Origin of the sequence: Streptococcus sp. NLAE-zl-C503, from assembly GCF_900104285.1 — a bacterium.
In the GTDB taxonomy this organism is placed as follows: domain Bacteria; phylum Bacillota; class Bacilli; order Lactobacillales; family Streptococcaceae; genus Streptococcus.
Genome location: NZ_FNJT01000001.1, coordinates 760558 through 818228 on the forward strand (window position 1 = coordinate 760558; position 57671 = coordinate 818228).

Sequence of the window (57671 nt, forward strand, 5' to 3'; positions counted from 1 at the left end):
TCTTGAAAAATACTGGCTAATTCTTTCTTGCTTTTGTTAAGAAAGAGCGGGCGCTGATTGCCCTTATCAGTTGCGATACGTTGGTAGAGGGTTTCAAAATCTGCTTTTAGATAAATGTTATCAGGATTGGTCTTGAGCAAGTCACGATTTCGCTGAGAAATAACAACTCCTCCGCCAGTTGACACAACTCGGTCCGTTTTTAGTAAATCAGCTAGAACTTCTGACTCCACCTGACGAAAGGCTTCTTCTCCATTTTCAGCGAAAAAATCCGCAATGGACATTCCCAAACGTTCCTCGATTAAGGCATCCATATCGATGTAGTCTGGATCCAAACGTCTAGCGATTGTCGACTTGCCTGCCCCCATAAATCCGAGTAATACCTTAGCCATGAATCAAGCTCTCCAAATCATTAAAGAAGCTAGGATAGCTGGTATTGATGGCTTCAGCACGGTCAAGTTCCACTTCTCCATCTGCAACCAAGAGGGCTGCGATGGCTGTCATCATTCCGATACGATGGTCACCAAACGTATTGACTCTCGCACCATGAAGGGTTGATTTCCCTTTGATAATCATCCCGTCTGCTGTAGGAGTGATATCCGCCCCCATGCTATTTAAAGCATCTGCCACCACCTGAATGCGGTCAGTTTCCTTGACCTTGAGTTCCTCAGCATCCTTAATGACCGTTACACCTTGCGCTTGGGTCGCTAGAAGGGCAATAATCGGCAACTCATCAATCAATCGTGGAATCAAGGCTCCACCAATTTCCGTTCCTTTCAGATTTGAAGTTTCAACCGTCAGAGTTGCGGATTTAGCGACTGGATCGATTTCTGTCATTTCCAATTTTCCACCCATAGCGCGAATGACATCAATAATGCCCGTACGCGTTTCATTGATGCCCACATTCTTAAGCACAAGGCAAGAGTTTGGAACAATCAAACCTGCGACCAACCAAAAGGCTGCACTGGAAATATCACCAGGAACAACCACCTTTTGTCCTGTTAGCTTTTGCGGACCGTTAACTGTGATTGTTTTACCATCCACACTTAAATGGCCACCAAATTGCTGAAGCATATCTTCGGTGTGGTTACGAGTACATTCTTTCTCGATAATAACGGACTCCCCCTGAGCCTGTAAGGCTGCAAATATCAGGGCTGACTTGACTTGGGCAGAGGCGATTGGCAACTCATAGTGAATTGGTGTTAGGTTTTTAGTACCTTTTAAGTGCAGAGGAGGCAAATCTCGCTCTGTTTGACCAGAAATGCTGACTCCCATTTTTTTCAAGGGAAGGGTCACACGATCCATAGGGCGTTTGGAAAGACTGTCATCTCCAAACATCTCTACTTCGAAGTCTGCTCCAGCAAGTACACCTGAGATCAGGCGAATCGAGGTTCCAGAATTCCCCATATCCAAGGCGTTCTGCGGAGCTTTCAAGCCATCCATACCTACACCTTGAATCGTAATCACACCGTCTTTATCTTCTATTTCAACACCAAGGTCACGAAAAACTTGAATAGTCGAAAGAACATCCTCTCCACGCAGAATATCATAAACCTTGGTCTCGCCCTCAGCCAAACTTCCAAAGATAATCGAACGATGGCTGATGGACTTATCACCTGGAACCCGGATACTGCCATGTAAGTGGCAAATGTTTGTTTTTAGTTTCATAGTTGACCTCATACTTGCAATACTTTTCTTATTTTATCACAAAAAAGCCAGAAATTCCTGAAATTTCTGGCTTTTATACAGATAAAATACTATTTCAATAATTCTGAAACAGGTTCAAAGACAATTTTTTCAATGTCTGAAAGGTAAATAGACAACTGTTGCTGTTTGGCAAAGAAGTCCGACAAGAGGGCATTCCCTTGAATGAGATTGCTGAAAGACTGCATCTTTTCTTGGAAAGAGGCGTCTGGCATTTGTCCCGTTTGCGCCATGACTTGGATTTCTTGCTGGAAGGCGATATAGTCTGCAAAAATCTTGCTAGCTTGTTCATCAGCTTGGATGGCATCTTTGGCTGCCTTAACCGCCTTGTATTCTGGTAATTCGCGTAAGCCGCGACTGAGTTCATTTGCAGTATCGTAAATATTTGACATGATTTTCTCCTTATTTGATGACGACTGTGTAGTCCGTATTTTCTGAAATTAAGCGCTCAGCACGTTCTAAATCTTGAGCATTTTTAAAGGAAATTTGTAGAATCCCGTGAACATCCTCACGGTTTTCCTCATTGATGTGGATATTAACCAAAGAAGTTCCTCTTAGCAATTCCAAAATCCGCAAGATGACATCTTCTTCATCGGGAACATCGACATAGAGGTCGTAAGAGCTATCCACACCACCACGTTTATGGATTTCCATAGCCTGACGTTGATCACGCGCTTGGTTGAAAAAGTTCCAAATCTGCTCTTCTTCCCCCTTGCTAATAGCCTGACCAATCCCATCTAAGCGTTCCTTGAAATCCTCAATCCGCTCTAGGATGGTCTCACGATTGGACAAGAGAATAGAAGTCCACATACCCGGCTCACTCTCCGCAATCCGAGTCATATCTCGAAAACCACCCGCCGCAAAGCGTCTTGCCATCTCATGTTCCTGAGCATAGATTGCTGTCTGCTCCATGAGACTAGAAGCCAGAATATGTGGAAAATGGCTAATCTGAGAAGTCACCTGATCATGCTCCTTGGCATCAATCTCGATAAAACGAGCATGAAGGCCTGAAAGCAAGTCCTTCATTTCCTCAAGTGTGTCAGGACTTGTCAGGCTCGAAGGTGTGAAGATATAGTAGGCATTTTCAAAAAGATTGACATCGGCAGAGGAAGCCCCTGTCTTGTGGCTACCAGCCATGGGATGGGCCCCAACAAAGCGAACAGGCTTGCCAGCCAAATACTGCTCCGCTGCATCCACAATGGCTGACTTGGTCGAGCCAGCATCCGAGATAATGACGCCTTCTTTCAAGTCTAAGTTTGCCAGCACCTTAATAAAAGCAATGGTCTGTTTGATTGGCAAGGTCAGAATGATGATATCTGCCAGAGGAGCAAAACTGGCAAAATCATCCGTTGCACGGTCAATCATTCCTCGCTCCAAGGCGATATCTCTCGAAGCTTGACTGCGATTGTAACCCAAAATTTCATAATCCGGATGATCGCGCTTGATACCGAGCGCCATCGAAGCACCAATCAAACCGAGACCTGCGATATAGATGGTTTTTGCCATAAGGACTCCTTAATAGTTCTTTGTATAGTCTCGGTGTTTAGCTACCGCTTCTTTTAATTCCTCTAGATTGTCCGATGAGAATTTTTCAAGAATTTCCTGTGCCAAAACTGTTGCCACAACAGCCTCCATGACTACCCCAGCTGCTGGAAGAGCGGTCGGATCACTTCTCTCCACGGTTGCCTTGTAAGGTTCGTGAGTCTCGATATCCACACTCATAAGTGGTTTGTAGAGAGTAGGAATGGGTTTCATGACTCCACGAACAACGATGGGTTGCCCATTAGTCATACCACCTTCAAAACCGCCTAGATTATTGGTACGGCGGGTATAACCGTCTTCTTTAGACCAGAGAATTTCGTCCATGACTTGGCTGCCTTTACGGTAACCAGCTTCAAACCCAAGACCAAATTCCACCCCTTTAAAGGCATTGATAGATACAACTGCCTGAGCCAATCGCGCATCCAATTTTCGGTCCCATTGAACATAGGAACCGAGGCCGACTGGTACGCCTCCGACGACTGTCTCCACAACCCCACCGATGGTATCACCATCACGCTTGATTTGGTCAATATAGTCCTTGATTTCCTGTTCCCGTTCTTGATTAACAATAGAAACTTCAGACTGGGCAGCTCGTTCCTTAATCTCCGCAACAGTCAGATTTTCAGGTACATCGATTTCCTTGCCACCAAAGACCACGACATGATTAGCAATCTCCATATCCAGTTCAGCCAAGAGGCGTTTGGCTACTGCTCCCACTGCCACTCGCATAGTTGTTTCACGGGCAGATGAGCGCTCCAAAGAATTTCGCAAATCGTCAAAACGGTACTTGATGCCCCCAACCAAATCAGCATGACCTGGGCGAGGATGAGTGATTTTTCGTTTGCTTTTAAGGCGGTCTTCAATGTCCTCTGCAGACATGATATCCAGCCATTTTTGGTGGTCCTTATTGATAACATCCATGGTAATGGGAGCCCCAGTCGTCTTCCCGTGGCGAACGCCAGAAGTAAAGACAATCTGATCACTCTCAATCTTCATACGACCACCACGACCGTAGCCACCCTGACGGCGTTTAAGGTCCTCATTGATACCCTCTGCTGTCAAAGGTAGTCCAGCTGGAATTCCCTCGATAATTGCCGTCAGACGCGGACCGTGTGATTCTCCTGCAGTTAAATATCTCATACGTTCTCCTTATTTTACCAAGTAGTCTTTCATCTCTTCCAGAGAAACTGGGTGAATGGCCGCTGAACCAAGCTCTGGTACCAAGACCAATTTCAAGGTGTTGCCACGCGCCTTCTTGTCATGAGTAAGAGCCTGAAAAAGCTTGTCAACATCCCAGTTTTCATACTCAACAGGCAAACCAAACTTCTGGCACATCTCTGTGATGGACTGGGTTATACCAGCTGGCATGAGGCCTTTTTCCTCAGCAACCTTGGAAATCTGCACCATGCCCATGGCCACAGCCTCACCATGCATGACCTTGCCATAACCGGCAGTCGCTTCAATAGCATGGCCAATAGTGTGACCAAAATTGAGGTAAAGGCGAACACCGTTATCCAACTCATCCTCAACTACCATCTTGCGCTTCACCTGACAAGAATGTTCAATCAAGGTCTCTGCATGTTCCAAAATACTCTCTACAGAACCATCTAGCTCCGTCAAGAGAGCCCATAGTTCTGGATCCTCAATCAAGCCGTACTTGATGACCTCACCCATCCCTTCAATCAGCTCTCTTTTCCCGAGTGTTTCAAGGACAAGCGGGTCAATCAGAACCCCATCTGGTTGGGCAAAAGTTCCTACCATATTCTTAGCAAATGGAGTATTGACACCTGTCTTACCACCGATAGAAGAGTCAACCTGGGCTGTCAAACTAGTCGGAATCTGAACAAAGTGAATCCCACGCATATAGGTAGAGGCCACAAAGCCAGCCAAGTCCCCAACGACACCACCACCAAGAGCCACAATCCCATCGCTACGAGTCAGACCTTGCTTGACTAGAAATTCATAGACCTTCTGAACAGTGGTTAAATTTTTTCGTTCTTCGCCTTCTAAAAAGTCAAAAACAGCTACCTGAAAACCAGCATCTTCTAGACTGAGCTTGACCTTCTCCGCGTAGAGAGAAGCTACATGGTTGTCGGTTACGATAACCACTTTTTGAGGTTGCCAGAGTTCTAGCAACCATTGACCTGCTTGCGATAGACAACCTTTTTCAATCTGAATATCATAAGGATGATGCGGAATATCGATTCTGATTTTCATAGTAGGGTCTCCTTTTCACTATTTATATTTTTCTGTTAAAGACTGCCAAATCTCGCCTGTCGGCATTTCTTTACCTGTCCACAATTGAAAAGCTTCAGCAGCTTGATAGAGCAACATTCCCAGACCATTGACAGCTGGATTGCCCTGACTTCTAGCCCATTTCAAAAATGGCGTCTCAAAGGGTTGGTAAATGATATCTGAGACCAAGAGAGTCTCTGGCAAATTGATACTTTCTGGAACTGGGGACGACTGCCCATCCATCCCTACACTGGTCGCATTGACGAGCAGGTCCGACTTGGCAATCCTTGCTTGCAGTTCAGAAAGATTTTCTAAAGCATACAAGTCCACTTTAAATCCTGTTTGCTCCTGCAACTTGTCTAGGTAAGGTCTTGTTTTTTCCATAGAAGCTGAACGCACAAAAACAGAAATCTGACTGGCGCCATCCAAAATAGCCTGAGCCAAAATGGACTTGGCCGCACCACCTGCTCCCAGAATAGTCATTTTCTTATCCGAGATTGTAAAAGAAGGCAAGCTCTTAAAAAATCCCTTGCCATCTGTATTATATCCAATTAACGTTCCGTCTTGATTAACAACTGTATTGACCGCTCCAATCAAACGAGCCTCATCACTCAACTCATCCAGATAAGGAATCACTTGCTCCTTGTAAGGCATGGAGAGATTGATCCCAAACATCTGGTAACGGCGAATATTGGCGACTGTTTCTGCCAAGTCACCCGCTTCAATCTCCCAAGCTACATAGACACCATTGGTAGCTGTCGCCTCAAAGGCCTTATTATGGATGAAGGGTGAAATAGAGTGTTTGATGGGATTCGCAACAACAGCTGCCATACGTGTATAGCCATCAAGCCTCATCCAAAATCTCCCTGATTTTCTTCATACTTGATAGAGAAATCTGACCCGGTGCACTGGCCGCATCCATGCTAGCAAAAGACCAGCTGGAACCTGTTACATCTGAAGTGATACGAGAAACCTTGCCAATTTTCCCCATGGAAATAGTCACGTACTCTTGCTCAGGATTGAGTGTTTTAAATCCTCGTGTGTAGTTCATCAGGTCTAAAACATCCTGCTCCGTATGGGCCATAACTGATACCTTGACCACTTTCGGAGAGAGACTGGTCAACTCAGACAAAATCTCCATCATGTTTTCAGGTGTCTCTTGGAAATTATGGTAACTCAAAACGAGATTTGGAAAATCCAACATTTCTTCAAATACATCCTTGTAGCTGAAATACTCGAAATCTACATAATCCGGCTGATAGAGCTGGGTGACTTCCTTGATGATTTGAACATACTCTTCTGAGGAAAGTTCGATTTCTCCTCCCTCAGCGCGAGTCCGAAGGGTAAAGACCAGTTCTCGTCCTGCAAATTTCTCAAAGATAGCGGGTGCTACCTGTAAAATAGCGTCCTTGGTAAGAAAGTCCGCACGCCACTCAATGATATCGGCATCTTCATACCTAGTGGCATCCAGTTCTTGCGCTTCTTCTAAACTTTTTGGCATTACTGAGACGACTAATTTCATTTACTAACCTTCATACTAATCACCTTGAGGTAATTACTGCTTTCATCTTTTTTATTATAGGCAAAGTCTGCTGGAAGACCATATTGGTTTAAGATCTGATATCTTCTTCCAGCAAAACCTTTATCAATTTGTTCTGTAAATTTCTGGCGGGAAACATTGGCAGCATTGGTACTAGCAATGATAATACCTCCCGGATTTAAAATCTCTAGACTTTGGGAAATCAGCTTATGATAGTCCTTAGCTACAGAGAAAGTTTGTTTTTTATTTCGAGCAAAGCTTGGCGGATCTAGGACAATAACATCATAGGTCAGACCTTTTCGCTTAGCATACTTAAAGTACTCAAAGACATCCATAACGATAAAACGATGATTATCCGTGCTGAGTCCATTTACCTGAAAATGAGCTTCTGACAGCTCTCTAGACCGTTTGGCCAAGTCGACAGAAGTCGTCTCACTCGCGCCTCCCATAGCTGCAGCAACTGAAAAGGCAGCCGTATAGGAAAACATATTGAGTAAGGATTTGCCCATGGCTAGACCGTCAACCAGACTCCCACGAACCTCATGCTGGTCCAGGAAAATTCCTGTCATCAAGCCATCATTCATAAAGACCTGATAGAGCACGCCATTCTCAAGAACAGTAAAATAATCTGGCGCTTCCTCACCATAAACATAGGCAGACTCGTAATCTAGACCTTTAAAACGAATCTTTTCATAAGCCCCCAAGACCTCAGGGAAAACTTCCTTAAAAGCATTTATGATCAGCTCAAGAATCTGGTAAACAAAGGAGTTGTACCAAGAAAAGACAGCATAATCTCCGTAGAGATCAATAGTCAGACCACCAAAACCATCCCCCTCTTGGTTAAAAAGGCGAAAGGCAGTGGTCAAGTCATCCTGATAATACGACTTTCTAGCTTCCTTAGCCTTACGAAACAGAGATTCAAAGAAGGTTTGATTAAAGCTAACCTTTTCCTTGCTGATGAACCAACCAATGCCCTTGTTCTGCTGAGAAAGATAGGCACTCCCTAAAAATTTACCGTCTTGACTAAAAACTTCTACTTCTTGATCTGTCAGATCAATATCTGTTAAATCGCTCGCTTCCAAAAGAACTAGACCCTTAGCTAGCTTTTTTTCAACACGTCTGCTGACCCTAATTCTATTCATAGCTACTATTATAGCAAATTTTATGACAATTCTCAAAAAAGAAACCGTTTAACCATCTGTACTTTAGTTTACTGAGTGTCATTTTTGTTCAAATAAGTTTATTCAATTTACTTTTTCACCAAAACATCTTTCCCCTTATAATGGAAAGAGAGATTCTATTCGCTAAAAATAGACAATTCTAGAAATGAGTATAGAAAATTGCGCAAACGTTTGCCTGGTTCTAAACTTTATGGTAGAATATAACACAACATTGATAAGCAAGAGGAAAAACAATGCAAAATCAGACACTTATGCAATACTTTGAATGGTATCTGCCTCATGACGGCCAGCACTGGACGCGTCTGGCTGAAGATGCTCAACACCTAGCAAATCTTGGTATCAGCCATGTCTGGATGCCACCTGCCTTCAAGGCAACCAACGAAAAAGATGTAGGCTATGGTGTTTACGATCTTTTTGACCTAGGCGAATTTCACCAAAAAGGAACTGTCCGTACCAAGTATGGGTTTAAAGAAGACTATCTTCAAGCCATTCAAGCCCTAAAGGCACAGGGAATTCAACCTATGGCCGATGTGGTGCTCAATCACAAGGCTGCTGCCGATCATATGGAAGCCTTTCAGGTTATTGAAGTAGACCCTGAGGACCGTACCGTTCAACTAAGCGAGCCCTTTACTATCAATGGCTGGACTCACTTTACTTTCGATGGTCGCCAAGACACCTACAATGACTTCCACTGGCACTGGTACCACTTCACAGGTACAGACTACGATGCCAAACGCCGTAAATCTGGCATTTACCTGATCCAGGGGGACAATAAAGGTTGGGCAAATGAGGAATTGGTCGATAACGAAAACGGAAACTACGACTACCTCATGTATGCCGACCTAGACTTTAAGCATCCTGAAGTCATCCAAAACATCTATGACTGGGCTGACTGGTTTATGGAAACGACTGGTGTGGCAGGATTCCGCTTGGATGCTGTTAAACATATTGACTCCTTCTTTATGGGCAATTTCATCCGTGATATGAAGGAAAAATACGGAGAAGATTTCTATGTTTTTGGGGAATTTTGGAATCCAGATAAGGAAGCCAACCTAGACTATCTTGAGAAAACACAAGAACGTTTTGACCTTGTCGATGTTCGCCTCCACCAGAACTTCTTTGAGGCTAGTCAGGCTGGAACAAACTACGACCTTCGTGACATTTTCACAGATAGCTTGGTTGAACTCAAGCCTGACAAGGCTGTGACCTTTGTCGATAACCATGATACCCAAAGAGGTCAGGCACTTGAATCGACTGTTGAAGAATGGTTCAAGCCAGCAGCCTATGCCCTTATTCTATTACGCCAAGATGGCCTCCCATGTGTCTTTTACGGAGACTATTACGGTATCTCAGGGCAATATGCTCAACAAGATTTCAGAGAAGTTCTTGACCGTCTCCTAGCCATCCGAAAAAACAGGGCCTATGGAGAGCAAACAGACTACTTTGATGATGCTAACTGTATCGGTTGGGTACGTTCAGGTGCTGAAAACCAAACACCGCTCGCAGTCCTTATCTCAAACGACCAAGAAAACAGCAAATCCATGTTTGTTGGTCAAGAATGGGCTGACCAAACCTTTGTAGATTTACTTGAAAACCACCAAGGTCAAGTTACAATTGATGAGGAAGGTTATGGAGAATTTCCAGTAGCAGCGGGTTCAGTCAGTGTTTGGGCAGCAAAATAAACCTATCAGTTACAAGCCAAATCCGGTCAGATTTGGCTTTTTTATATTTAGAAAAAGACCTACCCAAATGGATAGATCTTTGCTTGATTACAATTTACCTGCTACTGCCTCCAAGAGTTCTTGGATTTTCGCTTGGTTGCTTCCTCCTGCCATGGCCATGTCTGGTTTACCACCACCACGTCCATCGACGATTGGAGCCAATTCTTTAACCAAGTTGCCAGCGTGGATGTCTTTGATCTTGCTTGCTACGAGGACATTGACCTTGTCACCAATAGCGGCAACTAAGACAAGAAGGTCAGAGTAATCTTTTTGTTTCCAGTTGTCCGCAAAGGTACGAAGGGCACCAGCATCTGATACAGAAACTTGGCTAGCAATGTAACGGTGGCCGTTGACTTCCTTCACATCCTTGAAGACATCACCTGCAGCCACAGCTGCTGCTTTTTCCTTTAATTCTGCATTTTCTTTTTGGAGTTGACGGAGTTGCTCTTGAAGACCTTCAACCTTGTGAGGTACTTCCTTGAGTTGAGGTGCTTTCAAAGTTGTTGCGACAGCTTTAAGAGCGTCTTCTTGTTCACGGTAGGCTTCAAAGGCTTCCTTACCAGTCACGGCCAAGATACGGCGAGTTCCTGATCCGATACCTTCTTCTTTGACAATCTTGAAGAGACCAATCTCAGAAGTGTTGCCAACGTGGGTACCACCACAGAGTTCCACAGAATAATCACCGATGGTGACAACACGGACTTCCTTGCCATATTTCTCACCAAAGAGGGCCATAGCTCCCATTTCTTTAGCAGTGTCAATATCTGTCTCAACAGTTTCTACTGCAATTGCTTCCCAGATTTTCTCATTGACTTGCTGTTCAATGGCACGCAATTCTTCAGGAGTTACGGCTTGGAAGTGTGTGAAGTCAAAACGAAGGAATTCTACTTCATTAAGTGAACCTGCTTGAGTTGCGTGGCTACCAAGGATATTGTGAAGGGCTGCATGGAGCAAGTGAGTCGCCGTGTGGTTCTTCATGACACGAAGACGACGGTCAGTATCAATTGCCAAAGTATATTCTGCATTCAAAGCCAGCGGTGCAAGAACTTCAACTGTATGTAGCGGTTGGCCATTTGGTGCTTTTTGAACATCTGTCACCGTAGCCACAACATTTCCAGCAGCATCCAAGATTTGACCATGGTCAGCTACCTGTCCACCCATCTCAGCGTAGAATGGAGTTTCCGCAAAGATAAGAGAGGCAGTTCCTTCAGAGACAGTTTCAACTTCTGCATTGTCCGCTACGATGGCCACCAATTTAGAAGATAATTGTGATGCTTCATAGTTAAAGACGCTCTCAACAGTGATATTTTGAAGGGTTTCATTCTGCATACCCATTGAACCGCCTTTGACAGCTGATGCACGCGCACGTTCTTGTTGCTCTTTCATAGCTGCTTCAAAACCTTCACGGTCGACTGTCATCCCAGCTTCTTCAGCGATTTCTTCTGTCAACTCAACTGGAAATCCGTATGTATCGTAGAGTTTGAAGACATCTTGACCAGCGATAACCGTTTTGCCTTTTGCTTTTAGGTCAGCTACTATTGTTTCTGCAAAGTGTTGACCTGAATGAAGGGTACGGGCAAATGACTCTTCTTCGCTCTTCACGATTTTTTCGATAAAGTCACGTTTTTCAAGCACTTCTGGGTAGTAGCTTTCCATGATTTTTCCAACAGTTGGAACTAGTTTGTAAAGGAAAGGCTCGTTGATACCCAATTTTTGACCGTGCATAGAAGCACGACGGAGCAAACGGCGAAGAACATAACCACGGCCTTCATTTCCTGGAAGAGCTCCATCACCGATGGCAAATGAAAGGGAACGGATGTGGTCAGCGATGACCTTAAAGCTCATGTTGTCGCCATCTTGATCGTAAACCTTCCCAGACAATTTCTCAACTTCACGGATGATCGGCATGAAGAGGTCAGTTTCAAAGTTTGTCTTAGCCCCTTGGATAACCGCCACCAAACGCTCCAAACCAGCACCCGTATCAATGTTCTTGTGTGGCAATTCCTTGTACTCACTACGAGGTACAGCTGGATCAGCGTTAAATTGTGACAATACAATGTTCCAGATTTCAATATAACGGTCGTTTTCGATATCCTCTGCAAGCAGGCGAAGACCTATATTTTCTGGGTCAAATGCTTCTCCACGGTCAAAGAAGATTTCTGTATCTGGTCCAGAAGGTCCCGCACCGATTTCCCAGAAGTTGTCTTCGATTGGAATCAAGTGGCTTGGGTCCACTCCTACTTCAATCCAGCGGTTGTAAGAATCTTTATCGTCTGGATAGTAGGTCATGTAAAGTTTTTCAGCTGGGAAGTCAAACCATTCAGGGCTTGTCAAAAGCTCATAAGCCCAAGTGATAGCTTCGTCACGGAAGTAATCACCGATAGAGAAGTTCCCCAACATTTCAAACATGGTATGGTGACGCGCAGTCTTTCCTACGTTTTCGATGTCGTTGGTACGGATTGCTTTTTGCGCATTGGTAATACGTGGATTTTCAGGTTTGATAGTCCCGTCAAAGTATTTCTTAAGGGTTGCTACCCCAGAGTTGATCCACAAAAGTGTAGGGTCATTTACTGGAACCAAGCTGACTGATGGTTCTACAGAGTGGCCTTTGGTCGCCCAGAAATCAAGCCACATTTGGCGAACTTGAGCACTAGATAGTTGTTTCATAATATCTCCTTATTACTTGTTTAATTTGATTGGCTTTCCAGCATCTCCACATAGTCAATCGCGACACAAAGGGAAATGACCAGGTCTGCATAAGAGTCTTCATAGACGGTTACGGTGTAAGTTGAGGTCAAATGGAAAATCTCTTTCCGAATCTCGGCAATCACTTGGTCACGATCATCCAGCAATTTGAAATTCAAATCCCAAATATTACCTTCGATACGAAGTCCCAGATTATCAAACTCATACTTATCCCGCCAGAAGGTCAACTTCTTACGAATAACGAAATTGGAACCGTTTCGTAGCTGAATAGTAAAGCGAGGAAGCAAGGTGAAAAATTCTTTACTAATCTCACTAACTTGTTCACCATAGGCGTCATAGATGGTAAAGGTCTTAGGAATTTGGAAGAAAGAACCCTCCACCTGATAATTCACTACTCCTCTATCATCCTTGATATCGAAGCGTTCGCCCCCAAGACGAAACTTTTGTTTCACGAGAAATGTCTTCATAAACACCTCCAAAAATCAAAAGACAAGCTCACATCACGAAGGGCGAAAAACCGCGGTACCACCTTCATTCAATGAACTTGTCATTCTCTTATTCTTATGCAATTGTGTGATTGAGTAGCATGATTTCCTAGCTTAGATGGCTCGCAGCACCGCCAATTCTCTGGGCTAAGTTGATTGAAAATCAATTCTCAACTTTCTTATTATATCGTTTTTTTAACTCTGCGTCAACTGGGAAAGCAAGGAGTCATAATCTCATGAAATATTTCACCAGAAAGGTAGACTTATCAATAAAGGTAGACATTATTGACGAAGTAAGTCAAGCATTTCATTATTAAGTGCTTGATAACAAGAGAAATAGCTATCATCAATCTCGAATGTATCTTGTAAAATAAAACGCAAGGTATCTATTGTCTGTTGCAATTTCTTAGAATTGACTAGTTTACTATCAATTTCTGACAAGCCATGTGCCACCTTATTTCTCTCATTGTTTAAAGAAATGATAACTCTAAGTGACTTAATTAATTCAGGACTATATTTGTAATACTCTAAAATTTTAGTGTATATAATTAGATTTAGAGTTGTTGTAGGAGAAAAGTCTTCTTTTTTGCCCTCATTTTCATTCTGTGATTTTTTATAATCACTATCTAAATAACCGATAACTTTTTCAAAATCTTGATGTTCTTTGTTTAGCTTAGGTAACTTATTTTTATATGTTATTAGATTCGGATGATTCCTTTTTATTCTATCTTCTAATATAAATTCGACTAATGATTTTGACTTTATCAAAACATCCGCTACTTGATCTCGTTTGTTTAGAATCTCAATCATCAAAAAATAATTAAGAGCTTTTTTTTCAACATCTGAAAGTGAATATTTCTGAATTTCTGAAAGAACTTCTTGTTTTTTAAAAACATTTACTAAGTCAGTTAGAATGATTCTTAAACGAGCTAATTGCTTATTTGAAAGTAGCCCCTTCGAATCTCTCCGGATAACAATCTTTTCAACTGCTAAATAATCATATGACTCTATCAAACTTCTTAAATGACGTTTAATTAAAGAATGATTGAACTTCTCCGCTACATCCATGATACATCTATTGTCATAATTATCCTGATTATCTTCATTATTTTTAAACAGATTATCTTCCTCTTCCTTGGAGAGTATTTTTTGGGGATTGTTAGATGAATTACTAGGAGTGGTAACTTGAATTGCCTGCGTATTATAGTCATCAATTCGGTTTATAGCGAATAGAGCTGATTTTATCTGAGGAGTGCCGGAAGATAGATTTAGAATTAATTCCTCTCCTAATTTAGAATACTCTTTTATAATTTTTCCTATGACCTCATACATTTTATCATACAAATAAACCTCATCATTCCTTAATATTTGCTCATGAATTTTCACATCAGGTTTATAGTCTTTAAATGAAAAAAGGGCTCTCTCAATAAGAGTTTTTTTAACTAACATTTCCTCACTGTAGAGTAAGACGATTCTTTCTGGTTTATATTTTCGAACTATGTGCATTAACGCTGAGTCTCTGTTCTTACTGATAGGATCCGTATTACCTACTGCTGAAATTAAAATTGTCATTTAGTAAACTCCTTAATCATAAAGTTTGCCTTGCCCATCTCATAGAAGGATTCATCATTTATTATCAGTTTACGAGTTGCTTGTGTTGTTTTAACAGATTTCCTTGGTGCTTTTGTAAGTTTCAACACTCCCTTACTAACCATCTTGGTCTTCATTCGACTATACCGTTTTTGTAAGATTCCATCTGCTTGTTGAAATAAGGTTTTTGTCCAGGCTCCACTTCCCGCTCCCAAATAGATAGGATATTGAAGATTTGGCTGAATTTTATTTTCAGGAAAATCTGATAAGAAAAAGTCTTTATATTCTTTGTAGAAGGCTTGCGCTCTCTGTCCTAATTCTTCCATTAGGATTCCAGCTTCCTTAGTAGTTGTAGTAATAGTGAAATTGATTTTAGTTAAGGGCGCGATTGCTTCCCTGTATAAAGGAAGAGACTTGGCAGTTAAGGACTTGGCTGAATAATCCCATTTTTGAACTAGAATAATCTGCTCATTGTTAAATGGAGCACTATCACTAACACGAATAGCATTAAACAAATCATTAAATTCTTGACCCTTTTTAGTACCCCATGGAATCATCTTCTTGTTTTCTTTGGGACTTCTACCACGAAAATCAACTGCATTCTTATTGTTCCAGTCAGGATTTGTGTTCATTAAAATGGTCCGAATGGCTCCCTTTAAGGAACTACCTGGAATATACGGACTCCCAAAAGGGTCTCTAATAAATTTTGCCACTTCATTTATCGTACCTAATTTGGAATCGCGATTATTCTTTTCGATTTCCAAACCAGTCTCAACAATCCGGTAACCACCGAAATCACGATTAGATATCTGGTTATCATCCAAGAAGGAAATCAAGCGATTATTTCTAGCGCTTGGCTTTGTCTCTTGTAAAAAACGCTCAAACTTCTGATCGTATCCTTTCTCCACCATGCGATTATAAAACTTACCCATATTAGGGAAATAAAAGTACCCATTTTCATAGATAAATTCTCGAGAAGTATATTTTTCACCATTCCCAATATGAATAGGAGCCATAGCTAGGAGGCTGAATTGAAAGGTTCTATATTCTGTTTTCATCTTTCTCCCTCCATCTTGAAAAATAGTGGTTTAGCATAGTTTAATACTTCATGTGGGAAATCAAGAGGTCTTACATCCACAATCTGTCCTGTAAAGGTTTCAGAGAAAGTAGATCCAGAAGCAAACTTATATAAATCCTGCTTACGGTAATTTTCCTTAGTTTCTGTACTAAAAGCAAAACCACTTGATTTACTTAGTAAATAGGAACCAGTTTCCATAGCATATTCAAGTTCCTTTTCGACTGGTAGAGAAGTCGTCAAGGTCATGACAGGTCCTTGATGGGCCTTGGTGAGACGATTTTTGAAGCTATCTGGTAAATCTAAAATAGTCAAATCAAATTGTCCATAACCACTGGAACGTTTCCCACCAATTCCTGTATACTGCAAGCTTGTCATGAGTTCATTCAAGAGGTCAGAATCGTTTGCAATCACGTAAAGAGAAGACTCATCTCTAAATCTAACGGTAGACACTTGAAAAAGATTCCCATCTACATGAGGTTGGTTTTTAGTGACAATGTTTGTTACTGCATGCTCTGCGTCTTCAAAAAGCGTTCCTTTTACATAAGAATCAAATTTATCCAAGGGTATAAACTGAAGTTTCTTCGCCATTTTCGCTTGACGTCTTACTTCTTTGACATCCGTTGTTAAGTCAGGCTGATCAAACTTTGGGAATCCTATCGGCTTAGGTAAAAATGGACCTGACCGATAGGGAAATGCATCTGTCAAAACAAATTCATCTTGACCTGCTAATGATACAAATTCCTCCATTTTCCCCATTTTTTTCGCTTCAATAGCTAAGGCAGAAAATAAGCGATTAGCTGCAAAAGTCATTTTAGAACTATCCAGAGTACCTGCTCCAAAGTGAGCAGACTGGAAGTTCATAATATACATCTTATAGGTCATATTAGACCTCCGTAGTTAAAAGTTCATTCAATTTACTAACATCATAGTTTCCGAAAACTGTATTTGCTTTAAGATTCTCAAAAACAACTTTACCATATCCACGAGATCCTGAACCTCCTAAATAATCAAGTTCCAACAGCTTTAATCCATCAAGAAGCACTTTAAAGTCTTCTTCCACTTGAGCTTGACTCTTGTCTGTCACCTCATAGATCAACTCAAATCCAAAGATACTGTCTCGGATAGCACGTTCAATTTGTCTTGGATTTGCTTCAGCAGTGATACGATCAATAGTATTTTCAAACTTAACTTCAGTATAACCTTTGACAGCTCGTGAATCTAAATCTTTTTTGTTAGTTAGAAAGGCATCTCTAAAAATGAGTCTTCCTACTTTATAGTCTTTGTCTGAACTATTCCCAAAGAGACGACTAATAATTTCCCCATCGTCTCCTGGTTTTTCTGCTAATTTAGTGTTATATACTTTTGCCAGCAGTGTACGCATTTTCCCTTTGATACTAGAACCTGGGATAACAGGTAAGTTTGTAATTGGATCTTTAATCACAGGTGAGTCCGTAGCCCCAATTGCCGCAAATGCATTGCTTGTCCCAATATGAAGTCCTGTTTCGAGACGAATTTGTCCTGTTACTTTAATTTTTGCAAATGCCATTAATCTTTTCCTCCATAAAATTTGAAATAAGCTACTAGCGCTTCCATATAGCGACAAAAACGTTGGAGACTTTCCTTGTTGTTAATTTCTTTTAGAATGTCTAGAATTTCAGCCTTTTTCACCAAGTCTTTAACCGCAGTTTCTCTGCCCGATTGATAAACAAACTGCACTCTCAAATAAGCAATTTTGTCAGCTAAATCCTTATATTCTCTAACCTTACTTTCATCAAAGAGGGTACTCGTCAAGCTTAGTAGGTTTCTAATTTTGCTGGTTGTTAAAAGGAATGCTTCAGGGTTCCTAGAATCTCTAGTGTTTCGATTCAGTGATTTAATAACATTCTCTGCCTTATCTACGTAATTATCATCTGTTAAAATTGCCATCTATGAATCCTTTCTAATCTCATAAATATATAGAAGTAAAGCTATCTCTGCTTCCTTACGTTCATTATCGTTACCTGTATACCAAGAAAAGAATAAATCTTTAAACTCTTTAAACTCTTCTTTTTTATCCTTAGAAGTTTGATCTTCTAATCGCGTCAAATAATAGGCTAATCGAGCAATATTCATACGATCGTAGTTACGAAGGAGCTCAATCAGTCTGTATACAAAACTCTTTCCGCGCTCATCTTGAATATTAAAGTAGTAACGAATGCTCTTCAGTTTCCCATTATAGACATTGTCAATAAATTGGTCGAACTTCAAGGTATAGGCTTTTTCAAAAAGGGAAATACTATCCTTGTCATTATCCTTTGCTGCTCCTTCTAGCTTACCAGTTTCTTCAGCCATGAGGCTAACTGGAGTTTTATCTGGAAAGAGGCCGATTCCTGCTGATAGGGTTAATTTGCCATTTGTCCACTTGATAAAGTTTTGTCGGAGACAAATAGTAAACTCAATAATATCCTGCCAAGAACCGATAGCAAATACATCATCTCCACCGGCATAAATGATCGATAGTTTTTTCTCCTTCGCAAACTGGTTGATATAGACCTTAAAGAAGAGACTCATACTTCTAGAGAAGGTTGTCGAGCGTGCCAGAGTATTATATTTGCCACCATCTTGATAGGAGAATCCAGCCATAAAGGCTGCTCCTAGATCATCCACATCTAGTCGAACAACTGCTAATTGCTTAATCCCTTGTCCAATTTCCCTATCCTGAGATAATTTGGCGTACTCGTAAATCTCATCATACTTGTAATCTCCGACAAAGACATGGGTTGCTTTTAGGATATCTGTACTATAGCTATTCTTTACATAAATACGGTCCCACTCTTCATTGGCAACGTCGGCTTTTGAAATACCACTAATATAGGCTCCCGGACCTATCGGCAGGCCTTTTTCTTTTGTCACAATATAGTAGTTTTCTTGTATTTCCTTGGCAAAGCGATACATCCCTGCACAGATATGGCAGACCTCTTGATCTTTATACTTGGTAAGCTTTTCGACTGAGTGACAAATTGCACATTCTTTCTGGGAGCTTCTTCCTCCTTGGTTGAGTTCAAGGATAGTTTTGGCATCGTAACGAGAAATTTTCTTTTGGGAAATCATCCGACTGGTTGTTTGGTAGACTTTACGATAGTCGGCCAGTGTCGTTGTCATATCATTGGCAGAAAATGGACTCCAACCAAATGCTACGTACAAACCTGTCTGGAAATGCTTGACCAAAAACTGATTGAATTCTGCTTCAAAGCTAGCCAAGGTTTCTCTAGTTTTTTCGGTGTTTGGAAGGATAAAGTAGGCGTGACCTCCACCAACATAGAGAAGATTAGCCCTTGTCAGCTCTAATTTCTCTAGTAAGGTGTCAGCAATATGTTCCCCCATAAAATCTAAATACAAGGAACGTGCTTTTAGTTGCTTGGCTGCACCAGCTGTTGCGATATTGTAGATAAAGTCCTGAATCCCTGACAAGTCAAAACTTGCTAATAAAAAGGCCTTCTCGCTATAAAAAGCTTCTAAATCTTGCCCTAGTACCTTCTCATAGTCACGGCAATTCTTATCTGCTAAATAGGTCTCTATGGCTAGGGCAAAGCCAGCTGTTAGACGACTGTAGGTTGCTAGAGAAATATCCGATAATTCCTTGGTTCTAGTCGAAACAGGTACATAGGAAAGGGTAGACTCAAGGAGATTCAAAAGGGCATCTATCTCAGATTGGCTAAAGTCCAATCGCTCAAACTCTTTTTCTAAGGTTTCTACTATCAAGTCATAATCTGACTGATCAGACGGCTCACTCGATTTCTTTGCATAGTTTGGTTCCCCGTCAAGCTCTAATGGTCGCGCATCAAGATAACGCTGACTAGGGCTATCTGAAAATACATTGAAGATATCCGATTGGTTGCTTAGGAAATCTTCTTTTCCTTGATGAGTCTCTGCTGCTCCTTTTAGGCCTGAAGCAATCTTTGCAGCAGCTGACGTGATATAGACTAAACTATCAGGAGCTAAATTCGTCGACAAATCACTAGAAGTCGCCTTGGCTATCTGCTGGGCTATCTTTTCATTATCCGAAAAGCGTCTAAACCATTCGGACCCAATGGCACCTAGGTCTTTCTCATCACACCTGGAACCTCGAATCACCTTGCCGATAACGTGCAAAAGCGATCCATAAACTAAATCAATCTTTTCTTTCTTCAAGTTCTAAACCTCCCATCCCTAAGCTAGTTTTCATACCGAGACCTGAGTACTCCCCAAATTTTAGAAGCATATTAGCGTATGCTTTCAAGGTATTTGGACCTGTAATTTTAAAGGTCAATTTCCCCCTGAAACCAGGTATTTTTTTGCCATGGACTTTAAAATAGCTGGATTCCAATCGATAGCTGGTAATTCTACTATGCTTGACCAAGTAGTCCAAGGTTTCCTCTTCGATGTCCTGACGATTCTCGACCAGACGTGCATACTTCATCATCAAACTCTGAAAGATGAGACGCATGGTCGGAAAGAGCACGTACTCTCCCTGGGAGCGAAATCCTGTCGGAGTTTGAAAATGAATGGTGTAGAGTGACCGATCTTGGTTTTCATTAAAAAACTCAAAGAGTTGCTCCGAACTGAGATCTTGCATGGACAAAGACTCAACCATGAGAGTCGGTAAATCATGAAGTTCTACTTTCTTGAGTCCCAATAGAAAAGGTAGGATCTGCTTGACGGCCTCATCCGTCAGGAGATGAAGGGACCATAGGGTCTTGTCCTTTTGATGGATGATTTTTAGTGAATAGGGGTTGGTCTCCTGCTCATGTAGCCAAGTCACATAGTCTGGTTCCAGGTTCTCCATGAGAAAACCTTGGAATTTTGTCGATAGGTCGCTCGGTGATTGGTCAATCCGCTTAAATGATAGTTCGATGCGTTTCATATGCCTCCTTTATTAATACAACTGCGCTTTTGGTTTCTCATCAGCGCTTTTTCTTTTACTTTTAGAATCCTTTGTCCTTATGAAACTGTCCCCTCTCGAGGTAGATAGGGGGCTATACAAAATATTCTTATTGTGTTCTGGTTTACTGTGGCAAGTTTCCGGCCCCTCGCGAGGTAGTTAGGTATCTATACAGAACGAACAGCAAAAGTACAAAGTCAAACCTGAGCAGTTTCCGTCCCCTCTCGAGGTAGATAGGTATCTATACTGGTACCCCTATCGAAAACATGTCTGGTGATTAGTTTCCGGTCCCTCACGAGGTGAATAGGTATCTATACTGGATAAAAACGGAAAGGAAATCTTTGAGAGGGATATGTTTCCGGCCCCTCTTGAGGTAGATAGGTGGCTATACTACAGGAGATTCCATTGTCAGCACTCAAAATGGGAAGTTCCCGACCCCTCGCGAGGTAAGAAGATTTCTATACTTTTCAACACCACGGTACTAAAGGAATGCGGTGGGGATTTCCAGCCCCTCGCGAGGTAGATAGGGGGCTATACGAATGACCGATTGAACAAGAACTTTGAGCGCTACCTGTTTCCGGCCCCTCTCGAGGTAGATAGGGGGATATACAATCTAGACACATCAGTATTGCACATACAATCAGTATCCGGCCCCTCTCGAGGTGAATAGGTTGTTCTACACGAAATATGGCACTTACAGATACACATGTTCTTGGAGCGTTTCCGGCCTCTCGTGAGGTAGATAGGTAGCTATACTATCTGGTGACAATCGTAGGAATTGCGCTCTGGTCGTTTCCGGCCCCTCCCGAGGTAGATAGGTAGCTATACAAAAAATCTTAGCGAAAGAATCATAGGTTATGCTAAGTTTCCGGCCCCTCTCGAGGTAGATAGGTATCTATACAATAGCTGTGGTAGCTCTGGCTATCACTGGGTAGAGTTTCCGTCCCCTCTCGAGGTAGATAGTGAGCTATATAGAACGACTTCAATCAAATTGATTTTGGGAATGGGTTCCCGACCCCTCGCGAGGTAGATAGGTAGCTATACGAAGCATTCAGCAGTTAGCTTTCAAGGAAGGCAGTTTCCGGCCCCTCTCGAGGTAAATAGGTTTCTATACCTGAATCTGCAGTTAAGCTGCGTGGAAAGGGTTTCCGGCCCCTCCCGAGGTTGATAGGAGGCTATACTATGCAACAGTGAACGAAAGTCCAGAACCACAAAAGCTTCCGGCTCCTCTCGAGATAGATAGGGAGCTATACGCAAACGTGCTCTTGACTATCAAGAACCAAGCGAAGACTAGTTTCCGGCCCCTCCCGAGGTAGATAGGTTTCTATACTATCGGAATTTAGCGCAGTTTGGTAGCGCACTTGCGTTTCCGGCCCCTCTCGAGGTAGATAGGTATCTATACAAAAAGTGACTTGCTAATACACTGGAGACTTTGAGTTTCCGGCCCCTCTAAAGGTAGATAGGTGTCTATACGAGGATTTGGGATGATTCCAAAATTTAGAGCGTGGTCTCCGGCCCCTCTCGAGGTAGATAGGTATCTATACTAAAAAACTTATGAGGAAAATCATGATGGCTATTTTATACGATGGGTTTCCGGCCCCTCGCGAGGTAGATAGGTGTCTATACATTACTTGAAGAAATTAAAAATAACGATGTAGCGTATGTTTCCGGCCCCTCTCGAGGTAGATAGGTATCTATACCGGTTCACTTTCGAACTGCAGAACCGGTTCTTATTCTGTTTCCGGCCCCTCTCGAGGTAGATAGGTATCTATACCCCATATCTTGTATGTAAACCTATAACAAGCACTAGATATAACCTATTGGAAACTACTATTAGTATACCATATTTTGTAAGAGTTTTCATTTCTAAATACCAGATTAATCACATACCTTTTTTATTCCTCCTAAATGTATAAAGGATACTATTTTATCATTAAAATTCCTTTTGTCAAGCCCAAATATAAATTTTTTAAAACAAAAACGAACCAGCTTGACTGATTCGTTTTTTTATTTACTCCTACTTCCTATACATTTTAAACTGGAGGAAGAGGTCGCTATATTTACCTGTCCATTTATGGTCAAATTTCTCATAAACTTCTAGGTGTTTCATGGTATCAGCGTCTGGATAGAAGGCCTTGTCTTCCTTGGTCTCCTCTGGGAGCATTTCTTTAGCTGATAGATTTGGTGTTGCATAGCCCACATACTCCGCATTTTTCAGAGCATTTTCAGGTTTCAACATAAAGTTGATAAAGGCATAGGCCGCATCTTGGTTTTTCACGGTTTTTGGAATGACCATGTTATCAAACCAGAGATTGCTGGCCTCAGTCGGAACGACATATTTGAGGTTAGGATTTTTCTCCAACATCTGGCTGGCTTCCCCAGAGAAGGTCACCCCGATAGCAGCATTGTTCTGAATCATGTAACCCTTCATCTCGTCCGCCACAATAGCCTTGATATTTGGAGTCAGTTTGTAGAGTTTGTCTACCGTTTCTTCCAACTGCTGTGGATCCTTTGAGTTGAGGCTGTAACCGAGCGAGTTAAGTCCGAGTCCCAGTACTTCACGCGCCCCATCAAAGAGCATAATGGAATCCTTATACTCTGGCTTCCAGAGATCATCCCAATGCTCAGGAGCCTCATCTACCATGGTTTCGTTGTAGACAATTCCCAAGGTACCCCAGAAATAAGGAATGGAGAATTTATTGCCTGGATCAAAAGACTGGTTGAGGAACTCAGGTCCGATGTTTTCAATTCCTTCAATTTTTGAATAATCAAGCGGAACCAAGAGGTCTTCGTCCTTCATCTTGTTGATCATGTACTCACTTGGGATAGCAATATCGTAGGTTGTTCCGCCTTGCTTGATCTTGGTATACATGGCTTCGTTGGAATCAAAGGTCTCATACTGAACTTGGATTCCTGTTTCTTCTGTGAATTGCTCCAAGAGTTCGGGATCGATATAGTCCCCCCAGTTGTAGATAACCAGTTTTTGACTATCACGACTGTTGATTTTACTATCTAGATGGTGGGCAATCCCCCACAAGACAAAGATAATTGCTGCAATTCCTGCTAAAAATGAATAGAGTTTTTTCATGCTTGCTCCTCCTTCTCACGTGAGATAAAGTAATAGCCAACAACTAGGATAATACTAAAGAGAAAGACAAGTGCAGATAGGGCATTGATTTCCAGTGAAATCCCCTTCCGAGCACGGGAGTAGATCTCAACTGACAGGGTCGAAAAGCCATTTCCTGTTACAAAGAAGGTCACGGCAAAGTCATCCAGCGAGTAAGTAAAGGCCATGAAATAACCTGCAATGATAGACGGTGTCAGGTAAGGAAGCATGATTTCCTTAAACATTTGAAACTGGCTGGCACCAAGGTCATAGGCCGCGTGAATCATATCATCATTCATTTCCTTGAGACGAGGCAAGACCATCAAGACCACGATAGGGATGGAAAAGGCCACGTGACTAGATAGAACCGTCAAAAATCCAAGTGAAAACTTAAGCTGGGTAAAAAGAATCAAGAAGCTAGCACCAATCATAACATCAGGCGCAACCATGAGGATATTATTGAGCGATAGAAAGGCTTCTTGGTATTTCTTACGAGACTGGTAGATGTAGATGGCTCCGAAAGTCCCGATAACTGTCGCAATCAAGGCTGATAGAAAGGCTAAGAAAAAGGTTTGGGTGAGGATTAACATGAGGCGACCATCACCAAACATAGTTTTAAAATGGCTCAAGCTAAAACCAGTAAAGCTGTTCATATCATCGCCTGCGTTAAAGGCGTAACCAATCAGGTAAAAAATCGGCAAATAAAGGATGATAAAGACAAAGGCTAGGTAGAGATTGGCAAATTTTTTCATCGTTCTCTCCTTTCCTTGGTCACCCACATGGTGATGAACATGGTTAGGATGAGGATCACACCGATGGTTGAACCCATACCGTAGTTGTCATTGGTCAGGAAGTTCTGCTCAATGGCAGTCCCCAGCGTGATAACGCGGTTCCCACCGATCAAACGGGTCAGCATGAAGAGACTCAAGCTGGGGATAAAGACTGACTGAACCCCACTTCTCACTCCATTCATTGATAGAGGGAAGATAACATGACGGAAGGTCTCCCACTTGGTCGCACCGAGGTCATAACTGGCATTGATAAGATTGTTATCCATATCATCCAAGACATTGAAAATCGGCAAAATCATAAAGGGAAGCTCGATATAGCTTGCGACGAAGATAAAGGAGAAATCCGTAAAGAGCAACTGCTGCGAACCGATTCCGATGAATTCCAAAAATTGGTTAATAGAGCCATTTTGACCAAAAATCCCGATAAAGGCATAGGCTTTAAGGAGCAAATTGATCCAGGTTGGCAAGATAATCAGCATGAGCCATAGCTGACGGTGCTTAAGACGAGTCAAAAAGAGGGCTGTTGGATAACTGATGAGTAGCGTCACCATAGTCACAATCCCTGCATAGAGCACAGAGTTGAAGCTCATTTTAAGGTAGGTCAAGTTTTGTGACGCAAAGTAGGATTTATAGTTTTCTAAACTAAACTGCCCTTCAATGTTGAAAAAGGATTGACCGAAAATCAAGACCAAGGGTGCGAGGACAAAGAGGGCAATCCAAAGCATGTAAGGCACTACAAAGAGTTTAGAGGTTGTTTTCTTCATCTCTTTCCTCCTCGATCGCGTTAATCAGACCTGCTTCCTGCTCTTCGATTTCTACGTATTCTTCAATACGAGCATCGAACTCTTCTTCGGTTTCGTTGAGACGCATGATGTGGATGTCTTCTGGTTCAAAATCCAGACCAATTTCCTCACCAACGATGGCCTTACGAGTTGAGTGGATCATCCATTCATTTCCAAGTTCGTCATAGGCGATAATTTCGTAGTGAACCCCACGGAAAAGTTGAGTATCGACCTTAACTTGGAGCTTGCCTTCTTCAGGAAGAGTAATGCGCAAGTCTTCTGGACGAATCACGACTTCAACAGGTTCATTTGGCTTCATCCCACCATCCACCGCTTCAAAGCGTTTGCCGTTAAACTCGACCAAGTAGTCCTCAATCATGGTTCCTGGCAAGATGTTGGATTCACCGATAAAGGTGGCAACAAAATGGTTGATTGGCTCATCATAGATATCTACAGGCGTTCCTGACTGGACAATCTCGCCATCATTCATAACGAAAATCCAGTCACTCATGGCCAGAGCTTCTTCCTGATCGTGAGTAACAAAGACAAAGGTAATCCCCAATCGTTGTTGCAGTTCACGCAGTTCGTACTGCATGTCTGTTCGCAATTTCAAGTCCAGCGCTGACAAAGGCTCGTCTAGCAAAACCACACGGGGTTGGTTGATGATGGCACGGGCAATGGCCACACGCTGACGTTGTCCTCCAGAAAGTTTACGGATGGAACGTTTTTCATAACCTTCCAACTGAACCATCTTGAGAACTTCCGCTACGCGTTGTTCGATTTCTTTCTTGTCAATCTTACGCAAGCGGAGTGGAAAGGCAACATTTTCAAACACATTCATATGTGGAAACAAGGCATAGGATTGGAAGACCGTATGGACGTCTCGCTTGTTGGTTGGGATGTCGTTAATCCTTACCCCATCCAGTAAAATATCCCCTGTCGTAGCATCCAGTAAACCTGCAATGATGTTTAGGATGGTTGATTTTCCTGAACCAGATGCGCCTAAAAGAGTGTAGAACTTCCCTTCTTCCAACTCAAAGTTAATGTCTTTGAGAACCTTGGTGTTGCTGTCTTCAAAAACTTTAGAGACGTTTTTGAATTCGATAATTGGTTTTTTCAATTGGCATAAATTCCTTCTTTTTCATAAATTAACAGATCAGGGCTCTGTCAAGCCGCTACTACCTCTTGCAGGGAGTAAAACCACCTGCATACATCTTCGCTACCGATAGGCTTTCACCCCCTTTCCATTGACATAGCAGCAGCTACTATGGCGAAACCTTACTCCTTCTCACCCAAGATTCGGACTTCTCTCTCAAGGGTGACACCTGAATGTTCCTTGACTTTTTCGATGACGGACTGGATCAAGTCCTCGTAGTCTTTGGCCGTACCGTCAGCAACATTGACCATAAAACCTGCATGCTTTTCAGATACTTCAACACCACCGATACGATAGCCTTTCAAGCCAGCCTCTGAAATCAACTGACCTGCAAAATGCCCTACTGGACGCTTAAAGACTGAACCACAAGATGGGTACTCTAGAGGTTGTTTGAGTTCGCGAAGGTGAGTCAAGCGATCCATTTCCTGCTTGATAACCTGATGATTTCCTGGAGCTAGGGCAAATTTAGCTGACAAGACAATGGCCCCAGAATCCTGAATGGCTGAATGACGGTAACCAAAAGCCAAATCCTTGGCTGACAAGGTCTCGATTTCCCCTTCCTTGGTCAGAATCTTACAAGACTGCAAGATGTGAGCAATCTCTCCTCCATAGGCACCCGCATTCATAAAGACAGCGCCGCCTACGCTCCCTGGAATCCCGCAAGCAAATTCAAAACCAGTCAAACTATGACGAAGTGCAATGCGTGTTGTTTCAATCAAATTAGCACCCGCTTCAGCTTCAATAGTGTAACCATCAACTGAAACGTTATTGAGCTTGTCACACAAGATGACAAAACCACGGATTCCACCTTCACGAACGATGATATTGCTGGCATTTCCTAGCACCATCCAAGGAATATTCTCCTGATTGGCAAATTGGACAACACGCGCCATCTCATAGCGATTTCGTGGCAAAACTAGGTAATCCGCTCGACCTCCTACCTTGGTATAGGTATAAGTCTTCAAGGGCTCCTTGAAACGAATATCAATTCCTTCTAATTGTTCTTGTATTTTAGTTACGAATGTCATATCTCTCATCCTTTTGTAAAGTCATTTCATTATACCATTTTTAAGGGCTTTTGACGACAGGAAAATTCTTGGTGTCAAAGCATCGCATAAAAAAAGAGGTAAACCTCTTTTTATGATGATTTTTTCCAAAATGTAGATTTTGTTAGCCAAACAAAGGCCTGTACTTCTACAAGAAGAATGCCCTCCACTACAAGTGGATTTGCAATCCATCCCACTTGAGATAAAGCTGGAGCCAAGTCAAACAAGGCATGGAAACCATAGGCAGCAAAGAGATAGTTCCATTTCTTTTGGCTAACACTTTGGTAAACCCAGATGGAAAGACCAATTTGCAGTACTAGAGCCAGCACACGCTCAACTCCTAGTAAATAAACCTGCCACACAGAAAGAGACTGAACCGTTTCGAGTGTAGTCTTTGGAAGGAGATTGGCCACATCAGTATTTGAAGACTGGATAAGTGAAAAGAGGATCAACAAACTGATTAAGCTTCCCATCCCAAGATAGAGCAACTCCAAACCTCCATGTCCCAAGCCGTAAGCCAAAGCGTCTTTATCTTCTAGACATCTCTTTTTCTCCAACCATTTAAAAAAGACAAGGCGGGCAGTTTCCTCAAAAAGGGCAGCCATGGCAATCGCGTAAAGAACATATAGGAAAGGTTGCTCATTCATGAGCGAAATCGTTCCGTCTTTTTGCGGTTGAAGGACTAGAAAGTGAACCATCTTCTCTAACACTTGAGAAGAAACAAAAAATGCGATTGCCCCCAAGCCCATCACTGCAAGAGAGATCTGAAACCGTTTTTTGGCATACCAAGTCCCACCTACTAGGACTAAAACCAAAGCGATCATGGTAAGGATAATATGTACTGTCATCTTTTTCTCCTATTCTGACTTATCAATGTCTTTCTTCATCTCGTCAACGTTAAATTTAGCAAATAAATACTGGCGATCTTGAACTGGAAAACGTTGATCCAACTGATCGACTGGTCCAACCTCGATTATTCCTTCTTTGATAACAAAGTCCATCACGTGTCCACCAAAAGTCAAATCATCTGAGATAAAATGCAGATGGTAGCCTGCAACACTGACCCCATGGAAAATCTCTGGTGTCCAAAATCCAACGATGGTTCCCGATACATTTTCACGACTATATTCAGGCTGGTGTGTCGCGACATCAGCAAACTTGGTGTCTGTTGTTGACTTGGGAATCATCCGTACATGCATATGGGCGAATTCCCCATGAATCTTGATGGAGCGAAAGAGATTTTCCCCATCATAGTAGGACACAATCCGCTTTTCTAATTCCTTGTCCGTCATCTCAAAGCGCTGGCGGAAAATCACTTCTGCCTGATGGGGGACCACTGCTGCATAAGGGATAAGAGCATCGGGTGCGACTTCTACAATTTCAGGTTGTTTCCCTGATCCTTTGGCTTGATAAGCCTTGCCATCAAGGACAATCAACTCCCCATCAATCGAATCAAGGGTTCCCAAACCAAGATCGCCATGTTCCAGCAATTCTCCTACGGTCATGGTTCCGCCATAGAGACCTGCCATTAGGGCACCTAGAGTATTGTATTGAAATAATTTTACCGGTTCCTGCACTTTTCTATCCATTCTCTTTCTTATCTTCTTTTCAATGAATCATCATACTTTCTAAGTATACCACATTTGCTCTTAGATGTGAAAGGGAGAATTACTTTTCCCATTGCAAAGGAGACAAAAAAAAGGTACAATGTAAAAAATCACAGGAGGTCTGGAATGACGAAACAAAGCAAATACCAAGCAGTTGTGTCCTTTCTAAAAAAAGGTATTGAATCAGGAAAATTCCCAACTGGAAGCAGACTTCCCTCTATCCGTCAACTGAGTCTGGACTTTCATTGTAGCAAGGACACTGTCCAACGAGCCCTGCTAGAATTACGCCATGAACAATACCTCTATGCCAAACCCCAGAGTGGTTACTATGTTCTAGAACAAGGTCAGCATCAGGACTTGGAAATCGAGGTTACTGACGAACACGCCACTGCTTATGACGACTTCAGACTCTGTGTCAACGAAACCCTGATAGGCCGAGAAAACTACCTCTTCAACTACTATGACAACCAAGAAGGCCTTGAGGAACTCAGACAATCTGTCCATCAACTCCTCTTTGACCAGGCTCTCTACTGCAAACCAGATCAACTGGTTCTAACATCTGGCACCCAGCAAGCTCTCTTTATCCTTTCTCAGATCAACTTCCCGAGCAAGGGAGAGGAGATTCTAGTTGAACAGCCTACTTACCACCGGATGAACCGCCTCTTGATCGCTCAGGGATTGGCCTATCAGAGCATTGAACGCCGTATTGATGGCATTAACCTTGAAGAACTAGAAGAACAGTTCAAATCTGGGAAAATCAAATTTCTCTATACCATTCCTCGTTTCCACTATCCTCTTGGCCATTCCTATTCTGATCAAGAAAAAAGGGCCATTCTGGATCTAGCAAACCAGTATGGTGTTTATATCGTAGAGGATGACTATTTAGGGGACCTAGATCCTAGAAAGGGCCAAACCTTCCACTATCTGGATACTGAAGATCGGGTCATTTATATCAAGTCCTTCTCAACCAGCCTCTTTCCAGCCCTTCGCATTACCGCTCTCATTCTCCCAAATGCCCTAAAAGAGGCCTTTGTTTCCTACAAAAATATCCTGGACTATGACAGCAATCTCATCATGCAAAAGGCTCTCTCTCTTTACATCGATAGTCAGTTATTTGAAAAAAATCGACTGGCTCGACTGACCCTTCAAGAGAACTATCAGGCTCGGATAAAGGAAGTGCTTAAAAAAAATACCTGTCCCTTGCCCTACTATCCTCTACATGATGGCCTTCTCCTTGATTTGAGAACCTATCCTAAAATTGCTAGTTTAAAGCATAGCTCACTCAAACCAGACTTCTTTGAAGAGGCTTATTTGGATGCCTGTCCTTATCAGTTCGCCAAAGTCACTCTCGAAAATCTAGAAGCACTATTACAATACATAAAAGCAGAATTGGATTAAACTCCAACTCTGCTTTCTTTTTACTGTTCAACTTCTGTTAGTTTCGCTGCTTTTTCTAGATAGGTTTGATAGGTTCCGTCATCTTTCATTTTTTGGATAACCTTATCTACTACTGCTTTCAAGTCTGATTGATCCTTCTTGATAGCAACGGCATTGGCTTCGCCATCTTTCATCGTCAAAGTAGCTGTCGCAACGACAAGGTCTGAGTTTTTACCTACGTAACTAAGAGCAACTGGTTCATCCATATGAACAGCATCCACTTTTCCAGCCTGCAATTCATTGACTGCTTCACCCATATTGGTCAAGGATGTCAATTGGGCATTTGGCAATTGTTCCTTGACCATGGTTTCTGGAACAGTTCCCTTTTGAGCTGCGATATTTGCACTTGCTAGGTTTGAAAGATCCTTGTATTTGTCTAAATCGGCTTTTCTAACCAAGAAACTCATCTTGTTTTCATAGTAAGGGATTGAAAAGTCAAAGACTTCCTTTCTCTCATCGGTGGCACTAATTCCTGCAATAGCCAAGTCAGCCTTTCCAGTTTGAAGACTGGTCAAGGCATTGTCAAAACTCATACTAGAGATTTCAAGCTTAACTCCAAGTTCATCTGCAATCGCCTGAGCCATATCAATATCTGCACCAACCACTTGGTTTTTACCATCTACCAAGGATTGGAATTCAAATGGCGCATAGTCTGGGCTGGTCGCAACAACTAGCTTTCCTTTCTATTTAATAGCCTCCACAGCAGACTGGGAACTATCCGTACTTGACTGACAGGCTACTAAAATCATGCTGGCAAGCATGCTACACACAAGTAATGTCCATTTCTTAAACTTCATAAATAAACGACCTTTCTGTTATTTCTGAATAATTATAACCTATTTGAAAATACTTGTCAACATTTTCAGAATTTTCATTTCAAAAAAATTCCTTTTTATTCAAAAATAAAGACTAATCTGAGTTGATTAGTCTTTTTAGTGCATATTTAATCCATTTCTTAGAGTTCGACGATTTTACCTGTTTCAAAGTAAACAACCCATTCACAGATATTTTTTGCATAGTCTCCGATACGCTCCAAGAAAGAAATGACCTGGAAGTAATCACGACCTGTAACGATAGCTTCAGGGTTTTTCTTGATTTCTTCTGTAGCCAAATCTCGGATGCTATCAAAGTAATGGTTGATTTTTTCATCCATAGCCGCAACTTCATAGGCTTGGTCCACAGAGCCGTTCAGATAGAGATCTAGAGCTGCTTCAACGAAGTTTTTCACATCGCGTCCCATCTTTTTGATTTCTTCTTCAACAGAAGGGATACGTTGTTCCCCCTTCATACGAATAGTCGCCTCAGCGATAGACACTGCATGATCTCCCATGCGTTCCACGTCAGAAACTGCCTTGAGAACGGTCAAGACGGTACGAAGATCTTGCGAAACAGGTTGCTGGAGGGCAATCATTTCAAATGATTTCTTTTCCAACTTCACTTCATATTCATTTACTTCTGCATCGTCTTCGATGACTTCTTTTGCCAAATCACGGTCATGCGTGACAAAGGCACGCACTGTACGATTGATCTGCGAAAGCACTTCTTGTCCCATGGCGTAGAACTGGTTGTGCAATTTCTCTAAATCTTCTTCAAATTGAGATCGTAACATCTTTCAACTCCTTATCCAAATTTTCCTGTTATATAATCTTCTGTTTCCTTGTTTTGAGGGGAAAGGAACATCTTCTTGGTATCGTTAAACTCGATTAAATCCCCATCTAGGAAAAATCCTGTCTTATCAGAGATACGAGAAGCCTGCTGCATGGAACGTGTTACCAAGAGCATGGTGTATTTGTCTTTTAGACCATACAAGGTTTCTTCAATCTTACCAGCCGAGATAGGATCCAAAGCTGAAGTTGGTTCGTCCAAGAGGATGATTTTAGGGCTGGTTGCCAAAACACGGGCAACACAGACACGTTGCTGTTGACCCCCTGAGAGACCAATGGCCGAATCATGCAAACGATCCTTGACTTCATCCCAGATAGAAGCACGTTGCAAGGCCTTTTCTACTGCTTCATCAAGGACCTGTTTATCCTTGACCCCATTGATACGTAGTCCGTAAATAACATTTTCGTAAATAGACATAGGGAAGGGATTGGGCTGTTGGAAAACCATGCCAATTTCCTTACGCAATTCAACCGTATCGGTACGTGGACTGTAGATATTGTGGCCATTATAAATCACTGTTCCAGTTGTTGTCACCTCAGGATTTAAATCGCCCATGCGGTTGATAGCCTTGAGCAGAGTGGACTTTCCTGATCCAGAAGGACCAATGAGGGCGGTTATTTCCTTGGGTTGGAAAGAAAGGGAAACACTGTTCAAAGCCTTCTTTTTATTGTAATAAACGGACAGGTCTTTAACCTGCAAAATCGGTTCTGTCATACTGCTTCCTTTCTAACCAAAGTGTCCCGTTACATAGTCATTGGTAGACTGTAGCTTGGCATTTTGGAAAATGTTGGACGTCTTATCATACTCGATCAAATCGCCCAAGTAGAAAAATCCTGTGTAGTCACTCGCACGGGCGGCCTGTTGCATACTGTGGGTAACGATGATGATGGTAAAATCCTTCTTCAATTCCAGCATTGTTTCTTCCAGCTGGGCTGTCGCAATCGGATCCAAGGCTGAAGCAGGCTCATCCATCAAGAGGATATCTGGCTTAACAGAGATGGCACGAGCGATACAGAGACGTTGTTGCTGACCACCTGAAAGCATCAAGGCTGATTTGTGGAGGTCGTCTTTGACCTGATCCCAAAGGGCAGCCTGTCTTAGAGAGGTTTCTACAATTTCATCAAGTACTTTCTTATCCTTAACACCTGCACGTTCATGAGCAAAAGTGATGTTGCGGTAAATAGACTTGGCAAATGGATTTGGACGTTGAAAGACCATTCCGATATGCTTACGCATCTCATAGACATTGATTTCAGGACGATTGACGTCAATTCCTTGGTAAAGAATTTGACCTGTTACCTTGGCAATGTCAATGGTATCATTCATCCGATTGAGACTACGGAGATAGGTAGATTTCCCAGATCCTGATGGACCAATCAAGGCCGTTATTTTATTTTTTTCAAATTGCATATCGATGCCCTTGATGGATTCATTTTTACCATAGTAAACATGTAAATCCTTGGTTGAGAGGGCCACTTTTTCTTCAGGGAAGGTGATGATATGCTTTTCATCCCAGTTATATTTTGACATGGCTTCTCCTTTAGGCAGCGGTTAATTTCTTGTGTAAATAGCTTCCGAGTTTGCGAGCTCCAAAGTTAAAGATTAGGATAAAGATGAGGAGCACCGCGGCAGAACCAGCTGATACGATGGTAGCATCAGGAATGGTTCCTTCACTGTTGACCTTCCAAATGTGGACAGCCAAGGTTTCTGCTTGACGGAAGATTGAGATAGGGCTGGTAACACTAAGGATATTCCAGTTAGACCAATCAAGGGCTGGAGCGGACTGTCCTGCCGTATAGATAAGAGCGGCGGCCTCACCAAAGATACGGCCAGATGCCAAGACAACACCTGTTACAATACCTGGAAGAGCTTCAGGAATGACGACATGGACCACAGTCTCCCAACGAGAAATTCCAAGGGCCAGACCAGCCTCACGTTGCGTATGGTGAACGTGTTTTAAACTGTCCTCGACATTTCGAGTCATCTGAGGAAGGTTAAAGACCGTCAAAGCCAAGGCACCTGAAATAATAGAAAATCCATACTCAAACTGAACGACGAAAATCAAGTAACCAAAGAGACCCACAACGACTGATGGTAAAGAAGACAAAATCTCAATACAGGTACGAATAAAATTGGTCACAGGCCCTTTTTTGGCATACTCAGCAAGGAAAACGCCAGCTCCCATAGACAGGGGAACAGAAATGATCAAGGTAATGACCAAAAGGAAGAAGGAATTATAGAGCTGAATCCCGATACCCCCACCTGCTTGATAAGAGGAGGATTTCCCAGTCAAGAAGGACCAAGAGATGTGCGGTAACCCTCTCACCAAGATATAGAGAATCAAAGATGCCAAAATGGTCACAATGATACCCGCGATGGTATAGAGGACAGCTGTTGCAAGTTTATCTAATTTCTTAGCGTGCATAGTTTTTCTTTCCTCTTTCTTTCGTAATCAATTTAATCACACTATTAAAGGCTAAACTCATCAAGAGCAAGACCAAGGCCAGTGACCAGAGTACGTTATTATCAACTGTACCCATGACGGTATTTCCGATACCCATAGTCAAAACAGAAGTCAAAGTCGCAGCTGGTGTTGTTAGCGAGGTTGGGATAACTGCTGAGTTTCCGACAACCATCTGAATAGCAAGGGCTTCACCGAAGGCACGCGCCATCCCAAAGACCACTGCAGTGAAAATACCTGAACGTGCTGCTTTCAAGGTCACACGCCAGATGGTTTGCCAGCGAGTTGCCCCCATAGCCAAACTCGCTTCACGGTAATGACGAGGAACAGCACGCAAGCTGTCTGTTGTCATAAAGGTTACAGTTGGTAGGATCATAACAAAGAGAACGAAAATCCCTGACAAAATCCCAAACCCAGTTCCACCAAAGATGCTACGAACAAAAGGCACCACAACTTGCAAACCGATAAATCCATAGACGACTGAAGGAATACCGACGAGGAGTTCAATGGCTGGTTGCAAGATTTTTGCACCCTTTGGTGATACTTCTGTCATAAAGACTGCAGCACCAATAGCAAAGGGAGTTGCGATGAGAGCTGATAAAATCGTCACAATAAAGGAACCCAAAATCATCGGAAGGGCACCAAATTGTTTCCCTGAAGGATTCCAAGTTTGTCCAAAGAGGAAATCAAAGATGTTCACTCCATTGACAAAGAAGGTCGATAAGCCTTTTTGAGCTACAAAAATCAAAATCATCGCCACAATGATGACAATCAAAGAAAGGCAAGTGAAGGTCAAACCTTTACCAAACTTCTCAAGGCGAGAGTTCTTTGAAGGAGAGAGTAATTTTTTAGATAGTTCTTCTTGATTCATTATTGACCTCCTTCTACTGCTGTAACGGTATCTGAAGCATCCTTTTGAACTTTCATTTCATTGATAGAGATATAGCCCATGCCCTTAACAATCCCATTTTGGGCTTCATCTGAGAGGACGAATTTTAAAAATTCAGTCGCCAACTCATTTGGCTTACCAAGTGTGTACATATGTTCATAAGACCACAAAGGCCAGTTGTTGGTCGTTACATTTTCAGACGTAGGCTCATACCCATTGAGCTTCATGGTCTTGACTGAGTCATCCACATAGGCAAAGGCAAGATAAGAAATGGCTCCTGGAGTTTGGGAGACAATCGACTTGACCATTCCATTGGAATCCTGCTCTTGGCTCTGCATAGCAGATTGGCCATTCATTACGACATTGTCAAAGGTTGCTCGTGAACCAGAACTTGCTGCTCGGTTGATGATTGAAATTGCCAGGTCTTTGCCCCCAACCTCTTTCCAGTTAGTCACTTCACCTGTAAAGATTTTGCGAAGTTGCTCGGTTGTGAGATTTTCAACATCCACTTCTTTGTTCACAATCACTGCCAGACCAGCCACTGCAACCTTGTGATCTACTAGAGCTGAAGCATCAATTCCATCTTTTTCCTCAGCAAAAACGTCAGAGTTGCCAATATCTACAGCTCCAGACTGTACCTGAGAAAGTCCTGTTCCCGAACCTCCACCTTGAACGTTGACTGTTTTTCCGATATTTTTTGAACCAAATTCGTCTGCTGCGGCTTCAACCAAAGGCTGAAGAGCAGTTGATCCGACGGCTGTCATGGTTTCTCCACGATCAATCCAGCTTGCACATCCTGCTAGAGAACCTGCCAGCAAAAGAGTCGCAAGAGATAGGACGAGCTTTTTTCTTTTTTTCACTATTTTTCTCCTTGAACATAATGATGAATGCTCTGATTTCTTTCTGTTCCTATCATATCAATTAGTGATGATAAGATTTGGTTTACGATTTATAGACTGGAAGCCCCATTGAGGACCAGTCAATTCATCACATAATATAAGTAAAAATGAAAGACTATCAGAAAAAACTCATACTTCCAATATAACATAGAATAGATTCTTTGACTAGCTTTTTCACTTGAATCTGAGCCCTTTTGGATAATAATTTTTCAAAACATTTCCAGTAACTTTTGCAAAGCCCAGACCGTTTCCTTGAACCACAACTTGATACCATCCATTTGGTAGACTTTCAGCTAGCTGAACTGTTTCCCCAGCCACATATTTTACAAAATCCTCATCATTGATTTCGACTGTTTGCAAAACTTGACTTGGTTTTAAGGCTAATCCCAGAGCAAAGCTTGGTTCGAAGCGTTTTTTCTTAAAAGTACCCAGATGAAGCCCATTTCGGGCAATTTTGAGTTTCCCTAGATCAGGTAACATCTCCGGCAAGAGATAAAGTTGGTCTCCAAAAGTTTGTAGTACGCCAGTTAGCGATATTTTGAGATGTTTTTGGGCAAATTCTTGCCATAAGTTCTGCTGTTCGCGACTGAGATTGGTCTTGCTGGCCTTGAATTTGGGTGCTGGATTTTCTCCCTTAAACTGCAGGTGGGCTACAAACTGGCCTTCTCCCTTGAAATGATGAGGGTACATTCGAGCCGTTTCAGGAAGATCAATTCCTGCTACCATACCGTTCACATGCTCGACTGGAAGCAATTCAAAATCATAAGCATCAAGCAACCAGTGGACGATTTCTTCATTTTCCTCAGGTGACCAAGTACAGGTCGAGTAGACCAGACGGCCACCTTCAGCAAGCATGGTCACTGCATCTTCTAGAATTTCCCTTTGGAGACTAGCACATTGACTAGGATAATCGGTACTCCAATAATCCATGGCATCTGGCTGCTTACGAAACATCCCTTCACCCGAGCAAGGTGCATCAAGGACTATCACATCAAAATAGCCTTTAAAGACTTTGGCCAAACGGTCCGCGGACTCATTGGTCACGACAACGTTTGTAGCTCCAAACCGCTCCATATTTTCCACTAAAATCTTAGCCCGCTTGTTTGAAATTTCGTTGGAAACAAGGACTCCCTGATTAGCCAGATAGGCTGCCAATTGAGTGGATTTCCCACCTGGCGCTGCCGCCAAGTCCAAGACCTTCATACCAGGAAGGGGCTGAGTTACCTGTGCGACCATTTGGGCTGCAGGCTCTTGCGAATAAACGAGACCCGTCACGTGCTCTGGTGACTTCCCTGAGACCTTGCCATAGTGTCCCCAAGGTGTATGAGGAATGACATCTGCAAACGACAGCTGACTTTCTTTTAAGGGATTGACCCGAAAAGCCGATACCGCTTCCTGTTTAAAAGAGGCAAGAAAATCTCTTGCCTCATCTTCTAGTATCGCTTCATATTTTTCAACAAATCCTTCTGGAAATTGCATTTAATTTTCTTTCCTTTCATAAATATAGGACTGAATCTCTTCTTGCATCTCGATTGGCACCATCATGACAGGCTGACGCGTTTTAAAATCAACATCCTCACCAGAAACTGTAAGAAGACGATAGCCCAGACTGTCTCCTAGGATACTTGCAGCAGCGTAATCCCAAGGTTGCAAATAGGTGATATAAGTCAGCAGACGACCTGATAAAACCTTGGCAAAACTAATGGCCGCACTACCATAGACACGGACTCCCAACGCTGCTCGGCCCAAATCAGCCAAGCCCCACTCATTGGTTTCAAACATACCTGAGTTACCGGCAACTAAAAATTCTTGAAGAGGTTTCTTTTTAAAAGTCGGTAAGAGCTCGTTATTCCGACAAGGAGGAAAGGCACCACCACCATGGTAACAATCGCCTTTCATGACATCATAAATGATACCAAATTTGCCCACACCATTCTCAAAATAAGCCAACATAACAGCAAAATCTTCCTGCTGAGCGACAAAGTTATTGGTACCGTCAATGGGATCAATCACCCAAACAGTGCCCTGACCGACTGCAGCACGTAAACAGCCCTCTTCCGCGCAAATCAAATCTTCTGGATAAGATGCCAAAATTCTCTGAACTAAGAGATCCTGAACTTTCTTATCCAAACGCGTCACCAAGTCTGTAGGGGAAGACTTTCGCTCGACCTGCAAATCTTCTTTCATGTGAGCCAAAATATAGTCAGCAGCTTCTTGCACAATCTGTTTGGCAAATTCAAATTTAGTTTCCAAGAGAAATCTTCCCTTCCCCTTTTTCCTTGGCAGCCTGAACTGCTCGGTAAAGCGAATAGCCACTAACTGTTTCAAATTCTCGTCCCAAACGTTTCTCTTCACTCTTGCTTGGCACAACCAATTTGAATTCCTTGTAAGACTCTAGCAGTTTTTTTGCTTCTACCTTGTCTTCATAGGCAGCTTCAACATCATTAAAAAAAGAAAGCACTGAAGCAAGTTCTTCAGTGCTCCACGACAAATCTAGTGGGTAACTATACTGTTTGTTCATCTATCCAATACCAGCTCTCAATGTTGCTTCTTTTAGTTCTTGTTTACGGTAACTACGAGGGAGAAAAGCACGAATCTCATCTTCATTAAAACCGATCTGCATGCGTTTGGTGTCTATAATAATTGGGCGACGCAAAAGACTAGGATATTGCTCAATCAACTGAAGCAACTCCGATACCGAAATACTCTCTACATCAATATCCAATTTTTGGAAAATTTTTGAACGAGTTGAAATGATGTCATCAGTACCATTTTCGGTCAAGGAAAGAATGTGTTGCAATTCTTTTCTTGTTAAAGGACTGGTCATAATATTGTGCTCCTCAAAAGGAACTTTATGCGTCTCTAACCAGGCCTTTGCCTTACGACATGATGTACAACTCGGTGATAAAAATAGTGTAATCATGCTTTTCTCTTCTTTATCTATACTTTGCTATTCTTATTATACAAAAAAATAAAGCGCTTGACTAGCAATTTCTAGAAAAAAGCCTATTTTTTTCTAGAAAAATAGACTGTATGCGAACGAATTACTCAATTCCAATGAAGTTAATTCACTCCTCGTAAGAATTTTTAACTTCATCTCTGTTTTATCAATGCAACACATTAAAGTATTCTACGACTTTTCAAATAAAGAAAACCAAAGAAACTTTCATAGAGTCCAAAGAAGAGAAGGAAAGCATGGAGGAAGAAGGTCTCTGGTAAAATCAAAATAACGGGATCCTTTGCGGGATCAAAAAGCCAGGTATCATCTCCCACAAAGAGAATCTGATGGAAAAGAGTAAAGAATTGCTCAAAACCAATCAAAACTCCCACAAGCCCAATGACCAGAGGCAATAACACTAGGGTCAGGATACTTTTACGATAGAGGGGTAGAAAGCCTTTTTTTACAATCTTTTTAACAAAGAAATAGAAACATGGTAGTGTTACCAAAGTAACAAACTGAGCCAAGTGGAAGAGATTCTTCACCACCGCAAAGTGGTGCAGGCCTGCCGCTGAAGAACGAAAATCCGGCATCTCTAAGACCTGACTAAAGGGATTGGTCAGGTAATTCATCAAAATTTGAAAGTTGTACTGAATGGTTTCGGATTTTAGATAGACTCGATTCGCTAAGTTCAGCCACTGAATCTCCATGGGATAGAAAATCCAAGCCAGATAAATAGTCAGTAGGATAGAAAGGGAGAGGAAAAAGAGCATACTTCCCCAAAAGGTCAGTTTAGTTTTCATCAAAATTCCACTCCGCAAGGCTAGAAACTACATGAGTTGGTGCAATTGGCAGGTCCGCCACTTCTTCTGCCTTGGTAAAACCTGTTGTCACTAAAAGCGTCGGAATGCCATTATCAATCCCTGCCCGAATATCTGTCAAGTAGTTATCCCCCACCATGAGCAATTCTTCTCGTTTCAAGCCCAAGTGCTCAACTGCCTTATCCATAATGATAGCATTTGGTTTCCCGATATAAACTGGTTTGACCCGTGTTGCTGCTTCAAGAAGGGTTATCAGTGAACCAGCACCTGGCAAGAGACCACGCTCTGTTGGGATATTAAGGTCTGGATTGGTTCCGATAAAGTGAGCACCCTTTTGGATTGCTAGAGTAGCCGTCGCAAATTTTTCATAGTCGACTTGCCAGTCCAGTCCAACTACCACATAGGCAGGATTTTCCTTGTCTTCGACATAACCAGCCGCTTTAATAGCATCTTTGAGCCCTGCTTCACCGACGACATAGACTGTCTTTTCCAGTCCCAAGTCATTCATATAGTCAATGGTTGCTAGAGTTGCCGTGTAGACAGTTGAAAGAGGCGTGTCGATATTAAAATTCTGAGCCAACATCTCTTGAACGCTCTCAGGAGTACGAGTTGTATTGTTGGTCACAAAGAGATAGGGAATCTCTCGTTTTTGCAATTCATGCACAAAAGCCTCTCCCGCTGGAATCCGGTCTTTTCCCTTGTAAATGGTTCCGTCTAAATCAATTAAATAACCTTTATAAGCCATATCGTCCTTTCTAATTGCCTTTAATTTCTTGCCATGTAATCATAGCTTGGGCATTGATCTCGCCATCACTGATGATCTCATGCTTGCTTTCTAGTCCATTGAGTTCATATGCTGAAGCAATCATACCACCTGGTCGCACTTCTTTGACATATTTGAGATTGATTTTCTTTGGAATATACTTGGTCAAAAAATCTGCTCCCATGACCTCAAAAATCCAATCCAGGTATTTACTATTATTGACATGACCATTCATATCCAAGTCGTAAAAACGAACATGGTAGTCTTTACTGATCGGGTCTTCTAGGTTAGCATACTTCGGCCCACGGATGAGTTTTTTATCAAACTCAGACTGGTAAGGAGCAACAATCTCCGGTTCGACAGCATGGACTTTGCGACTGTCTCTGTCCATGAGAACAAAGGTTGCTAACATGCGAATGATTTCTTGGCCTGCTTCATCATAGATGGTGAAACGGCGGTAGCAAAAAAGACGATTGTAAGTCAATGCTTCTGTTTCAATCGTAATCTCCTCAGCAAAGCGAGGCAAACGTACCACGTCAATCTCATAATCTGTGATAATCCAGACCAGATTGTAACGTTCTAACATATCCTTGTCGCTAACTCCCAGCTCAATCGACTGCATACCTGATACTTGCAGGGACAGCAAAATCACATCTGGAAGTTTGATATGACCGTTCATGTCCGCCATATCAAAAGGAATTTTCATTTTCATTTGATAAGTTAAGCCCATTGTTCTACTCCAAAATAAATCGTTCTGCTACAGTGTCTCCCAAGAAGAGACCCCTCTTTGTCATTCGGACACGATCACCGTCGATCTGCATAAGACCTTGTTGAACCAAGTCTCTGACAATTTCTCCATATAGTCCTTCAAAGGACCGTCCGAATTTTTCCTCAAATCGTGTCATGGAAACCCCGGATTTCTTGCGGAGTCCTAGGAACATTTCTTCTTCCATCTGCTCCCTTTGACTCAGGTGTTCTTCTGTAATGCGAGCATTTCCTGCCTCTACCGCATTGAGATAGTGGCGGATAGGCCCGTGGTTTTTATAGCGCACCCCGTTCACATAACCTGAAGCACCCGCACCGATACCATAATATTCAGCGTTGTCCCAGTACATGAGATTGTGGCGACTTTCAAAATCAGGCTTTGAGAAATTGGAAATCTCATAATGCTCAAAACCCGCTCGCTCCAGCTCTGCGATGATGTACTCAAACATCTCAGCTTCCAGTTCCTCCTTAGGCAGAGGCAATTTCCCTCGTCTCATGCGGTTCATAAAGACCGTATGATTCTCCAAAATCAAGCTATAAAGACTCATATGAGGAATATCAAGCGAGATAGCCTTAGCTACATTGTCCTTGACCTGAGCCATAGTTTGACCAGGTAGAGCATAGATTAGGTCGATGGAGATATTGTCAAAACCAGCCAGTTTGAGGCGATCGATATTTTCATAAATATCCTTCTCCAAGTGACTACGCCCAATCTTTTTCAGCATTTTGTCATCAAATGTCTGCACACCTAAGGAAACACGATTGACTGGCGAATGTTTCAAAACCGCGATTTTATCCGCGTCCAAATCTCCTGGATTGGCCTCAATAGTCAGCTCTTCCAAGGCAGACAAGTCCAGGTTTTTAGTCAAGCCATTCAAGAGCACCTCTAATTGCGGAGCAGACAAAGCCGTTGGCGTCCCTCCTCCAATGTAGAGAGTTCGCAACTTTTGGATATCATAAGAACGAAACTCTTCTAGCAGATGCTCCAAATAACTATCTACTGGTTGATTCTTAATAAAAACTTTTGAAAAGTCACAATAATAACAAATCTGTGTGCAAAAGGGGATATGCACATAGGCTGACGTTGGTTTTTTCTGCATAGTATTTATTATACCACAAAGACTGGTTGCAGATAAAAATCACCATCTCCAAAAATCAGAGATGGTGATACATTACACTTCAGTAATATCGATGATGATTTCTTCTTGGTCTTCAGCGACGTCTGGAGTTGCTGACTGTTCTTGCCACTGCTCCTTGAGATTGTTAAAGGTTTCCTTTGACGCTTCTGTCGCTTGTCGAGCACATGTTTTGGCTTGGTCAAGGACACTATCAAAAGTGATTTCACCAGATTCTACTTGTTCCTTTGTTTTCAGCACAAAGTCCCTTGCCTGTTCCTTCACTTCAGTTAGTTTCTCACAAACCTGCTCTCTAGCATATTCTGGATCTTCTCTCAAATCATCTAGAAAATCCTGAGCTTGACTACAAACTTGCTTGCCCTTGTCACTCGTCAAAAACAAAGCAAGAGCTGCACCAGAAACCGTTCCTAAAAGGATTGAGGATAGTTTTCCCATAAGATTTCTCCTTTTTTATTTTTTGAAAAATTTACTTGCGACACGGAGTGCAGATAATCCTGCACCTGTTTTAATGGTCTTTGATCCAGCAGATGAAGCTTTTTTGCCCAAAACACGTGCATGTTGGTTGAGATCAGATACTGACTCAGACAAGTCCGCCACAGCCGTAAAGAGTGGATCAATCGTCGCAACTTTGATATTGATATCGTCTGCTAACACATTGACCTTAACCAACAATTCATTGGTCTGATGCAAGGTAACGTTCACATCTGAGCTCAACGTTTTGATGGTTTTCTCTGTCTCATCAATCATACGACCTGCTTTTTGAATCGTGATTGTCAAATAGATTAAACAGACAATCAAAGCAATCGCAACAAGAATATATGCAACTTCTAACATTTATTTTTCCTCCTCTGTATGATAGAAAGGGGCTTTCTTTCGATTTTGATAAAGTATGATAAAAATACCGAGTCCGATAAGAACGACTGATAACCATTGGGAAACTCGCAGACCAAAGAACATGAGACTGTCTGTCCGCATGCCTTCGATAATCATACGACCAAAGCCATACCAAATCAAGTAGAAAGCCGTGATCTGACCACGTCTGATTCCCTTTAATTTTCGTCTAAAAATCAAAATCAAAGCAAATCCGATCAGATTCCAAACCGACTCATATAAGAAGGTCGGTTGACGATAGCTCCCCTCGATGTACATCTGGTCACGGATAAAGCCTGGCAAATAATCCAGATTATCTACCGCTGCACCATAGGCTTCTTGGTTAAAGAAGTTTCCCCAGCGTCCTAAACTTTGCGCAACCATGACGCTCGGAGCTGCAATATCTAAGAAATCCCAAGTATTAATCAGCTTTCTATCTGCAAAGATATAAAGGACAATAGCACCCGCTATCAAACCTCCGTAAATGGCCAAACCACCATTCCAGATGGCGATGATTTCACCTGGATTTTGAAGATAGTAATCTAAGCGAAAGAGTACGTAGTATAGTCTAGCACCTAAAATAGCTACTGGAAAAGCAATCAGGATAAAATCCAAAATATCATCTGATAGAATTTTCTTTTTGGGAGCTTCTTTCATGGCAAGATAGACAGCCAAGACCAATCCAGCCACAATACACAAAGCATACCAACGAATGGAAAAAGGACCGATTTCAAATGCAACTGGATTAATCATCTTTCACCTCATTTTGAGCGATCAGATTTGTCAAGCGTTCTTCAAATAAACGTGTCGCATCAAAGCCCATTTCCTTAGCACGGTAGTTCATGGCAGCCGCCTCAATAACAACAGAGATATTGCGTCCTGTTTTTACTGGGATACGGATACGCGGAATCGTTACACCAGAAACTTCTAGTTCTTCGGCATTGTTTCCTAGACGGTCAAAGGTCTTATGGGTATCATAATTTTCCAAGTAAACAGCCAACTGGACTTGTGAAGAATCTTTTACAGCGCTTGCTCCGTAGAGACTCATCACATCAATAATCCCCACTCCACGAATCTCAAGCAAATGCTTCAAAATTTCAGCGGGCTCTCCCCAAAGGGTCATTTCATCCTTGGCAAAGATATCTACACGGTCATCTGCTACCAAACGGTGCCCACGTTTCACAAGCTCAAGACCCGTCTCGCTCTTACCAATACCACTATCCCCCTGGATCAAGACACCCATGCCATAGATGTCCATCAAGACACCATGCACACTCGTACGTTCAGCCAAACGGGAATCAAGGTAGCTAGATAACTCTCCAGATAAACGACTAGTTGATGTTCGACTGGTTAAAATCGCAATCTTACATTCCCTAGCAGCTTTCAACATTTCTTCTGGCACTACTAAGCCACGAGCAACGATGACAGCAGGTGTTTCAGGTAGAAACATTTTCTTCAAAACTTGATAACGGTTATGGGCAGGCATAGCGACCAAATAGGACCACTCCTTCATCCCTAACAGTTGAATCCGTTCTGGAGTATAGTAATCAAAATAGCCCGTCATTTCAAGACCTGGTCTCATAATGTCTGCAGTGTTGATTTCCTTTTCAAGTAACTCGCCTTCACCATAGACAATATCTAGTCTGAGCTTTTCAATGACATCTCTTACTAAAACCGACATAATTTCCTCCTTCAATCGAGTTCTCCCTACTATTATATCAAATTGTAGGAGGAAGTTTCCTTTTTTTTGCAGGATTTACAGTATTTATTTAAAATAAAAAGACTAGATTTCTCTAGCCTTTCATTTCAAATTAGAATTTTTTACGTTTACGAGCTGCTTCTGATTTACGTTTACGTTTTACAGAAGGTTTTTCATAGAATTCACGTTTGCGTGTTTCTTGAAGAGTACCAGCTTTAGTAACCGCACGTTTGAAACGACGAAGTGCATCGTCAAGAGATTCATTCTTACGTACTACTGTTTTAGACATTTTTTTCACTCCCTTCAAGTTCAATATCTATTCTATTCTACACGCAAAATGAATAAATGTCAAGGAAAAAGCGACCATAAACTTTTATTCTCTTTACTTTTTTCTTTTGAAGATGAAATAAATCACTAAGATGCAGAGAATCAAGCCCAAAATCGCTGGTTTCACAATTGATATGCCACTTCCTCCACTAAATAAAAGACTATGGGCAACCTTCAGAAACGCTCCAATTACTACCGTTGCTAATAATCCATATCAACGTCTACTCCATGTTAAGGATATAATCGCCGTAAAAAATGCTAGAATCATCGCCAGAATGATAATTTTTTCAATACTCCATCCGCTCGTTAAATAAGTCTTCTCAAAATTCAAAAACTCAATTACTTTTACATCAACTATTTCCGGCTTTGGGAACCAAAACATGCTAGTAAATAGGCAAAATATAGAAAAGAAAATCAGGCTATAGGATTTTTTATAAGCTCCCATTACAATTGGAATAATAAAGAGAGGGCGAATATACCAACTCAGAGTATTCTGGTGTCTAGTAAACGCCCACTCAAAGAAGCTCGTATCTGATAAAAAAACGACAATGATAGCAATCGTTAGAAACAAGAAAACAATCCCACCTATTTTATCTAACGTTTTTATTTTCATAACTTTTCCCTTCTTGAATTCATAAAATTAATCTATCCATGGCAGATTTTCGCTAAGTGAGTTATCAACCCCTAATCGTTTTAGTGGTAAAATATTAATGTTCTTCCAACTACGCTTTTATTCTATTGTCAAGATATCTATTTGCTCATTGTTAACGATAATTGCTTGGTGGTTATGAAGTGGTAGCAATTCCAGCTGCTTTTTATAGGTTTCAAAGGTCTTCTGACTACTATCAGTAAAAGGTTCCTCACCATAATGTGGAAGGATATAAAAATCCACTTCATCTAATCCCGCTGTATCAGATAACTCTGTCGCTACCGTCTTGTCGTCCATGAGTTTATTGTAGTCAATATCCTTGGCTGTAATGATAGCTCCTGCTGATTCTCCCACATAGACCAGCCCATCTCTTATTTGCTCTTTGATAAGAGATAGGAGTTGTTTTTTCTTTAATTCTTGTAATAAATAAAAGGTATTCCCGCCTGAGATATAAAGAATCTTGCTTTGGAAAATCTTTGCCTGAGCAGTTTCTCGATCACAAGAAGCAATATCTAGAACCTCTATCTCAAATCCTAAATCTCTGAATGTTTGCTGAGCCTCATCGATATAGGCAGTATAGTCCTCTTTGTTCCCAGCGGTAGGAATAAATAAAACCTTTTTTTTCTAGATTTTTTTCCTTTACATAATCGCTAAAAAGATTTTTGACTCCAGCAAAGTATGAACATAAAAATAATTGTTTCATGATTGTACCTCCATTAATGTTTAACAATTTTATAAAGGATCCATGATCCCTTTCTTTGACTAGTTACGAGCTCAAAGCCTACTGATAACAAGAATCGTCTAAATGCTTCTTCGCTTTGGACATCTGGTAAAAAGTAAGACAACTTGTTATACTCACAAGCCAGTAAGAGCATCCCGTCTGATTTGAGTATCCTTCGAAGTTCCATAAAAGAAGCCTCTAGATCCCGCTAATGAAAATGAGTTTGAAAAGCTGTAATCAAATCGAAACTTTCATCAGAAAAGCCTGTCTCCCTAACGCCTCTTCGTTCAAAATTTAGATTAGTCATCTCTATATGTTTGGCTTGAGCTATTGCAGTATCTGAAATATCGATTCCAGTTATGGTACTTTGCGGAAAGGTTTCTTTCAGTAGGATGGTTGAACGACCATTACCAACTCCTACATCTAAGATTACAGGGTAAAATATCCTATCCAGATGACGAATTGCCCATACAAACATGGGGAGATAGGCTCTATTCCACAATTTCATCATTCGTTTTCCTGGAAAGCCCGAAGGTTTTTTTGATTGCTGAATTAAGCGACTAAACAGTAACATTAAAAGTAAAAAACAAATAAAACCGATTATATAAATCAAAGTTCGAGCCTCCCCTGTATAGCTATATTATACCACTTTAGCAGGATAGTGAACATTTGAAGTAAAAAACCACTCACTCCAAAGAGCAAGTGGTTCTTGTAATTTTACTTTTCAAGCAAGCTTAGCGCTTCAGCATCCGCAATAATAGTCACATCAGGGTGGTTTTGTAGGCTACTTGCTGGCAGGCTTTCAGTTACTGGGCCTAACACTGTTCCAGCAATAGCTTCTGCTTTTGACTCACCATAAGCAAAGAGTAGGATAGACTTGGCATCCAAGATGTTTTTAATCCCCATTGAGATGGCTTGAGTTGGAACGTCTTCAATCTTGTCAAAGAAGCGAGCATTGGCTTCGATAGTAGATTGATCAAGTTCTACTAGATGCGTTTGACTGTCAAATGGAGTGCCTGGTTCGTTAAAGCCGATATGTCCATTGCGACCGATTCCTAAAATTTGCAGGTCAACTGGATGGTCAGCCAAAATTTGGTTGTAACGTTCTACCTCAGCTTCAGCATTGTCCTTAATCCCACGGGGTAAGAAGCTTTCTTTAAATGGTTTTTGGTTAAATAAGTGTTCTTGCATAAAGTAACGGTAAGACTGAGGATTGTCTCCGTCAAGCCCTACATACTCATCAAGGTTCACACTGGTTAAATTTGAAAAATCAAGGTCACTCTCAACGATTTCCTTGTAAAACTCAAGCGGACTGCTCCCTGTCGCAAGTCCTAATGTTTGAGCACCATTGGCCAATTTTTCCTTCAAAATCTCAAAAGCTACTTTTCCACCTTCGACTTGATTTTCAACTTTAATAACTTTCATTTCATATCCTCCATATTTCTATATTCATTATATGGTATAGACCAATTTTTGTCAAGTGAAAACGATTTAATTTCTAAAAAAAGAGCGCCCAAACTTGAAACATGCTATAATGGATAAGATTAGAAGTTAGAAAGAATGATGAAAAAAATGAATACAGCTGATTTTGATTTCCACTTACCTGAGGAATTGATTGCCCAAACACCACTTGAAAAACGAGATGCCTCTAAACTCCTCATCGTAAACCGGGAAACGGGAGAGTTTCAGGATAAACACTTCCACTCTATTATTGATATGTTGGAACCTGGCGATGCTCTTGTTATGAACGACACCCGTGTTCTCCCTGCTCGCCTTTATGGTCAAAAGGAAGAAACAGGAGGCCATGTGGAACTTCTCCTTCTCAAAAATACTGCCGGTGATGAGTGGGAAGTTCTAGCAAAACCTGCCAAACGCCTCAAGGTCGACACTCGCGTCAGCTTTGGAGATGGTCGTCTCAGCGCTGTCGTTACGGAAGAATTGACCCACGGAGGACGCATTGTCCGCTTTGAATATCAAGGAATTTTCCTAGAAGTTTTGGAAAGTCTAGGTGAAATGCCACTGCCACCTTATATCCATGAAAAACTGGATGATCGTGAACGCTATCAAACGGTCTATGCTAAAGAAAGTGGTTCTGCTGCTGCACCGACTGCTGGCCTCCACTTCACCAAAGAACTGCTAGCAGAAATCCAAGCCAAGGGTGTCCATTTGGTTTATTTGACCCTCCACGTTGGTTTAGGAACATTTAGGCCTGTCTCTGTTGACAATCTGGACGAACATGAAATGCACTCAGAGTTCTACCAACTTTCTGATGAAGCAGCAGCCACCCTTCGCTCTGTCAAGGAAAATGGAGGTCGTGTTATTGCTGTTGGAACTACTTCGATCCGCACACTGGAAACCATCGGTTCCAAGTTTGACGGACAAATCCAAGCAGATTCTGGTTGGACCAATATCTTTATCAAACCAGGTTACCAATGGAAGGTCGTGGATGCTTTTTCAACCAACTTCCACCTCCCTAAGTCAACTCTGGTTATGCTAGTTTCTGCCTTTGCCGGTCGTGACTTAGTCCTAGATGCTTACCACCATGCTATTCAAGAACACTACCGATTCTTTAGCTTTGGTGATGCCATGTTTATCTATTAAAAATAGCTCCGCCATTTCTTTAGGATAGTTTATTCCTAAGAGATGACAGGGCTATTTCTGTTTAAAGTGTAATTTCTGGGGACTCAGAAGTTAGATGAACCAGTTTGCCTTGAACACCAAAGTAGTCCTTTACCAAGTCCTGTAATTCTTCCATGGCAGACTGAGCACGCGCCGCCTGTTCACCATTGATCGCTTCAATCACTAAGACAGCATCCTTTGTCTCTTCCGTCAACATGGTTCTCTGTGCCTCTCTCCAGTTAAGACAACGACAAACCGCTCCTTCATCATCGTAATAGATGATTTCTTCAGGTAAAGCAGGCGCATCGTTTTCAGCTCCTAGTGGAAAGAAAGGTTCTCCTCCCTTAGCCTGACCAAGATGAAGATTGCCTACAATCTTGTTCACATCTTCGCCACCACAGGGAACCGCATAAGATAGAGAGACACTATTATAGATGTCTACCAAGGGATTGATGGGATTAAACTCTCTTCCCTGACTGACCCGCTTAAGTAGGGCTTCAATCGAAGAACGTGCTCCTTTTTTCGTTTTGAACTTGCTGAAAGCCTGACGCCATTCTTGAATGACATCATTCTGAGTAAAATTCTCATCCGAAATGAAATCCTCAGCTCGTTTAGCTCCCTTATCTAGCAAGGTTTTGAAATAGGGATCCTTGCTTTCATCAACTGTATTATCTAATCCCTTTACTACTAAAACGCTAATCTGTGCTTCTGGAAACAAACTCCAAAATTCATTTTCAACGATAACTTTCATCTTTCACCTCTCATTAAGAATAATTTCTTTTCTGGCCTTTTTTGACCATATCCCAATCACTTGTAATATTTTTTCTAACTCGAATCAGTTGCTTTTCCAGTTCATCGGCTTCTTCCTTAGAAAATCCCTTTAAGGCTGAATTCTCCGAGTAGTGATGTTCAGCAAGGATAAAAGGATAAAGTGCCTCTCCTTTTTCAGTGACAAACCACTCTTTATTTTTCCGATTTGTACTGGTCATTCCTTGTTTTATTAACCCCTTTTCTTCCAGTTTTTTTACTGAACGAGCAACTGTCGAACGGTCAACCTTCAGTAAATCCGACAAGACTTCTTGAATGATTCCTGGGTTCTCCTTGATTCGCACCAAATAAAGATACTGACCACGAGCTAGGTCTATATCACGAAATTCGATATTGGCAATAGAGTCCAAGGCACGTGCTATAATTCCGATTTCGCGTAATAACGACATGTTTCCTCCTCTCGTATCTATGATGATAGAATAGCATATTTTTGTTGCAAATGCAATAAAAGACGCTTTGAAAACAAAGCGTCTTTTTTTATTCTTCATTTTTTAAAAAGAATGTGTTATCACGAAACTTTGGATCCTTCAAACTCTGCACACTGGCATTGATAACTGCTCCGATAATCAGAATCTTTGCGATGAGTATAAACCAGAACATCATCACCACCACGATAATGGAACTGAAAAATCGGACATCGACTAGATGGTTGACATAGTTATTGAAATAGACAGAAAAGATATTCAACAGAAAGACAAGCGTCAGCAAAACAAAGATACTACCAGGAAAAACGTAGCGAATACGAGGGACTCTGACATTTGGAAGGAAATAGTAGAGCATGACCAAGATGGCAAAGAGCAAGGCATAAATCAAAGGGCCTGTAAAGTCCTGTAGGTAATCAAAGAAAGGACTGTCTGATTGCCAGTAAGTTTTGAGCAGGTTGAGCAACATACGCCCAAACATACTCAAAAATAAGGCTAGGGCAAAAAGAATTTGCAAGCCAAAGCTGACGAGTAAACTCATCAATTGATGGGAGATAATACCTCGGCTCTTGGCCACTCCATAGGCCTTATTAAAAGCTTTTTGGAGGAAATCCATTGATTTCGAGAAGGTCCAAAGGGCAGACAAGACTGCAAAACTCAGCAAACCAGTCGATGGTTGAGTCAAGACTTCTCGGGCAATCTTTGCGACCACATCATAGACCGTATCCGGCACAAATTCCTTGATGGTGAGCAAAAAATTTGAAATCGGAATTTGAAAATAGGGCAAAATATTGACCACTATCATCAGCAAGGGGAAGATTGAAACCAACCAATAGTAGGCAACTGCAACACTGGTCAACTCACTATCAGATGCTTGATAATAATGCAAAAAAGCTTTCAATAAGGGCCTGTCCATCAGCTCTTTCCACCACTTTTTCATGTTCCATCCTCCGTCATTTTCTTCATCATCTAAGTTCTTCTGATTAAATCTAGCATATCATAAGGTAAAGTATTTGCGGCTTCTTTCAGAGAATAATTCTCTAAATTATTCACATTTTGGCGTAGTTTTTTGGCATACTTGGCTGTTATCAGTTTAGCTTCTTCGTATTCAAAGATTGCCTTGCGTTCGAGGTAGTAACCTCGTAGCATTTCATCGATATTGTTTGGCTTGATGCGATTGATAACACGTTCGACAAAGGCACCACTTCCGATAATGGCCGTCTCGCGCAGACGAGACTCTTGCATAAAACTAATCAGAGAACTCTTGTAAACCCCTTTGAGATTTTCCAAACTTTCGATAATCAACTCTGTATTTTCCAGATAGAGTTCGGATATTTGATCATAATCAATAGCTCGAAGGCGGCGTTGCTCCTTGTCATTCCAACTACGGAAGGTCTGACCAAGAGTCAGCAACTCATGAAGGAGAAAACGTAAGATACGGAGTGATACAAGGAAGTAATAAGTAAGACGAGATGCTACCTTACGATTGATACTCTGCTCCATATTTTTCAGATAGCGTTGATAAACTTGATAACCACGCTCACCGATTCTCCCTTCCTCGTAAGCCTGTTCCAAACCATCACTTTCGATACTCAAGATGAGGAGTTTTAAAGCCTCCCAGTCCTCTTGAGCTCTCTTATTTTCCTGACTAAGGATGAGGTTTTCAATCCGACCATGGTAATTGTCAATAGCTGCATACAGAGGAAGTTTGTTCTTGTGATGGTCTAGCTCTTTTTCTAATTCTGTAGCTACATCATTCAAAATCGCTATATGCATCAAGTGATCCTTGCTTTCCTCTTGTTCCTCAGATAAGTGAGGGAGAACCAGCAAACCCGTTAAAAAGCTCAATAGTGTAACGCCTGCTACTAGAAAAAGTAAGAGGGGATACTCCTGCTCTAGATTGCTTGGTATGAGAAGAATGGTTGCAATAGATACTGTTCCTTTTACACCAGAGAAGGTCAAAAGAAGCATATCCTTCATGTATTTACGGAGACTTTTCTTGAGGCGGCTTGTTCTCCAAACATAGAAGCCATAAATCATAACAAAGCGAATTGCAAAAAGTAAAAGTGTCAGCAAAACAACCGATACTAATAGTAGTAAGGGGTTATAAAGGGGATTGGTCAGGATAGGTTCTGTTATCATTTCCAATTCCATTCCCAAGATGACAAAGACAGAACCATTGAGCATAAAGGTCACGGTATGCCAAACAGTATCTGTAACAGTATCTACCTGAGCTTCGAGGAGCGTGATTTTTTTGAAACGACTGGCCTTCAAAATCCCTGCAACTACAACTGCGATAATCCCTGAAACATGGATTTCTTCGGCAATAAAGAAGGTCATAAGAGGCAAACTTAACTCTAGCAAGAGTTCACTGGCTATATCTATCGCTCGCACACTCAGTAAAAATGTATGCAAGAAACGATTGACCATAGCTGTCACAAAACCGACTACAAAACCACCAAGGATAGAAATTGCTAGGGAAGTTCCTGCTTGGCTGAGAGAAAAAGTTCCTGTTGTCCAAGCAGCAAGAGCCATCTGAAAGGCAACCAGGCCAGAAGCGTCATTTAAGAGTCCTTCCCCTTTTAGGATATTGGATACCCGTTTTGGGAAACTAAAACGCTCAGACAGAGAAGCAAAGGCTACCAAATCCGTCGGTCCAAGTGCTGCTCCAACTGCTAAACAGGCAGCCAAAGGAAGAGTCATCCAAAGGAAGTGAGCCATGCCCCCCAAGCTTAAAGTCGAGATAAAAATCACAGGAAAAATCAGAAAGATGACAATCCGCCAGTGCTTCAAAATGGACGTAATATCCGCTTCTTCTGCCTCCCGGAAAAGTAAGGGGCCAATAACCATGGCCAGAAACAGCTCTGTATTGAGATGAAAGTCAGTATTTGGCAAAAAGAGACCAATGCCAATTCCTAAAAGGATTTGTACTAGGGGGAGGGGCAAAAAAGGTAAAAGTTTATTGGTCGTAGTTGAAACGATTAAGACTAATAAAAATAGAATCAGGTAAATTAGTAGTGTCATCTAGACCCTCCTTAATCTTTTTTACAACAAAATTCAAACATCTCCTTCTGCTCTTGGATCTTCTGATCAATCTTGGAACAGTCTTTGTGCTCAATTTTTTTCTGGCACCGTTCCATTTCAAGAGCTACTAATTTTTTCTTGATTTTAAGCATTTTCTTGCTCATATGTGCTTCGTCGAGCACCCCGACTGCTCGCTCGTGATGCGTTGACTCAACAAAATTTTGGCGCATAGCCTCTAATTTCTCACGTAGGTATTGTTTATCCATGTCTATATCTTTCTAATTTCTCAATCATAACTAAAAACGGTGGATTATTAACTTGGTTGAGGGTCCGATAAATGGCTGCTGTATACTCTTGTTGGTTCAACTGGCTAACAAAATCCAACACAGCATCCCTCTCGGTATCTCCTCCTTCATGGCCATAGTAAATCATAATGGCAATCCGTCCCCCTTTGACAAGCAAATGACACAGCTTTTCTAAAGCCTCGATAGTAGTCTGAGGTTGTGTGATGACAGATTTGTCAGCAGACGGCAAATAACCCAGATTAAAAATCCCTGCCTTAGCTTCTGTCACAAACTGGTCTAGTGTCTCATGACCTTGCAAGATTAACTGGGCATTTGTCATTCCAGCCTGATCCAAACGCTCTTGGGTTTTCTCCAAAGCCTGCTCTTGGATATCAAAGGCATAGACTTGCTTGGCTAGCTTGGTTAAAAAAAGGGTATCATGGCCATTGCCCATGGTCGCATCCACTACGATATCCTTTTTTGTCACAACTTCAGCCAAAAAATCATGCGCCATCTCAAGTGGTCTTTTCATTTTTAAACTCCTGTTTTACAGCCTTGCATCCTTGCACACTTCCACGACGTCTCATTTCAGTTTCAATAGCATTTAGCACTTCCCATTTATTGAGGCTCCACATGGGACCAATCAACATATCTCTAGGCGCATCTCCCGTGATTCGATGGATGACGATATGCTTGGGAATGATTTCCAACTGGTCACAGATAACCTTGACATACTCGTCCTGACTCATCAGTTGCAAGCGCCCTTCGTGGTAATCTCGTTGCATACGTGTATTGGTCATGAGGTGAAGCAAGTGCAGTTTAATCCCTTGAATATCGTTATCCGTTACGCAGCGGCGGACATTTTCGACCATCATCTCATGAGTCTCACCGGGCAAGCCATTAATCAAATGGGAAACAATCTCAATCTTAGGATATTTCCTCAAGCGTTTGACCGTTTCCACATACAATTCATAAGAATGGGCACGATTAATCAGGTCAGATGTTGTTTCATAAGTAGTCTGTAAGCCCAATTCTACCGTCACATGCATGCGCTCCGATAACTCAGCCAAATATTCAATGGTTTCGTCTGGTAGGCAGTCTGGGCGTGTTCCGATATTGATTCCCACCACACCCGGCTCGTTGATAGCCTGCTCATAACGTTCCCGGATGACTTCCACCTTTTCATGGGTGTTGGTAAAGTTTTGAAAATAAACTAGATACTTTTTAACATCTGGCCACTTGCGGTGCATAAAGTCAATTTCCTTATAAAATTGCTCTCGAATAGGGGCATCCGGTGCCACAATGGCATCTCCAGAACCAGAAACCGTACAAAAAGTACAGCCCCCATGAGCCACAGTTCCATCACGATTAGGACAGTCAAACCCCGCATCGATAGGAACTTTAAAAGTCTTTTCTCCAAAAAGTTTTCGATAATAATCATTCAAGGTATTGTAAGATTTCATAACTTTCATTATAACAAAAAACACCCACAATCTCAAAAGCTTGACTTTCCTACAAATTCCCTTGTTTCTCATTTCCTTTAGCGTTTTTTTATGATACAATATGGGTATGATTTTAATGAAAATAGCAGCTACTTTATTGTTGGTATTAACCCTCGTGGTCTCCATCATTGTAACAAAACTTTTTAAACTGAAAAAACTAGGATTGAACTTTGCAGATCTAGCTTTTCCACTTTTGGTATTTGAGTATTACCTTATCACTGCCAAAGCCTTTACCCACAACTTTTTACCGCGACTTGGTGTTGCACTTTCTCTCCTAGCAATCCTCCTTGTAGTCTTTTTCCTTGTCAAAAAACGAAGTTTTTATTATCCTAAATTTATCAAATTCTTCTGGAGAGCAGGTTTTCTCCTGACCTTAGTCCTCTATATCGCTATGATTGTCGAGTTAATCATGCTCACACCCCAATAAATCCCTAGAACAACTGATTCTAGGGATTTTAATTTATGGAAATTAAGTGTCAGCTAACCCAGACACTTAACAAAGAGCCAGCATTCCTTTTATTTATAAATCTATTTTATTAAGATCGTTTAAATTTTGCTCGTAGGCGGTCTGCTTGAGGTTTCCCAATAACCTTATCCAATAGGTGAGTGCCAAGACTCATTAAACCATAGAGTCCTCCCCCGAGACCTCCGATGAGGGCTACATAAAAGAAACTCCAGAAGCGTCCCGTTGGTTGGAAGAAAAATCCTAAAATCCACTGTAGGAAACCAACCAAGATAAACATGACAAGGGTCAAAATAGTAATCAAGATAGTTCGTTTCAAGATAATCTTACGACGTGCACCTGTTACCCTGCAAATATCTCGGTACATCAGAACATTTGGAATGATGAGACCGATAGTCGTTGAGATCAAGGGACCGTAGCTATGGAAAATGGCAATAGCTGGTAACTGCAAGACTAACTTAGCAATAGAACCATAGACAAAGTAAAGAACTGCCTTGCGGTTTCGGAACATGGCCTGAAGCATAGGAGACAAGACCATATACAAACCTAGGATAGTAGACTGTAAAACTGCAAAGACAAATAAGCCCATGGCCAAACTATCTGGCTTACCGTAAAAGACTGTATAAAGAGGTTCCCCTACCATGACGACTCCAACTGTTGCTGGTAAGAGAAACATAAAGAGCATGGTCATACTATCTTGAACTAGGCGAGCAGCGGCTCTCAAATCACCTTTGACATAATTTTCCGTCAAAAGTGGCAAGCCGACACTCCCAATCGAAACTCCAACAGAGATCAAAATCATGGTGATTTTATTAGGATTGGCGGAGAAATAAGAAAACATGACAACCAAGTCTTCATTGCTGTAGTTGGTAAACCACTTCATGCTATTGATGAAGGTCATTTGGTCTAAAATCTGGAAGAGCTGGATGGCTGATCCTGTCAGGATAAAGGGAATGGCTTCCTTGATGGTATCAACCAAGAGTCGCTTGCTATTGATCTTATCCCGTGTTTCAAACACCTTTTGGAGCAGTCCCTCCTTGGAAAGAAAATAAATCAAGACTGCAAAACTAGCCACCATTCCCACAAAGGCAGCAAAGGTAGACTGAGTAACCGCTGATAAGTAATCACCAGAACCCATCTTCATGATAATAAAAGTAGCCAGCAACATCCAGATAACACGGATCACCTGCTCGGCGATTTGACTCATAGCATAGGGTTTCAGATTGTTCATCCCTTGGAAGAAGCCCCGGATGACACTCATAGATGGGAAAATCAAGACCGCCCAAGCCAAACTCTGCATGATGGGAATCAGGTCTTTCCCC

General features: G+C 41.8%; 58 protein-coding genes and 3 pseudogenes (2 of these 61 only partly in view). 4 read left to right on the forward strand and 57 right to left on the reverse strand.

Translation table 11 applies throughout. The annotated features are described in order from the left end of the window. The 9 genes from BLS46_RS03755 to BLS46_RS03795 form a co-directional block, all read right to left on the reverse strand. Positions 1–389 carry the 5' portion of a shikimate kinase gene (locus BLS46_RS03755; RefSeq protein ID WP_093585716.1) on the reverse strand. It extends 88 nt beyond the left edge of the window, so 389 of the gene's 477 nt are visible here — the first part of the coding sequence; it begins with the start codon at positions 387–389; the stop codon falls past the left edge of the window. Beyond that, positions 382–1665, reverse strand: a complete 1284-nt coding sequence (gene aroA, locus BLS46_RS03760; RefSeq protein WP_093585718.1) for a 3-phosphoshikimate 1-carboxyvinyltransferase — start codon at positions 1663–1665, stop codon at positions 382–384. The genes BLS46_RS03755 and aroA overlap by 8 nt, the downstream gene beginning before the upstream one ends. Positions 1666–1754: 89 nt before the next feature. Next, entirely contained in the window at positions 1755–2093 is a 339-nt protein-coding gene (locus BLS46_RS03765) for a YlbF/YmcA family competence regulator (RefSeq protein ID WP_093585720.1), read from the reverse strand. A 10-nt stretch (positions 2094–2103) separates the two neighbouring features. Further along, a complete protein-coding gene (locus BLS46_RS03770; protein ID WP_093585722.1) occupies positions 2104–3207 on the reverse strand; it encodes a prephenate dehydrogenase in 1104 nt (367 codons plus the stop codon). A 9-nt stretch (positions 3208–3216) separates the two neighbouring features. Next, positions 3217–4383, reverse strand: a complete 1167-nt coding sequence (aroC, locus tag BLS46_RS03775; RefSeq protein WP_093585724.1) for a chorismate synthase — start codon at positions 4381–4383, stop codon at positions 3217–3219. Positions 4384–4392: 9 nt separating this feature from the next. Beyond that, positions 4393–5460 (reverse strand): 3-dehydroquinate synthase, encoded by a 1068-nt coding sequence (aroB, locus tag BLS46_RS03780; RefSeq protein WP_093585726.1) that lies wholly within the window; start codon positions 5458–5460, stop codon positions 4393–4395. An 18-nt stretch (positions 5461–5478) separates the two neighbouring features. Beyond that, complete coding sequence (locus BLS46_RS03785; RefSeq protein ID WP_093585728.1) at positions 5479–6333, reverse strand: shikimate dehydrogenase; 855 nt, start codon at positions 6331–6333, stop codon at positions 5479–5481. Continuing rightward, positions 6323–7000 carry a type I 3-dehydroquinate dehydratase gene (gene aroD / locus BLS46_RS03790; protein WP_093585730.1) on the reverse strand — a complete coding sequence of 226 codons (678 nt, stop codon included), beginning with the start codon at positions 6998–7000 and terminating at the stop codon, positions 6323–6325. Before aroD ends, BLS46_RS03785 begins: the two co-directional genes overlap by 11 nt. Next, positions 6997–8160 (reverse strand): class I SAM-dependent rRNA methyltransferase, encoded by a 1164-nt coding sequence (locus BLS46_RS03795; RefSeq protein WP_180364040.1) that lies wholly within the window; start codon positions 8158–8160, stop codon positions 6997–6999. Before BLS46_RS03795 ends, aroD begins: the two co-directional genes overlap by 4 nt. Positions 8161–8432: 272 nt before the next feature. On the opposite strand from BLS46_RS03795, the gene BLS46_RS03800 reads away from it, so the two are divergent. Further along, positions 8433–9881 (forward strand): alpha-amylase, encoded by a 1449-nt coding sequence (locus BLS46_RS03800; RefSeq protein ID WP_093585732.1) that lies wholly within the window; start codon positions 8433–8435, stop codon positions 9879–9881. An 87-nt stretch (positions 9882–9968) separates the two neighbouring features. Here the strand turns inward: BLS46_RS03800 and alaS are convergent, their stop codons facing one another. The 16 genes from alaS to budA form a co-directional block, all read right to left on the reverse strand. Further along, entirely contained in the window at positions 9969–12587 is a 2619-nt protein-coding gene (alaS, locus tag BLS46_RS03805; protein WP_093585734.1) for an alanine--tRNA ligase, read from the reverse strand. A 20-nt stretch (positions 12588–12607) separates the two neighbouring features. Beyond that, positions 12608–13093 carry an LURP-one-related/scramblase family protein gene (locus BLS46_RS03810; protein ID WP_000847087.1) on the reverse strand — a complete coding sequence of 162 codons (486 nt, stop codon included), beginning with the start codon at positions 13091–13093 and terminating at the stop codon, positions 12608–12610. A 300-nt stretch (positions 13094–13393) separates the two neighbouring features. Continuing rightward, positions 13394–14683 (reverse strand): type III-A CRISPR-associated CARF protein Csm6, encoded by a 1290-nt coding sequence (csm6, locus tag BLS46_RS03815; RefSeq protein WP_180364041.1) that lies wholly within the window; start codon positions 14681–14683, stop codon positions 13394–13396. Then, complete coding sequence (csm5, locus tag BLS46_RS03820) at positions 14680–15759, reverse strand: type III-A CRISPR-associated RAMP protein Csm5 (RefSeq protein WP_093585736.1); 1080 nt, start codon at positions 15757–15759, stop codon at positions 14680–14682. The genes csm6 and csm5 overlap by 4 nt, the downstream gene beginning before the upstream one ends. Next, on the reverse strand, positions 15756–16661 hold the full coding sequence (gene csm4, locus BLS46_RS03825) for a type III-A CRISPR-associated RAMP protein Csm4 (RefSeq protein ID WP_093585738.1): 906 nt from the start codon (positions 16659–16661) through the stop codon (positions 15756–15758). The genes csm5 and csm4 overlap by 4 nt, the downstream gene beginning before the upstream one ends. A gap of 1 nt (position 16662) precedes the next feature. Then, on the reverse strand, positions 16663–17325 hold the full coding sequence (gene csm3 / locus BLS46_RS03830) for a type III-A CRISPR-associated RAMP protein Csm3 (protein WP_093585740.1): 663 nt from the start codon (positions 17323–17325) through the stop codon (positions 16663–16665). Then, positions 17325–17705 (reverse strand): type III-A CRISPR-associated protein Csm2, encoded by a 381-nt coding sequence (csm2, locus tag BLS46_RS03835; protein ID WP_006148241.1) that lies wholly within the window; start codon positions 17703–17705, stop codon positions 17325–17327. Before csm2 ends, csm3 begins: the two co-directional genes overlap by 1 nt. Further along, a complete protein-coding gene (gene cas10, locus BLS46_RS03840; RefSeq protein WP_093585742.1) occupies positions 17706–19949 on the reverse strand; it encodes a type III-A CRISPR-associated protein Cas10/Csm1 in 2244 nt (747 codons plus the stop codon). It lies immediately after the preceding gene. After that, positions 19930–20661, reverse strand: a complete 732-nt coding sequence (gene cas6, locus BLS46_RS03845; RefSeq protein ID WP_093585744.1) for a CRISPR-associated endoribonuclease Cas6 — start codon at positions 20659–20661, stop codon at positions 19930–19932. Before cas6 ends, cas10 begins: the two co-directional genes overlap by 20 nt. A gap of 2035 nt (positions 20662–22696) precedes the next feature. After that, on the reverse strand, positions 22697–23767 hold the full coding sequence (locus BLS46_RS03850; RefSeq protein WP_093585746.1) for an ABC transporter substrate-binding protein: 1071 nt from the start codon (positions 23765–23767) through the stop codon (positions 22697–22699). Next, positions 23764–24537 carry an ABC transporter permease gene (locus BLS46_RS03855; RefSeq protein WP_000712718.1) on the reverse strand — a complete coding sequence of 258 codons (774 nt, stop codon included), beginning with the start codon at positions 24535–24537 and terminating at the stop codon, positions 23764–23766. Before BLS46_RS03855 ends, BLS46_RS03850 begins: the two co-directional genes overlap by 4 nt. Then, the gene (locus BLS46_RS03860; protein ID WP_000754120.1) at positions 24534–25340 is read right to left on the reverse strand and encodes an ABC transporter permease; all 807 of its coding nucleotides are present in this window, start codon (positions 25338–25340) and stop codon (positions 24534–24536) included. The genes BLS46_RS03855 and BLS46_RS03860 overlap by 4 nt, the downstream gene beginning before the upstream one ends. Then, a complete protein-coding gene (locus tag BLS46_RS03865; RefSeq protein ID WP_000742901.1) occupies positions 25321–26478 on the reverse strand; it encodes an ABC transporter ATP-binding protein in 1158 nt (385 codons plus the stop codon). The genes BLS46_RS03860 and BLS46_RS03865 overlap by 20 nt, the downstream gene beginning before the upstream one ends. Positions 26479–26636: 158 nt before the next feature. Then, entirely contained in the window at positions 26637–27542 is a 906-nt protein-coding gene (murB, locus tag BLS46_RS03870) for a UDP-N-acetylmuramate dehydrogenase (protein ID WP_180364042.1), read from the reverse strand. 110 nt (positions 27543–27652) lie between these two features. Continuing rightward, positions 27653–28408 carry a YhfC family intramembrane metalloprotease gene (locus BLS46_RS03875; RefSeq protein ID WP_093585748.1) on the reverse strand — a complete coding sequence of 252 codons (756 nt, stop codon included), beginning with the start codon at positions 28406–28408 and terminating at the stop codon, positions 27653–27655. A gap of 9 nt (positions 28409–28417) precedes the next feature. Then, complete coding sequence (gene budA, locus BLS46_RS03880; protein ID WP_093585750.1) at positions 28418–29149, reverse strand: acetolactate decarboxylase; 732 nt, start codon at positions 29147–29149, stop codon at positions 28418–28420. A 144-nt stretch (positions 29150–29293) separates the two neighbouring features. On the opposite strand from budA, the gene BLS46_RS03885 reads away from it, so the two are divergent. Then, entirely contained in the window at positions 29294–30565 is a 1272-nt protein-coding gene (locus tag BLS46_RS03885; protein WP_093585752.1) for an aminotransferase-like domain-containing protein, read from the forward strand. Positions 30566–30585: 20 nt separating this feature from the next. On the opposite strand, the pseudogene BLS46_RS03890 reads toward BLS46_RS03885, so the two are convergent. The 24 genes and pseudogenes from BLS46_RS03890 to BLS46_RS04005 form a co-directional block, all read right to left on the reverse strand. Beyond that, positions 30586–31401 (reverse strand): annotated as a pseudogene (locus BLS46_RS03890) (ABC transporter substrate-binding protein). Between the two features lie 158 nt (positions 31402–31559). Beyond that, positions 31560–32213 (reverse strand): phosphate signaling complex protein PhoU, encoded by a 654-nt coding sequence (gene phoU, locus BLS46_RS03895; RefSeq protein ID WP_000946468.1) that lies wholly within the window; start codon positions 32211–32213, stop codon positions 31560–31562. 11 nt (positions 32214–32224) lie between these two features. Then, a complete protein-coding gene (pstB, locus tag BLS46_RS03900; RefSeq protein ID WP_093585754.1) occupies positions 32225–32983 on the reverse strand; it encodes a phosphate ABC transporter ATP-binding protein PstB in 759 nt (252 codons plus the stop codon). Between the two features lie 12 nt (positions 32984–32995). Beyond that, a complete protein-coding gene (pstB, locus tag BLS46_RS03905) occupies positions 32996–33799 on the reverse strand; it encodes a phosphate ABC transporter ATP-binding protein PstB (protein WP_000049847.1) in 804 nt (267 codons plus the stop codon). Positions 33800–33809: 10 nt separating this feature from the next. Further along, positions 33810–34694: a phosphate ABC transporter permease PstA gene (pstA, locus tag BLS46_RS03910; protein ID WP_000543055.1), complete on the reverse strand. Its 885-nt coding sequence runs from the start codon at positions 34692–34694 to the stop codon at positions 33810–33812. Further along, positions 34684–35601, reverse strand: a complete 918-nt coding sequence (gene pstC / locus BLS46_RS03915) for a phosphate ABC transporter permease subunit PstC (RefSeq protein WP_001070950.1) — start codon at positions 35599–35601, stop codon at positions 34684–34686. Before pstC ends, pstA begins: the two co-directional genes overlap by 11 nt. Beyond that, entirely contained in the window at positions 35601–36479 is an 879-nt protein-coding gene (locus tag BLS46_RS03920; RefSeq protein ID WP_093585756.1) for a phosphate ABC transporter substrate-binding protein PstS, read from the reverse strand. Before BLS46_RS03920 ends, pstC begins: the two co-directional genes overlap by 1 nt. 213 nt (positions 36480–36692) lie before the next feature. Beyond that, positions 36693–37997: an RsmF rRNA methyltransferase first C-terminal domain-containing protein gene (locus BLS46_RS03925; protein WP_093585758.1), complete on the reverse strand. Its 1305-nt coding sequence runs from the start codon at positions 37995–37997 to the stop codon at positions 36693–36695. Further along, positions 37998–38771 (reverse strand): inositol monophosphatase family protein, encoded by a 774-nt coding sequence (locus tag BLS46_RS03930; RefSeq protein WP_093585760.1) that lies wholly within the window; start codon positions 38769–38771, stop codon positions 37998–38000. Then, positions 38761–39039 (reverse strand): UPF0223 family protein, encoded by a 279-nt coding sequence (locus BLS46_RS03935; protein ID WP_093585762.1) that lies wholly within the window; start codon positions 39037–39039, stop codon positions 38761–38763. Before BLS46_RS03935 ends, BLS46_RS03930 begins: the two co-directional genes overlap by 11 nt. Further along, the gene (locus BLS46_RS03940; protein WP_004246303.1) at positions 39040–39441 is read right to left on the reverse strand and encodes a Spx/MgsR family RNA polymerase-binding regulatory protein; all 402 of its coding nucleotides are present in this window, start codon (positions 39439–39441) and stop codon (positions 39040–39042) included. Positions 39442–39638: 197 nt separating this feature from the next. Beyond that, complete coding sequence (locus BLS46_RS03945; RefSeq protein WP_093585764.1) at positions 39639–40259, reverse strand: TIGR01906 family membrane protein; 621 nt, start codon at positions 40257–40259, stop codon at positions 39639–39641. Next, positions 40249–41022 (reverse strand): TIGR01457 family HAD-type hydrolase, encoded by a 774-nt coding sequence (locus BLS46_RS03950; RefSeq protein WP_093585766.1) that lies wholly within the window; start codon positions 41020–41022, stop codon positions 40249–40251. The genes BLS46_RS03945 and BLS46_RS03950 overlap by 11 nt, the downstream gene beginning before the upstream one ends. 10 nt (positions 41023–41032) lie before the next feature. Then, positions 41033–41770 carry an acyl-[acyl-carrier-protein] thioesterase gene (locus BLS46_RS03955; RefSeq protein ID WP_093585768.1) on the reverse strand — a complete coding sequence of 246 codons (738 nt, stop codon included), beginning with the start codon at positions 41768–41770 and terminating at the stop codon, positions 41033–41035. A gap of 4 nt (positions 41771–41774) precedes the next feature. Then, positions 41775–42905: a radical SAM family heme chaperone HemW gene (gene hemW, locus BLS46_RS03960; protein ID WP_093585770.1), complete on the reverse strand. Its 1131-nt coding sequence runs from the start codon at positions 42903–42905 to the stop codon at positions 41775–41777. A 72-nt stretch (positions 42906–42977) separates the two neighbouring features. Beyond that, entirely contained in the window at positions 42978–43376 is a 399-nt protein-coding gene (locus tag BLS46_RS03965; RefSeq protein WP_038805994.1) for a YtxH domain-containing protein, read from the reverse strand. A gap of 15 nt (positions 43377–43391) precedes the next feature. After that, positions 43392–43775: a DUF948 domain-containing protein gene (locus tag BLS46_RS03970; protein WP_038805993.1), complete on the reverse strand. Its 384-nt coding sequence runs from the start codon at positions 43773–43775 to the stop codon at positions 43392–43394. Beyond that, the gene (gene lgt, locus BLS46_RS03975) at positions 43776–44564 is read right to left on the reverse strand and encodes a prolipoprotein diacylglyceryl transferase (protein WP_038805992.1); all 789 of its coding nucleotides are present in this window, start codon (positions 44562–44564) and stop codon (positions 43776–43778) included. Beyond that, a complete protein-coding gene (gene hprK / locus BLS46_RS03980) occupies positions 44557–45492 on the reverse strand; it encodes an HPr(Ser) kinase/phosphatase (RefSeq protein ID WP_180364043.1) in 936 nt (311 codons plus the stop codon). Before hprK ends, lgt begins: the two co-directional genes overlap by 8 nt. 130 nt (positions 45493–45622) lie before the next feature. Beyond that, the gene (rpsU, locus tag BLS46_RS03985) at positions 45623–45799 is read right to left on the reverse strand and encodes a 30S ribosomal protein S21 (RefSeq protein ID WP_000048054.1); all 177 of its coding nucleotides are present in this window, start codon (positions 45797–45799) and stop codon (positions 45623–45625) included. Positions 45800–46051: 252 nt separating this feature from the next. Next, positions 46052–46450: a hypothetical protein gene (locus BLS46_RS03990; protein WP_257367043.1), complete on the reverse strand. Its 399-nt coding sequence runs from the start codon at positions 46448–46450 to the stop codon at positions 46052–46054. A gap of 117 nt (positions 46451–46567) precedes the next feature. Then, positions 46568–47189 (reverse strand): annotated as a pseudogene (locus BLS46_RS03995) (Type 1 glutamine amidotransferase-like domain-containing protein). A 13-nt stretch (positions 47190–47202) separates the two neighbouring features. Continuing rightward, positions 47203–47820 (reverse strand): annotated as a pseudogene (locus BLS46_RS04000) (class I SAM-dependent methyltransferase). Positions 47821–47924: 104 nt separating this feature from the next. Continuing rightward, positions 47925–48632: a glucosamine-6-phosphate deaminase gene (locus tag BLS46_RS04005; RefSeq protein WP_093585774.1), complete on the reverse strand. Its 708-nt coding sequence runs from the start codon at positions 48630–48632 to the stop codon at positions 47925–47927. Between the two features lie 147 nt (positions 48633–48779). Between BLS46_RS04005 and queA the strand changes: the two genes are divergently transcribed. Beyond that, positions 48780–49808 (forward strand): tRNA preQ1(34) S-adenosylmethionine ribosyltransferase-isomerase QueA, encoded by a 1029-nt coding sequence (gene queA, locus BLS46_RS04010; RefSeq protein WP_093585835.1) that lies wholly within the window; start codon positions 48780–48782, stop codon positions 49806–49808. Positions 49809–49869: 61 nt separating this feature from the next. Here the strand turns inward: queA and BLS46_RS04015 are convergent, their stop codons facing one another. From BLS46_RS04015 to BLS46_RS04045, 7 genes are all read right to left on the reverse strand, one after another. Beyond that, positions 49870–50577 (reverse strand): B3/B4 domain-containing protein, encoded by a 708-nt coding sequence (locus tag BLS46_RS04015; protein ID WP_093585776.1) that lies wholly within the window; start codon positions 50575–50577, stop codon positions 49870–49872. Positions 50578–50590: 13 nt separating this feature from the next. After that, positions 50591–51043 carry a MarR family winged helix-turn-helix transcriptional regulator gene (locus tag BLS46_RS04020; RefSeq protein WP_093585778.1) on the reverse strand — a complete coding sequence of 151 codons (453 nt, stop codon included), beginning with the start codon at positions 51041–51043 and terminating at the stop codon, positions 50591–50593. Between the two features lie 88 nt (positions 51044–51131). Further along, positions 51132–52016 (reverse strand): YihY/virulence factor BrkB family protein, encoded by an 885-nt coding sequence (locus BLS46_RS04025; protein WP_038805483.1) that lies wholly within the window; start codon positions 52014–52016, stop codon positions 51132–51134. A 29-nt stretch (positions 52017–52045) separates the two neighbouring features. After that, complete coding sequence (locus BLS46_RS04030) at positions 52046–54100, reverse strand: cation:proton antiporter (RefSeq protein WP_093585780.1); 2055 nt, start codon at positions 54098–54100, stop codon at positions 52046–52048. 11 nt (positions 54101–54111) lie between these two features. Next, positions 54112–54366 carry a hypothetical protein gene (locus tag BLS46_RS04035; RefSeq protein ID WP_000361095.1) on the reverse strand — a complete coding sequence of 85 codons (255 nt, stop codon included), beginning with the start codon at positions 54364–54366 and terminating at the stop codon, positions 54112–54114. Next, entirely contained in the window at positions 54359–54916 is a 558-nt protein-coding gene (locus BLS46_RS04040; protein WP_093585782.1) for a tRNA 5-(aminomethyl)-2-thiouridylate-methyltransferase MnmM, read from the reverse strand. The genes BLS46_RS04035 and BLS46_RS04040 overlap by 8 nt, the downstream gene beginning before the upstream one ends. Next, on the reverse strand, positions 54900–55856 hold the full coding sequence (locus BLS46_RS04045) for a tRNA modification radical SAM protein MnmL/YtqA (protein WP_093585784.1): 957 nt from the start codon (positions 55854–55856) through the stop codon (positions 54900–54902). Before BLS46_RS04045 ends, BLS46_RS04040 begins: the two co-directional genes overlap by 17 nt. A gap of 91 nt (positions 55857–55947) precedes the next feature. Between BLS46_RS04045 and BLS46_RS04050 the strand changes: the two genes are divergently transcribed. Continuing rightward, positions 55948–56313, forward strand: a complete 366-nt coding sequence (locus BLS46_RS04050; protein WP_093585786.1) for a DUF3397 domain-containing protein — start codon at positions 55948–55950, stop codon at positions 56311–56313. Between the two features lie 109 nt (positions 56314–56422). On the opposite strand, the gene BLS46_RS04055 is transcribed toward BLS46_RS04050, so the two are convergent. Beyond that, positions 56423–57671 carry the 3' portion of a putative polysaccharide biosynthesis protein gene (locus tag BLS46_RS04055; protein WP_093585788.1) on the reverse strand. It continues 374 nt past the right edge of the window, so 1249 of the gene's 1623 nt are visible here — the last part of the coding sequence; its start codon lies beyond the right edge, outside the window; the stop codon is at positions 56423–56425.

Bases quoted from the DNA above. Each gene is read 5' to 3' on its own strand.
- aroA (WP_093585718.1), bottom strand. From the start codon at position 1,665: ATGAAACTAAAAACAAACATTTGCCACTTACATGGCAGTATCCGGGTT.
- BLS46_RS03765 (WP_093585720.1), bottom strand. From the start codon at position 2,093: ATGTCAAATATTTACGATACTGCAAATGAACTCAGTCGCGGCTTACGC.
- BLS46_RS03770 (WP_093585722.1), bottom strand. From the start codon at position 3,207: ATGGCAAAAACCATCTATATCGCAGGTCTCGGTTTGATTGGTGCTTCG.
- aroC (WP_093585724.1), bottom strand. From the start codon at position 4,383: ATGAGATATTTAACTGCAGGAGAATCACACGGTCCGCGTCTGACGGCA.
- aroB (WP_093585726.1), bottom strand. From the start codon at position 5,460: ATGAAAATCAGAATCGATATTCCGCATCATCCTTATGATATTCAGATT.
- BLS46_RS03785 (WP_093585728.1), bottom strand. From the start codon at position 6,333: ATGAGGCTTGATGGCTATACACGTATGGCAGCTGTTGTTGCGAATCCC.
- aroD (WP_093585730.1), bottom strand. From the start codon at position 7,000: ATGAAATTAGTCGTCTCAGTAATGCCAAAAAGTTTAGAAGAAGCGCAA.
- BLS46_RS03795 (WP_180364040.1), bottom strand. From the start codon at position 8,160: ATGAATAGAATTAGGGTCAGCAGACGTGTTGAAAAAAAGCTAGCTAAG.
- BLS46_RS03800 (WP_093585732.1), top strand. From the start codon at position 8,433: ATGCAAAATCAGACACTTATGCAATACTTTGAATGGTATCTGCCTCAT.
- alaS (WP_093585734.1), bottom strand. From the start codon at position 12,587: ATGAAACAACTATCTAGTGCTCAAGTTCGCCAAATGTGGCTTGATTTC.
- BLS46_RS03810 (WP_000847087.1), bottom strand. From the start codon at position 13,093: ATGAAGACATTTCTCGTGAAACAAAAGTTTCGTCTTGGGGGCGAACGC.
- csm6 (WP_180364041.1), bottom strand. From the start codon at position 14,683: ATGACAATTTTAATTTCAGCAGTAGGTAATACGGATCCTATCAGTAAG.
- csm5 (WP_093585736.1), bottom strand. From the start codon at position 15,759: ATGAAAACAGAATATAGAACCTTTCAATTCAGCCTCCTAGCTATGGCT.
- csm4 (WP_093585738.1), bottom strand. From the start codon at position 16,661: ATGACCTATAAGATGTATATTATGAACTTCCAGTCTGCTCACTTTGGA.
- csm3 (WP_093585740.1), bottom strand. From the start codon at position 17,325: ATGGCATTTGCAAAAATTAAAGTAACAGGACAAATTCGTCTCGAAACA.
- csm2 (WP_006148241.1), bottom strand. From the start codon at position 17,705: ATGGCAATTTTAACAGATGATAATTACGTAGATAAGGCAGAGAATGTT.
- cas6 (WP_093585744.1), bottom strand. From the start codon at position 20,661: ATGAAACGCATCGAACTATCATTTAAGCGGATTGACCAATCACCGAGC.
- BLS46_RS03850 (WP_093585746.1), bottom strand. From the start codon at position 23,767: ATGAAAAAACTCTATTCATTTTTAGCAGGAATTGCAGCAATTATCTTT.
- BLS46_RS03855 (WP_000712718.1), bottom strand. From the start codon at position 24,537: ATGAAAAAATTTGCCAATCTCTACCTAGCCTTTGTCTTTATCATCCTT.
- BLS46_RS03860 (WP_000754120.1), bottom strand. From the start codon at position 25,340: ATGAAGAAAACAACCTCTAAACTCTTTGTAGTGCCTTACATGCTTTGG.
- murB (WP_180364042.1), bottom strand. From the start codon at position 27,542: ATGACATTCGTAACTAAAATACAAGAACAATTAGAAGGAATTGATATT.
- BLS46_RS03875 (WP_093585748.1), bottom strand. From the start codon at position 28,408: ATGACAGTACATATTATCCTTACCATGATCGCTTTGGTTTTAGTCCTA.
- budA (WP_093585750.1), bottom strand. From the start codon at position 29,149: ATGGATAGAAAAGTGCAGGAACCGGTAAAATTATTTCAATACAATACT.
- BLS46_RS03885 (WP_093585752.1), top strand. From the start codon at position 29,294: ATGACGAAACAAAGCAAATACCAAGCAGTTGTGTCCTTTCTAAAAAAA.
- phoU (WP_000946468.1), bottom strand. From the start codon at position 32,213: ATGTTACGATCTCAATTTGAAGAAGATTTAGAGAAATTGCACAACCAG.
- pstB (WP_093585754.1), bottom strand. From the start codon at position 32,983: ATGACAGAACCGATTTTGCAGGTTAAAGACCTGTCCGTTTATTACAAT.
- pstB (WP_000049847.1), bottom strand. From the start codon at position 33,799: ATGTCAAAATATAACTGGGATGAAAAGCATATCATCACCTTCCCTGAA.
- pstA (WP_000543055.1), bottom strand. From the start codon at position 34,694: ATGCACGCTAAGAAATTAGATAAACTTGCAACAGCTGTCCTCTATACC.
- pstC (WP_001070950.1), bottom strand. From the start codon at position 35,601: ATGAATCAAGAAGAACTATCTAAAAAATTACTCTCTCCTTCAAAGAAC.
- BLS46_RS03925 (WP_093585758.1), bottom strand. From the start codon at position 37,997: ATGCAATTTCCAGAAGGATTTGTTGAAAAATATGAAGCGATACTAGAA.
- BLS46_RS03935 (WP_093585762.1), bottom strand. From the start codon at position 39,039: ATGAACAAACAGTATAGTTACCCACTAGATTTGTCGTGGAGCACTGAA.
- BLS46_RS03940 (WP_004246303.1), bottom strand. From the start codon at position 39,441: ATGATTACACTATTTTTATCACCGAGTTGTACATCATGTCGTAAGGCA.
- BLS46_RS03945 (WP_093585764.1), bottom strand. From the start codon at position 40,259: ATGAAAACTAAACTGACCTTTTGGGGAAGTATGCTCTTTTTCCTCTCC.
- BLS46_RS03950 (WP_093585766.1), bottom strand. From the start codon at position 41,022: ATGGCTTATAAAGGTTATTTAATTGATTTAGACGGAACCATTTACAAG.
- BLS46_RS03955 (WP_093585768.1), bottom strand. From the start codon at position 41,770: ATGGGCTTAACTTATCAAATGAAAATGAAAATTCCTTTTGATATGGCG.
- hemW (WP_093585770.1), bottom strand. From the start codon at position 42,905: ATGCAGAAAAAACCAACGTCAGCCTATGTGCATATCCCCTTTTGCACA.
- BLS46_RS03965 (WP_038805994.1), bottom strand. From the start codon at position 43,376: ATGGGAAAACTATCCTCAATCCTTTTAGGAACGGTTTCTGGTGCAGCT.
- BLS46_RS03970 (WP_038805993.1), bottom strand. From the start codon at position 43,775: ATGTTAGAAGTTGCATATATTCTTGTTGCGATTGCTTTGATTGTCTGT.
- lgt (WP_038805992.1), bottom strand. From the start codon at position 44,564: ATGATTAATCCAGTTGCATTTGAAATCGGTCCTTTTTCCATTCGTTGG.
- hprK (WP_180364043.1), bottom strand. From the start codon at position 45,492: ATGTCGGTTTTAGTAAGAGATGTCATTGAAAAGCTCAGACTAGATATT.
- rpsU (WP_000048054.1), bottom strand. From the start codon at position 45,799: ATGTCTAAAACAGTAGTACGTAAGAATGAATCTCTTGACGATGCACTT.
- BLS46_RS03990 (WP_257367043.1), bottom strand. From the start codon at position 46,450: ATGAAAATAAAAACGTTAGATAAAATAGGTGGGATTGTTTTCTTGTTT.
- BLS46_RS04005 (WP_093585774.1), bottom strand. From the start codon at position 48,632: ATGAAAGTTATTAAAGTTGAAAATCAAGTCGAAGGTGGAAAAGTAGCT.
- queA (WP_093585835.1), top strand. From the start codon at position 48,780: ATGAATACAGCTGATTTTGATTTCCACTTACCTGAGGAATTGATTGCC.
- BLS46_RS04015 (WP_093585776.1), bottom strand. From the start codon at position 50,577: ATGAAAGTTATCGTTGAAAATGAATTTTGGAGTTTGTTTCCAGAAGCA.
- BLS46_RS04020 (WP_093585778.1), bottom strand. From the start codon at position 51,043: ATGTCGTTATTACGCGAAATCGGAATTATAGCACGTGCCTTGGACTCT.
- BLS46_RS04025 (WP_038805483.1), bottom strand. From the start codon at position 52,016: ATGAAAAAGTGGTGGAAAGAGCTGATGGACAGGCCCTTATTGAAAGCT.
- BLS46_RS04030 (WP_093585780.1), bottom strand. From the start codon at position 54,100: ATGACACTACTAATTTACCTGATTCTATTTTTATTAGTCTTAATCGTT.
- BLS46_RS04035 (WP_000361095.1), bottom strand. From the start codon at position 54,366: ATGGATAAACAATACCTACGTGAGAAATTAGAGGCTATGCGCCAAAAT.
- BLS46_RS04040 (WP_093585782.1), bottom strand. From the start codon at position 54,916: ATGAAAAGACCACTTGAGATGGCGCATGATTTTTTGGCTGAAGTTGTG.
- BLS46_RS04045 (WP_093585784.1), bottom strand. From the start codon at position 55,856: ATGAAAGTTATGAAATCTTACAATACCTTGAATGATTATTATCGAAAA.
- BLS46_RS04050 (WP_093585786.1), top strand. From the start codon at position 55,948: ATGGGTATGATTTTAATGAAAATAGCAGCTACTTTATTGTTGGTATTA.